Origin of the sequence: Streptomyces viridochromogenes, from assembly GCF_001270495.1 — a bacterium.
Classification (GTDB): domain Bacteria; phylum Actinomycetota; class Actinomycetes; order Streptomycetales; family Streptomycetaceae; genus Streptomyces; species Streptomyces viridochromogenes_A.
Genome location: NZ_LGUR01000217.1, coordinates 1 through 57671, shown reverse-complemented (window position 1 = coordinate 57671; position 57671 = coordinate 1). Strand labels below are relative to the sequence as shown.

Annotated in this window: 50 protein-coding genes (1 of these 50 running past the window's edge); 22 read left to right on the top strand and 28 right to left on the bottom strand. The window is 70.9% G+C overall.

Going from position 1 to position 57671, the window contains the following annotated elements; genetic code table 11:
- Positions 1–843, bottom strand: the 5' portion of a protein-coding gene (locus ADK36_RS29350) for a sensor histidine kinase (protein WP_107083902.1). It extends 411 nt beyond the left edge of the window; only the first 843 of its 1254 coding nucleotides appear in the window; the start codon lies at positions 841–843; the stop codon falls past the left edge of the window.
- 46 nt (positions 844–889) lie between these two features.
- Entirely contained in the window at positions 890–2986 is a 2097-nt protein-coding gene (locus ADK36_RS29345) for an MMPL family transporter (protein WP_078916609.1), read from the bottom strand.
- Positions 2987–3194: 208 nt separating this feature from the next.
- Between ADK36_RS29345 and ADK36_RS29340 the strand changes: the two genes are divergently transcribed.
- Positions 3195–3617, top strand: coding sequence for a DUF6234 family protein (locus tag ADK36_RS29340; protein ID WP_048585668.1), 423 nt, complete (start codon positions 3195–3197; stop codon positions 3615–3617).
- A gap of 10 nt (positions 3618–3627) precedes the next feature.
- Here ADK36_RS29340 and ADK36_RS29335 read toward each other — a convergent pair whose 3' ends face one another.
- Both ADK36_RS29335 and leuA read right to left on the bottom strand, forming a co-directional pair.
- Positions 3628–4326, bottom strand: coding sequence for a TerB family tellurite resistance protein (locus ADK36_RS29335; RefSeq protein WP_048585667.1), 699 nt, complete (start codon positions 4324–4326; stop codon positions 3628–3630).
- 293 nt (positions 4327–4619) lie between these two features.
- Positions 4620–6341, bottom strand: a complete 1722-nt coding sequence (gene leuA, locus ADK36_RS29330; RefSeq protein ID WP_048585666.1) for a 2-isopropylmalate synthase — start codon at positions 6339–6341, stop codon at positions 4620–4622.
- Positions 6342–6660: 319 nt separating this feature from the next.
- Here leuA and ADK36_RS29325 point away from each other — a divergent pair, with 319 nt between their 5' ends.
- From ADK36_RS29325 to ADK36_RS29310, 4 genes are read left to right on the top strand one after another with little or no spacing between them, the layout of a single operon-like run.
- Positions 6661–7731 carry a M4 family metallopeptidase gene (locus tag ADK36_RS29325; RefSeq protein WP_048585665.1) on the top strand — a complete coding sequence of 357 codons (1071 nt, stop codon included), beginning with the start codon at positions 6661–6663 and terminating at the stop codon, positions 7729–7731.
- A gap of 21 nt (positions 7732–7752) precedes the next feature.
- A complete protein-coding gene (locus ADK36_RS29320; protein WP_048585664.1) occupies positions 7753–8019 on the top strand; it encodes a protealysin inhibitor emfourin in 267 nt (88 codons plus the stop codon).
- A gap of 56 nt (positions 8020–8075) precedes the next feature.
- Positions 8076–9419, top strand: a complete 1344-nt coding sequence (locus ADK36_RS29315; RefSeq protein WP_078916608.1) for a GH1 family beta-glucosidase — start codon at positions 8076–8078, stop codon at positions 9417–9419.
- Positions 9416–10657 (top strand): MFS transporter, encoded by a 1242-nt coding sequence (locus tag ADK36_RS29310; RefSeq protein ID WP_048585662.1) that lies wholly within the window; start codon positions 9416–9418, stop codon positions 10655–10657. The genes ADK36_RS29315 and ADK36_RS29310 overlap by 4 nt, the downstream gene beginning before the upstream one ends.
- Positions 10658–10762: 105 nt before the next feature.
- On the opposite strand, the gene ADK36_RS29305 is transcribed toward ADK36_RS29310, so the two are convergent.
- Positions 10763–11617 carry an NAD-dependent epimerase/dehydratase family protein gene (locus tag ADK36_RS29305; RefSeq protein ID WP_048585661.1) on the bottom strand — a complete coding sequence of 285 codons (855 nt, stop codon included), beginning with the start codon at positions 11615–11617 and terminating at the stop codon, positions 10763–10765.
- 119 nt (positions 11618–11736) lie between these two features.
- Between ADK36_RS29305 and ADK36_RS29300 the strand changes: the two genes are divergently transcribed.
- Complete coding sequence (locus ADK36_RS29300) at positions 11737–12597, top strand: helix-turn-helix transcriptional regulator (protein WP_048585660.1); 861 nt, start codon at positions 11737–11739, stop codon at positions 12595–12597.
- A gap of 157 nt (positions 12598–12754) precedes the next feature.
- Here ADK36_RS29300 and era read toward each other — a convergent pair whose 3' ends face one another.
- Positions 12755–13714, bottom strand: coding sequence for a GTPase Era (era, locus tag ADK36_RS29295; RefSeq protein ID WP_078916607.1), 960 nt, complete (start codon positions 13712–13714; stop codon positions 12755–12757).
- A 165-nt stretch (positions 13715–13879) separates the two neighbouring features.
- On the opposite strand from era, the gene ADK36_RS29290 reads away from it, so the two are divergent.
- Positions 13880–15208: an ammonium transporter gene (locus ADK36_RS29290; protein ID WP_048585658.1), complete on the top strand. Its 1329-nt coding sequence runs from the start codon at positions 13880–13882 to the stop codon at positions 15206–15208.
- Positions 15205–15543 carry a P-II family nitrogen regulator gene (locus ADK36_RS29285; RefSeq protein ID WP_048585657.1) on the top strand — a complete coding sequence of 113 codons (339 nt, stop codon included), beginning with the start codon at positions 15205–15207 and terminating at the stop codon, positions 15541–15543. The genes ADK36_RS29290 and ADK36_RS29285 overlap by 4 nt, the downstream gene beginning before the upstream one ends.
- A gap of 35 nt (positions 15544–15578) precedes the next feature.
- Here ADK36_RS29285 and ADK36_RS29280 read toward each other — a convergent pair whose 3' ends face one another.
- Positions 15579–16055 (bottom strand): hypothetical protein, encoded by a 477-nt coding sequence (locus ADK36_RS29280; protein ID WP_048585656.1) that lies wholly within the window; start codon positions 16053–16055, stop codon positions 15579–15581.
- A gap of 437 nt (positions 16056–16492) precedes the next feature.
- Here ADK36_RS29280 and ADK36_RS29275 point away from each other — a divergent pair, with 437 nt between their 5' ends.
- Genes ADK36_RS29275 through ADK36_RS29260 form a run of 4 tightly spaced genes read left to right on the top strand, consistent with a single transcriptional unit; the run spans position 16493 to position 19737 of the window.
- Positions 16493–17563, top strand: coding sequence for a PhoH family protein (locus ADK36_RS29275; RefSeq protein ID WP_048585655.1), 1071 nt, complete (start codon positions 16493–16495; stop codon positions 17561–17563).
- A 13-nt stretch (positions 17564–17576) separates the two neighbouring features.
- Complete coding sequence (gene ybeY, locus ADK36_RS29270; protein WP_048585654.1) at positions 17577–18074, top strand: rRNA maturation RNase YbeY; 498 nt, start codon at positions 17577–17579, stop codon at positions 18072–18074.
- Complete coding sequence (locus tag ADK36_RS29265) at positions 18071–19381, top strand: hemolysin family protein (RefSeq protein WP_048585653.1); 1311 nt, start codon at positions 18071–18073, stop codon at positions 19379–19381. Before ybeY ends, ADK36_RS29265 begins: the two co-directional genes overlap by 4 nt.
- Positions 19378–19737 (top strand): MmcQ/YjbR family DNA-binding protein, encoded by a 360-nt coding sequence (locus ADK36_RS29260; protein ID WP_048585652.1) that lies wholly within the window; start codon positions 19378–19380, stop codon positions 19735–19737. Before ADK36_RS29265 ends, ADK36_RS29260 begins: the two co-directional genes overlap by 4 nt.
- Positions 19738–19745: 8 nt before the next feature.
- Here the strand turns inward: ADK36_RS29260 and ADK36_RS29255 are convergent, their stop codons facing one another.
- The gene (locus tag ADK36_RS29255; protein WP_048585651.1) at positions 19746–21200 is read right to left on the bottom strand and encodes an MFS transporter; all 1455 of its coding nucleotides are present in this window, start codon (positions 21198–21200) and stop codon (positions 19746–19748) included.
- A 148-nt stretch (positions 21201–21348) separates the two neighbouring features.
- Between ADK36_RS29255 and ADK36_RS29250 the strand changes: the two genes are divergently transcribed.
- Both ADK36_RS29250 and ADK36_RS29245 read left to right on the top strand, forming a co-directional pair.
- Positions 21349–22170 (top strand): helix-turn-helix transcriptional regulator, encoded by an 822-nt coding sequence (locus ADK36_RS29250; protein WP_048585680.1) that lies wholly within the window; start codon positions 21349–21351, stop codon positions 22168–22170.
- A gap of 28 nt (positions 22171–22198) precedes the next feature.
- Positions 22199–22552: a cytidine deaminase gene (locus tag ADK36_RS29245; RefSeq protein ID WP_048585650.1), complete on the top strand. Its 354-nt coding sequence runs from the start codon at positions 22199–22201 to the stop codon at positions 22550–22552.
- Between the two features lie 242 nt (positions 22553–22794).
- Here ADK36_RS29245 and ADK36_RS29240 read toward each other — a convergent pair whose 3' ends face one another.
- Positions 22795–23175 (bottom strand): nuclear transport factor 2 family protein, encoded by a 381-nt coding sequence (locus ADK36_RS29240; RefSeq protein WP_048585649.1) that lies wholly within the window; start codon positions 23173–23175, stop codon positions 22795–22797.
- A gap of 122 nt (positions 23176–23297) precedes the next feature.
- Between ADK36_RS29240 and ADK36_RS29235 the strand changes: the two genes are divergently transcribed.
- On the top strand, positions 23298–24098 hold the full coding sequence (locus ADK36_RS29235; RefSeq protein ID WP_048585648.1) for a VOC family protein: 801 nt from the start codon (positions 23298–23300) through the stop codon (positions 24096–24098).
- Between the two features lie 66 nt (positions 24099–24164).
- Here the strand turns inward: ADK36_RS29235 and ADK36_RS29230 are convergent, their stop codons facing one another.
- From ADK36_RS29230 to ADK36_RS29220, 3 genes are all read right to left on the bottom strand, one after another.
- On the bottom strand, positions 24165–25337 hold the full coding sequence (locus ADK36_RS29230; RefSeq protein ID WP_048585647.1) for a carbohydrate kinase family protein: 1173 nt from the start codon (positions 25335–25337) through the stop codon (positions 24165–24167).
- Positions 25338–25454: 117 nt separating this feature from the next.
- Positions 25455–26744, bottom strand: a complete 1290-nt coding sequence (locus ADK36_RS29225; protein WP_053199602.1) for a glucarate dehydratase family protein — start codon at positions 26742–26744, stop codon at positions 25455–25457.
- Complete coding sequence (locus ADK36_RS29220; protein ID WP_199830275.1) at positions 26741–27688, bottom strand: 5-dehydro-4-deoxyglucarate dehydratase; 948 nt, start codon at positions 27686–27688, stop codon at positions 26741–26743. Before ADK36_RS29220 ends, ADK36_RS29225 begins: the two co-directional genes overlap by 4 nt.
- 168 nt (positions 27689–27856) lie before the next feature.
- On the opposite strand from ADK36_RS29220, the gene ADK36_RS29215 reads away from it, so the two are divergent.
- On the top strand, positions 27857–28651 hold the full coding sequence (locus tag ADK36_RS29215; RefSeq protein ID WP_048585645.1) for an IclR family transcriptional regulator: 795 nt from the start codon (positions 27857–27859) through the stop codon (positions 28649–28651).
- Between the two features lie 174 nt (positions 28652–28825).
- Positions 28826–30013 (top strand): MFS transporter, encoded by a 1188-nt coding sequence (locus ADK36_RS29210; RefSeq protein ID WP_053199600.1) that lies wholly within the window; start codon positions 28826–28828, stop codon positions 30011–30013.
- A gap of 37 nt (positions 30014–30050) precedes the next feature.
- Here the strand turns inward: ADK36_RS29210 and ADK36_RS29205 are convergent, their stop codons facing one another.
- From ADK36_RS29205 to hrcA, 9 genes are all read right to left on the bottom strand, one after another.
- Positions 30051–31043, bottom strand: a complete 993-nt coding sequence (locus ADK36_RS29205) for an adenosine deaminase (protein ID WP_048585644.1) — start codon at positions 31041–31043, stop codon at positions 30051–30053.
- A 20-nt stretch (positions 31044–31063) separates the two neighbouring features.
- The gene (locus ADK36_RS29200) at positions 31064–31969 is read right to left on the bottom strand and encodes a ribonuclease Z (protein WP_048585643.1); all 906 of its coding nucleotides are present in this window, start codon (positions 31967–31969) and stop codon (positions 31064–31066) included.
- 22 nt (positions 31970–31991) lie between these two features.
- A complete protein-coding gene (locus ADK36_RS29195) occupies positions 31992–32345 on the bottom strand; it encodes a histidine triad nucleotide-binding protein (protein WP_048585642.1) in 354 nt (117 codons plus the stop codon).
- 96 nt (positions 32346–32441) lie between these two features.
- The gene (locus tag ADK36_RS29190; protein ID WP_053199598.1) at positions 32442–35651 is read right to left on the bottom strand and encodes a S41 family peptidase; all 3210 of its coding nucleotides are present in this window, start codon (positions 35649–35651) and stop codon (positions 32442–32444) included.
- Between the two features lie 74 nt (positions 35652–35725).
- Positions 35726–36307 carry a hypothetical protein gene (locus ADK36_RS29185; RefSeq protein ID WP_234329920.1) on the bottom strand — a complete coding sequence of 194 codons (582 nt, stop codon included), beginning with the start codon at positions 36305–36307 and terminating at the stop codon, positions 35726–35728.
- A gap of 78 nt (positions 36308–36385) precedes the next feature.
- Positions 36386–37135 carry a 16S rRNA (uracil(1498)-N(3))-methyltransferase gene (locus ADK36_RS29180; RefSeq protein WP_053199596.1) on the bottom strand — a complete coding sequence of 250 codons (750 nt, stop codon included), beginning with the start codon at positions 37133–37135 and terminating at the stop codon, positions 36386–36388.
- Complete coding sequence (locus ADK36_RS29175; RefSeq protein ID WP_048585638.1) at positions 37132–38208, bottom strand: nitronate monooxygenase; 1077 nt, start codon at positions 38206–38208, stop codon at positions 37132–37134. Before ADK36_RS29175 ends, ADK36_RS29180 begins: the two co-directional genes overlap by 4 nt.
- 226 nt (positions 38209–38434) lie before the next feature.
- Positions 38435–39571, bottom strand: coding sequence for a molecular chaperone DnaJ (gene dnaJ / locus ADK36_RS29170; protein ID WP_048585637.1), 1137 nt, complete (start codon positions 39569–39571; stop codon positions 38435–38437).
- On the bottom strand, positions 39572–40588 hold the full coding sequence (gene hrcA, locus ADK36_RS29165; protein ID WP_048585636.1) for a heat-inducible transcriptional repressor HrcA: 1017 nt from the start codon (positions 40586–40588) through the stop codon (positions 39572–39574). It lies immediately after the preceding gene.
- Positions 40589–40760: 172 nt separating this feature from the next.
- On the opposite strand from hrcA, the gene ADK36_RS29160 reads away from it, so the two are divergent.
- Entirely contained in the window at positions 40761–41498 is a 738-nt protein-coding gene (locus ADK36_RS29160; RefSeq protein WP_048585635.1) for an MBL fold metallo-hydrolase, read from the top strand.
- Between the two features lie 42 nt (positions 41499–41540).
- Entirely contained in the window at positions 41541–42356 is an 816-nt protein-coding gene (locus tag ADK36_RS29155) for a DUF3097 domain-containing protein (protein WP_048585634.1), read from the top strand.
- A 175-nt stretch (positions 42357–42531) separates the two neighbouring features.
- Here ADK36_RS29155 and hemW read toward each other — a convergent pair whose 3' ends face one another.
- Both hemW and ADK36_RS29145 read right to left on the bottom strand, forming a co-directional pair.
- Complete coding sequence (hemW, locus tag ADK36_RS29150) at positions 42532–43764, bottom strand: radical SAM family heme chaperone HemW (RefSeq protein WP_053199594.1); 1233 nt, start codon at positions 43762–43764, stop codon at positions 42532–42534.
- 42 nt (positions 43765–43806) lie between these two features.
- Positions 43807–45744: an ATP-binding SpoIIE family protein phosphatase gene (locus tag ADK36_RS29145; RefSeq protein WP_048587185.1), complete on the bottom strand. Its 1938-nt coding sequence runs from the start codon at positions 45742–45744 to the stop codon at positions 43807–43809.
- A 102-nt stretch (positions 45745–45846) separates the two neighbouring features.
- On the opposite strand from ADK36_RS29145, the gene ADK36_RS29140 reads away from it, so the two are divergent.
- Both ADK36_RS29140 and ADK36_RS29135 read left to right on the top strand, forming a co-directional pair.
- Positions 45847–49995 (top strand): HAMP domain-containing protein, encoded by a 4149-nt coding sequence (locus ADK36_RS29140; protein WP_199830274.1) that lies wholly within the window; start codon positions 45847–45849, stop codon positions 49993–49995.
- 12 nt (positions 49996–50007) lie between these two features.
- Positions 50008–50568 carry a response regulator gene (locus tag ADK36_RS29135; protein ID WP_048587187.1) on the top strand — a complete coding sequence of 187 codons (561 nt, stop codon included), beginning with the start codon at positions 50008–50010 and terminating at the stop codon, positions 50566–50568.
- 99 nt (positions 50569–50667) lie between these two features.
- Here ADK36_RS29135 and ADK36_RS29130 read toward each other — a convergent pair whose 3' ends face one another.
- Together ADK36_RS29130 and lepA are read right to left on the bottom strand one after the other, a co-directional pair.
- Complete coding sequence (locus tag ADK36_RS29130; protein WP_048587188.1) at positions 50668–52542, bottom strand: AMP-dependent synthetase/ligase; 1875 nt, start codon at positions 52540–52542, stop codon at positions 50668–50670.
- 275 nt (positions 52543–52817) lie between these two features.
- On the bottom strand, positions 52818–54686 hold the full coding sequence (gene lepA / locus ADK36_RS29125) for a translation elongation factor 4 (protein WP_030051094.1): 1869 nt from the start codon (positions 54684–54686) through the stop codon (positions 52818–52820).
- 238 nt (positions 54687–54924) lie between these two features.
- Between lepA and rpsT the strand changes: the two genes are divergently transcribed.
- Positions 54925–55191: a 30S ribosomal protein S20 gene (gene rpsT / locus ADK36_RS29120; protein ID WP_030051093.1), complete on the top strand. Its 267-nt coding sequence runs from the start codon at positions 54925–54927 to the stop codon at positions 55189–55191.
- 196 nt (positions 55192–55387) lie between these two features.
- Here rpsT and ADK36_RS29115 read toward each other — a convergent pair whose 3' ends face one another.
- From ADK36_RS29115 to holA, 3 genes are all read right to left on the bottom strand, one after another.
- Positions 55388–55786: a nuclear transport factor 2 family protein gene (locus ADK36_RS29115; RefSeq protein ID WP_048587189.1), complete on the bottom strand. Its 399-nt coding sequence runs from the start codon at positions 55784–55786 to the stop codon at positions 55388–55390.
- A gap of 95 nt (positions 55787–55881) precedes the next feature.
- Positions 55882–56277, bottom strand: a complete 396-nt coding sequence (locus ADK36_RS29110) for a nuclear transport factor 2 family protein (protein WP_048587191.1) — start codon at positions 56275–56277, stop codon at positions 55882–55884.
- Between the two features lie 108 nt (positions 56278–56385).
- Positions 56386–57375: a DNA polymerase III subunit delta gene (holA, locus tag ADK36_RS29105; RefSeq protein WP_199830273.1), complete on the bottom strand. Its 990-nt coding sequence runs from the start codon at positions 57373–57375 to the stop codon at positions 56386–56388.
- Between the last annotated feature and the right edge of the window lie 296 nt (positions 57376–57671).

Sequence of the window (57671 nt, the reverse complement as noted above, 5' to 3'; positions counted from 1 at the left end):
CGGGCCGCGTGCCTCACCCGCGACGCCCTGTTCGCGCAGGACTTCCAGCGTCGTACGGAGTTCACCGCGGGCCGTGCGGCAGGTGTCGGCGATGTCGTCGAGGGACTTCGCGATGGACCGGCGGTCCAGCCGCTCCGGGTCCGCCGCCAGCACGTGCGCGGCCACCGACGTCTGCACGCCGATGAGGGTGATGCTGTGGGCGAGGAGGTCGTGCAGGTCGCGGGCGATGCGCAGCCGTTCCTCGGCGACCCGGCGGCGGGCCTCCTCCTCGCGGGTGCGCTCCGCGCGCTCGGCGCGTTCGACGATGGCGGCGACGAACTGGCGGTAGTAGCGGACGTCGATGCCGCAGAAGAGGAACGCGAAGACCCAGCCGGAGATCCGCAGGAGCTCCGTCGTCCCGTCGGGGTTGGTGAGGGCGTTCAGGGCCAGGGTCACGCCGAGGCAGCCGGCGCCGGTGAGCAGCGTGCGGCGCACCGTGCCGGTCGCCGCGACCGTGTACAGCACCACCATCGTGGCGAGGATGGGCGCGGCGTGGTTGTTCTCCAGGGCGTGGTACGGCGTGATGCAGACCATCACCGCGAGCAGGACCAGCAACGGGCGGCTGCGCCGCCACACGAGCGGCACGTGGGCGGCGAGCAGCAGGGCCCAGCCGAGCGCGTCGGGTCGCAGCCCCTTGTCGCCGAGCAGGGCCATGGCGGTGGCCAGGGCGGCCCAGGCTACGGCCAGCAGCGCGTCGTTGCGGGTGCGGTGCGGGGCGGTCAGGGGGTCGCGGTTGATCGCGGCCATGACCCGCTCGCCGACGCGGGGCCGCTGGGCTGTCGTGGTTGCCTGCACGGGGTTCATCTTCCGGGACGGCGGCGCCCCTCCGGGAGGGAGGGGCGCCGGTCGGTCAGGGGACGGAGACGGCCACGGGCTCCGGTTCCTTCGGCGGGACGGACGGCCGGGGCCCGGCGGGCTCGCGGGAGAGCCGCCCCGGCCACCACACCCTCCGCCCCAGCGCCACGCTCGCGCTGGTCACCAGGTAGGTGCGCACCAGGAACGTGTCGAGCAGAACGCCCACCGCGATGACGAAGCCCAGCTCGACGAGCGGCACCAGCGGCATGCTGGTGAGCACCGCGAAGGTGGCGGCGAGGACGAGCCCCGCGGAGGCGATGACACCGCCCGTCGTGCGCAGCGCGGTGAGCGCGGCCGACGCCGGTTCGGCGCCGTTCAGGCACTCCTCGCGCATCCGGTGCATCAGGAAGATGCCGTAGTCGACGCCGAGCGCCACCAGGAACACGAACGAGAGCAGTCCCAGCCCCGGGTCGGTGCCCTCGAAGCCGAAGAGCGGCCCGAAGACGAGTCCGCCGATGCCGAGCGCCGCGCCCCACACCGCGACCACGGCCGCCACCAGGATCAGCGGCGCGACGAGCGAGCGCAGCAGGGCGACCAGGATCAGCAGCACGGACAGCAGCACGATCGGCACGACGACCAGCCGGTCCCGGGCGTTGGTGTCCTTCAGGTCGAGCTGCTCGGCGCTCGGTCCGCCGACGTAGGAGCCGTCGAGCCGGTCGCGCAGGGCCTCGATGGTGGCGGTCTCCCCGGCGGACTGGGGCGGAGCGGTGGCGAGGACGGAGATCTCCGTCCAGCCGTTTCCGGTACGTCCTTCCCGCGCGCTGTCGACACCGCGTGTGCCGCGGACGGCGGCGAGGGTCTCGTCGGCCCGCTCCTCCGGCGTGATGACGCTGATGGGCTGCGTACCGCGCTCGGGGTAGGCGGCGGCGAGCGTCTCCATGGCGGCGACCGCGTCGGGCTTGCTGGTGAAGGAGTCCTCCTGCTTGAGGCTGCCGGGCAGGTTGAGGACGCCGAGCGCGAGCGCGCCGAGCAGGACCGCGCCGGCCGCGAGGACGGTGAGGGGGCGGCGTCCGGCGGAGCCGCCCATCGCGGTGAACAGGGACCGGCGGGCCTTGGGGGTGCTGCCGTAGCGCGGCACGAGCGGCCAGAAGACGCGCCGGCCGAGCAGCACGAGGATCGCGGGCAGCAGCGTCAGCATGGCGGCGAGCGCGCACAGCACCCCGACGGTGCCGAGCGGGCCCATGCCCCGGCTGGAGTTGAGGTCGGCGGCGAGCAGGCACAGCAGCCCGGCGGCGACGGTGCCGGAGGAGGCGAGCACGGCGGGCCCACAGCCCTTGAGCGCGGCGACCATGGCGTCGTACGGCCGCTCGATCCGCCGTAGCTCCTCCCGGTACCGCGAGACGAGCAGCAAGGCGTAGTCGGTGCCCGCCCCGAAGACGAGGATCGTCATGATCCCGGAGCTCTGGCCGGAAACGGACGTCCCGAACCCCTGGTTGAGCCCGTAGGCGACACCCATCGACAGATAGTCGGCCATGCCCGCGACGGCGAGCGGGACGAGCCACAGGAACGGGCTGCGGTAGATGAGGATCAGCAGGAGCGCGACGACGGCGGCGGTGGTGTAGAGCAGCGGTCCGTCGAGCGAGTTGTAGACCTCGCTCGCGTCGGTGGCGAGCGCGCCCGCCCCGCCGACGTCGACGCTCAGCCCGTCGCCGCCCCGCGCGATGTCCCGTACGTCGTTGACGAGCGCGTCCCGCGCCTTCTCGTCCTGCCCCGGCTCGGTGCTGGCGACCGGGTACATCAGGGTGGCCCCGTCCCGGGAGGGAATGCCCCGCGGTTCCCCGGTGAGCCGGTGAGCACCGGCGATCCGCTCGATCTGCCCGGCGGCGGTCGCCCGGTCCCCGGCGGTCAGCCCACCGTCCCGGTGATAGACGACGACCATCTCGGTGGCCTCGCCGCCCGGCAGCCGGTCCTCGATCTTGGCCACCTGCGTCGAGTCGGCGCTCGCGGGCAGATAGTCGACGGCACGGTCCCGCTGGACGTCCGCCAGCTTCGAGGCGAACGGCGAGGCGAGCGCCAGTACGGCGACCCACAGTCCCAGCACGAGCCAGGGCACGGCCCGCCGTCGCCGTGTGCTTGTCCTTGCGGCCCCCATGAGACGGGCCTCCCTCCGGGTCGGGTGTCTGGGTCGCTTCCAGACTTCCGGCGCCGGGGTGCGGATTCGTCGGGCGGGAGGGCGAGTTGGGGCCTACTGCCGGGGTCGTCCCGACGGCGCGATTACTCCCTCGGGAGTACGGCGGGACGCGGTGCCTGAGTGTTCGTACTCAGGCACCGCGTCCCGCCTTCCGGGCAGGCTTGCCCGCATGACAGCCCCCGCCGGCCTCCCGCACTTCCGCGGGGCCGATGTGCCGCCCCCTTCCGGCGGACGCCGACGGCTGCCGGTCGCCGCGGACATCGCCCTGGCGGTCGGGCTGCTCGTCCTCGACGTCGTCCTGGCGGTCGGGGCCTTCCTGCTCGGCATCGACGTCAGCGGCGACTGGCAGCCGTTCGACCCGGGTGCGGACAACTCCGACGTCGTGCTCACGATCGACTGGCTCTACCTGGGCATCGCCGGCGGCCTGGTGCTGCTGACCGCCGCGCTGCCGTACCTGCTGCGGGCCTTCGTCAGCATCTCGACGCAGGTGCTCGTCGGCGTGGTCGTCCTGATCGTCGCGGTGAGTGGCGCGCGGTACGACCAGGAGCGCGGCGCCCGGGACGACGTGGCCGTGGCGGTGGCGTACCGCTGACGGCCCGGGGCTACGACGGCGTCCGTGCCGCCGCGGCCAGCAGCCGGGTCACGTCCTCCGCGCAGATGGTGAGGGCGGCGCCGACCGTGGCCAGGACATCGCGCTCGGCCGGTGTGTACGGCCCGTCGGCCAGGGCGATGCGCGCCCCCTGGAGCAGGATCGACTCCCGGCCGGGCGGTGCGAGGTGCGGGGCCAGCGGGTCCAGCGCCTCGTGGAGCTCTATGGCCAGCCCGGGGCCGCAGGGCTCGGAGAAGACCCGTCCGGTGTCCGCCGCCAGCGCCTCGACCAGGGCGTTGAGCTGCTCCTCCGTGCAGTCGTCGAAGCCGGCCGCGCGCACCGTGGCCGCCGCGGCCTCCAGGGACGGTCGGGCGCAGGTGCCGCCCGCCGCCAGCACCGCGAGGGCGACGGTGTGGACGGCGTCGCGGAGCATCGCGGAGAAGCGGGTGGTGGTCGGATGGTCGAGGACGTCGGTGCCGAAGTGGCGCCGACAGGCCGCGCACTCCACGACGGGGCCGGTCTCACCGCGCGGCAGCACGGGCACGCCGAGGAAGGTGAAGCGGCGATGTCCGCTCAGCCGCTGGTAGTTGCGGTCGCCTCCGCAGCCGGGGCAGAAGAACTCCCCGTCCCCGACGGCCGACCACGCGGTGCGGGTGCCCAGGATGCGCGCAGCCCTGGCAGCACGGCCGTCTCGTCCCCGTCCTGGCAGCACGTCGCACCTCCGTAACCCCACGGCAACGTCGCCGCGCTTGCGTGATGTTAGCCACATCACCGACGTGGAGTCAGTACCCCGAACGAGACCTTTCCGTGACCTGCACAGGTCAATGGCTGGAAATGAGCGGACCCCGCCCACCGAAATACGGCGGACGGGGCCTTCAAACGCCGGGCGCGACAGCGCCGTCAGGGGCGCGGGGAACTGCGCGACGAGCCACTACGACGCAGCAGACGACCGACAACACACCCCGGCACATCCGTAGTCGCACCCCTCCCCCACGGAGGGAACCGTCAACGAGCAGCCCGGTTGACGGCGGAGACAACGGCCTTCAGCGACGCACGCGTCGTGTTGGCGTCGATACCGATCCCCCACAGCACCTTGCCGTCAATCGCACACTCGATATACGACGCGGCCTGCGCGGACGCGCCCTCGCTCATCGTGTGCTCCTGGTAGTCCAGCAGCCGCACGTCGATCCCGATGGACTGCAGGGCGTCGAAGAAGGCCGAGATCGGACCGTTCCCGGACCCGGTCAGGACCGTGTCCTGGCCATCCACCGTGGCCTCCACCTTCAGCGTGTCCACACCGTCGGTGTCGGTCGTCGACTGGTTGTTCTTGACCTGGATCCGACCCCAGGGGTTCTCCGGGTTCGGCAGGTACTCGTCCTGGAAGACCGCCCAGATGGCACCGCCGGTGACCTCGCCGCCCTCGGCGTCCGTCTTGGCCTGGATGAGCTTGGAGAACTCGATCTGCATCCGGCGCGGCAGGTCCAGCTTGTGGTCGTTCTTCAGGACGTACGCGATACCGCCCTTGCCGGACTGCGAGTTGACGCGGATGACCGCCTCGTACGACCGCCCGACGTCCTTCGGGTCGATCGGCAGGTACGGCACCGCCCACTCGATGTCGTCCACCGTGACGCCCTTGGCGGCCGCGTCGGCCTCCATCGCGTCGAAGCCCTTCTTGATGGCGTCCTGGTGGGAGCCGGAGAAGGACGTGTAGACCAGGTCGCCCACGTACGGGTGGCGCGGGTGGACCTCCATCTGGTTGCAGTACTCCCACACGCGACGGATCTCGTCGATGTCGGAGAAGTCGATCTGCGGGTCGACGCCCTGCGAGAACAGGTTCATGCCCAGGGTGACCAGGTCGACGTTGCCGGTGCGCTCGCCCTGCCCGAACAGGCAGCCCTCGATACGGTCGGCGCCGGCCATCAGCGCCAGCTCGGCGGCGGCGACGGCCGTACCGCGGTCGTTGTGCGGGTGGACGGAGACGCAGACGTACTCGCGGCGCGACAGGTTGCGGCTCATCCACTCGAAGCGGTCCGCGTGCGTGGACGGCGTCGAACGCTCCACCGTGGCGGGCAGGTTGAGGATGATCTCGCGGCCCGGACCCGGCTGGTAGACGTCCATCACCGCCTCGCAGACCTCCAGCGCGAAGTCCAGCTCGGTGTCGGTGAAGATCTCGGGGCTGTACTGGTAGCCGAACTCGGTCTCCGGGCCCAGCAGCTTCTCGGCGTACTCCATCACCAGGCGGGTGCCGTCGACGGCGATCTGCTTGATGTCGTCCTTGGAGCCACGGAAGACGACCCGGCGGAAGACGGGGGCGGTGGCGTTGTACAGGTGGACCGTGGCGCGCTTGGCGCCCTTCAGGGACTCCACCGTGCGCTCGATCAGGTCCTCGCGGGCCTGGGTCAGTACGGAGATGGTGACGTCGTCGGGGATGGCACCCGGCTCTTCGATGATCGACCGTACGAAGTCGAAGTCCGTCTGGCCCGACGCGGGGAAGCCGACCTCGATCTCCTTGTAGCCCATCTTGACCAGCTGGTCGAACATCCGGCGCTTGCGCTCGGGCGACATCGGGTCGATCAGGGCCTGGTTGCCGTCACGCAGGTCGGTGGAGAGCCAGCGGGGGGCGGTGGTGACGCGCTTCTCCGGCCAGGTGCGGTCCGGGATGTCGACCTGCTCGTAGCGGCCGTACTTGTGGATCGGCATGGAACTGGGCTGCTGGCGGTTCGCCATGATGCGGGGGCTCCTCAGGGTGTCCGGAAGGACGGCCGACGACGCAACGCCAAGCTCCGCGGGGAGGGAGTCGACCTGGACTACAGGCCCTCGCCGCGGCAGCTAAGAAGAAGCAGCCCGAAACGCATGATGCGCAGCACGCTAGCCGAGCCGCTCCCCGTGCGGGGCGTCGTATCAGTATGCGGGACCCGGGGGACGAATAGGACAAAACGTGTTCCATACCACTTCGTCACGGAGCGTGCGGCTCCCTGTCCGCATATTTCACCAATCATGGTTGCGGGTAGTGACAGCGTCATGACCCAGTGCAAGGGTGCCGGGCATGACGACGAACGGGGGCTTCGAGCCCGTCTTCTGCACCGTCGTACCGCCGCACGTCCTCGACAAGCTGGCACGGAACGACGACCCCGCACTCTCCGGTCCCGCCCGGCGGACCCTGATGCGCGACAGCGAACTGCGCGGCAAGCGTCGCGTGACGACCGAGTTCGCCCTCGCGGCCGCCCCGACGGCGAAGGCACCGTCGGACCAGCCGCTGCGCACCATCTACGACGCCGAGCACGCCACCGCCCTGCCCGGCACCAAGGTCCGCGGCGAGGGCGCGGACCCCGGCCAGGACGCCACGGTCAACCGCGCCTACGCCGGGCTCGGCGCCACCTTCGACCTCTTCCTCAAGGCCTACGCCCGCCACTCCATCGACGGCGACGGCCTGCCCCTGGACGCCACCGTCCACTACGACGAGAACTACAACAACGCCTTCTGGAACGGCGAGCAGATGGTGTTCGGCGACGGGGACGGGGAGATCTTCCTCGACTTCACCATCCCGATCGACGTCATCGGCCACGAGCTCAGCCACGGCGTCACCCAGTACACGGCCAACCTGACCTACTACGGCCAGCCCGGCGCGCTGAACGAGTCCATGTCGGATGTCTTCGGCGCCCTCATCAAGCAGTACACGCTCGGCCAGACCGCCGCCGAGGCCGACTGGCTGATCGGCGCGGGCCTCCTCGCCCCGAGCGTCACCGGAAAGGCCCTGCGCTCCATGAAGGAGCCGGGCAGCGCGTACGACGACGACGTCCTCGGCAAGGACCCGCAGCCCGCGACGATGGACGACTACGTCCGCACCGGCCGCGACAACGGCGGTGTCCACATCAACTCCGGCATCCCCAACCACGCCTTCTACCTGGCCGCCACCGCGCTCGGCGGCCACGCCTGGGAGAAGGCGGGACAGATCTGGTACGACGTCCTGACCGGCGGCGAGCTGTCGGACCGGGCCCTGTTCACCGACTTCGCGAAGCTCACCGTCAAGGCCGCGCGCGAGCGCTTCGGCGACGGCGGCGAGGAGCTCCAGGCCGTGGCGAAGGCATGGGAACAGGTCGGGGTGCGGATCCTCTGAGTCCGTACTAGACAGGGACCCATGCGTATTCAGGTACGGCGCACGGGTGGATTCGCGGGCATCGAGCGGCACGCCGAGGTGGACACCTCGGGGCGGCCCGACGCCCAGGAGTGGCACGCCCTGGCCGAGCGCGCGGTCGCGGACGGCCGGGGCACGCCCCCGATCGGGGTTCCGGACGGCTTCAGCTACCAGATCACCGTGGACGGCAGGACGGTGTACTGCTCCGATCCCCGGCTCACGGACGAGCAGCGCAAGCTGATCTCCCGGGTACTGAAGGAGGGAGCGTAGGGGCGCGTAACGGGCAGTTCGCGCCTGGGCGTTGACTTCCGTTACCGCCGGTACGGATGATCCGGCGCATGGCGATCGATGAGCGCGGTGCGACGAACCCGATACCTCAGTTCCCGGCCGGTTTCCTGTGGGGCGTCTCGACGTCCGCCCACCAGATCGAGGGCGCCGTGGACGAGCGCGAGCGATCCGTGTGGGACGCCTTCACGGCCGAGCCGGGCAGCGTGAAGGACGGCTCCACGGCCGAGGTGGCCTGCGACCACTACCACCGCTACCCCGAGGACGTGGCACTCCTGGCCGGCCTGGGCGTGACCGCGTACCGCTTCTCGGTCTCGTGGCCCCGCGTGAACGCCCCGAACGGTCTCGACTTCTACGACCGTCTGGTCGACGAGCTGTGCGCGGCGGGCGTACAGCCGGTGCCGACGCTCTTCCACTGGGACCTTCCGGTCGGGCTGGACTGGCTCGACCGGGACACGGCCGACCGCCTGGCCGAGTACGTGTCCGTGGTGGCCGAGCGCCTGGGCGACCGCGTCCGCAAGTGGATCACCCTCAACGAACCCGCCGAACACACCCTCCTGGGCCACGCCCTCGGCACCCACGCCCCGGGCAAGCGGCTCCTCTTCGACGCCCTCCCGGTCGCCCACCACCAGTTGCTGGCCCACGGCCAGGCCGTACGGGCCCTGCGCGCGGCCGGTGCGACGGACGTCGGGATCGCCAACTCGCACGGCCCGACCTGGCCGGCGTCCCGGGAACAGGCGGACCTGGAGGCGGCGGACTTCTACGACCTGCTGCTCAACCGGCTGTTCGCCGACCCGCTGCTGCTGGGCGCGTACCCGGACGGCATCGGCGAGTTGATGCCCGGGGACGTCTCGGCGGACCTCAAGGTCATCTCGGAGCCGCTCGACTTCTACGGCGTCAACTACTACGCGCCGACCCGCGTGGGCGCCCCGCAGGGCACCGAGATCGAGTTCGGCGGGGTGACCATGCCGGCCGAACTGCCCTTCTCCGTAAGGCAGGTCGAGGGCGTGCCGACGACGGACTTCGGCTGGCCGGTGGTCCCCGAGGGCCTGACGGAACTGCTCACCGGCCTCCGGGAGCGGTACGGCGACCGACTTCCGCCGATCGTCATCACCGAGAACGGCTGCTCGTACGAGGGCGTCGACGACCAGGAGCGGATCGCCTACCTGGACGGCCACATACGCGCACTGCACCGGGCGATGGAGGCGGGCGTGGACGTACGCGGGTACTTCGTCTGGTCGCTGCTCGACAACTTCGAGTGGGCCGAGGGGTACGCGCGGCGGTTCGGGCTCGTGCACGTGGACTTCGACGATGTGACGACGCTGACGCGGACGCCCAAGGCGTCCTACGGCTGGCTGCGGGACGTGCTCCGGGCACAGGGATGACGGTCGACGCCCTGGCCGATCCGACGGAGCGGGTCGGCCGGGGCTGGACGGCGGCGCTGTCGCTGGCCAACGTGGCGATCTGGGTGGGCTGGTACGGCCCGCTGCAGATCCTGCTCGCCCAGCAGGCGGAGGACTTCGCGCCCGGGACGGGGATGTCGAAGGAGACGCTGCTGGCGTGGGTGACCGGCGTGGGCGCCGTTGTGTCCCTCGTGGCCAACCCGTTCTTCGGCGCGCTGTCGGACCGCACCACGGCCCGCTGGGGCCGCCGTACGCCGTGGATCGTGGCCGGCGCGGCGGGCGGCGCGCTGTCGCTGCTGCTGCTCGCGGGCGCCGGCGGACTGTGGGCCATGATGGCCGGCTGGTGCCTGGTCCAGCTGACCCTGAACGCGGCCTTCGCGGCGGTGACGGCGGCCGTGCCGGACCGGGTGCCACGGCTCCAACGGGGCGTGGTGGGCGGCTGGTTGGGCGCGGCACAGATCCTCGGGGCGGTCGCCGGCACGGGGCTGGCGACGGCGGTCGGCGGGATCGCGGCGGGGTACGCGGCCTGCGCGGTGTTCGCGCTGGCGGGTGTCCTGCCGTATGTACTCCGGTACCGGGATCTCCGGCTGGGGGCCGCGGACCGGCCGGCGTGGGATCGGCGTTCGTTCACCCGCGGCTTCTGGCTGAGCCCGCGCCGCTACCCCGACTTCGGCTGGGCCTGGCTGACCCGCTTCCTGATCAACCTCAGCAACGCGCTGGTGATCCTCTACCTCCTGTACTACCTGCGGGACCGCCTGCACCACGACGACCCCGAGCAGGGCGTCCTCATCCTCACCGCCGTGAACAGCGTGACCCTGCTGGCCACGGTCGTCGTGGGCGGCGCCTGGTCGGACCGGGTGGGCCGCCGCAAGCCGTTCGTGTACTGGTCCGGCGTACTGATGGCCGCGGCCACGGCCCTGCTCGCCGCCTGGCAGACCTGGCCGAGCGCGATCGTCGTGGCGGCTCTGCTGGGCCTGGGCCTCGGCGTCTTCGTGTCGGTCGACTTCGCCCTGATGACGGACGTGCTCCCGAAGGCCCTCGACCGCGGCAAGGACCTGGGCGTCATCAACATCGCCAACGCCCTGCCCCAGGTGGCGGCCCCCGCCGTCGCCGCCCCGATCGTGACTTACCTGGGTGGATACCGGGTTCTGTATGGGGTGGCTGCGGTGGCGGCGTTGGCGGGGGCGGTGCTGGTGGGACGTATCAGAGGCGTGGACTAGAACGCCGCAAGGGGCGCGGGGCTGTGTCGATTTGCGGCTCCGCCGCGTGGGCGCGACAAGCCACGACGGCGCAGCAGCCGACCGACAACCCCCCGCGGCACTACCTCACAGCGCCCCAGCGTCTCGCGCCGCATAAACCGACGGATACACCGGCCGATACCCCAGCTCCCGACGAATCCGCTCCGTGGAGGTGATGGCGAGCCACGCGTCCGGATCGGTCCGGGTGTACAGCTCAGCGGGCACCTCGACCCCGTTGAGCTGATGCAACTCCACCGCCGTCACAGGCGCGTCGTCGGCGATGTTGTAAACCCGCCCCGCGACCCCCGGCGCATACAGGATCCGCAGCAACCCCTGAGCCACGTCCGCATGATGCCCCATGTGCAGCCGCTGGGTCGCAGCCCAGTTCCCGGCCCACATCAGGGACTGCGCGAGATGCGGATCACCTTCGCCGTAGACGAAGGGGAGCCGGCCGACACGTACGTCCATGCCCTCCAGCGCGAGCAACTCCCGCTCGGCCGCCGCTTTGGACTCCGGGTAGGCACCCCACATCGCCCCGCCGGGCCGGCTCTCGTCGTCCTCGGTCAGCGGGCGGCCGCGTCCGGCGCCGTACACCAGCCCCGTGCTGACCTGCACGAAGCGCCGTACTCCGGCATTCAGCGCGGCACGCCCCAGCTCCACGGCCGCGTCCCGGTTGACCGCCCACGCCTCCTCGTCGGGGACCCCGCGGAAGGAGGCCGCGACGTTCACGACCGCGTCGACCCCGGCGACCGCCTTGCCGAGCGTCTCGGTGTCCCGCAGATCGCCGACCACGACCTCGGCGCCCAGCTCCGCGAACGGTTCGCCCCGCGCCGCGTCCCGCACCAGCACCCGTACCCGCTCCCCCGCCCGGGACTGCGCGACCAGCCTCGGCACGAAGCGCCGACCGACCTGTCCTGTCGTACCCGTCACCAACGTCAGCATGTTCCGCTCCTCTCGTCACCGACCACCCTCGGACGGAGCCGGTACGAGCGGGAGAGACCCGTTGATCAGGGGATCGGCAGTCCCTGGATAAGCGCGGCGCGCTACCGCAGGCTGGAGAGGTGAACCGACCCGAACTCGCCGACTTCCTGCGCCGTGGCCGCGCCCGGCTGACCCCGTCGGACGTGGGCCTGACGCCGGGCCCCCGACGTCGCACGCCCGGTCTGCGCCGCGAGGAGGTGGCGCAGCTGGCGGGCATGTCGGTGGACTACTACACCCGACTCGAACAGTCCCGGGGCCCGCGCCCGTCCCGCCAGATGCTGACGGCGCTGGCCCGCGCGCTGCGCCTGACCGACGTCGAGCAGGACCACCTCTTCCACCTGGCCGGCGAGGAGCCGCCGAGGCGTGAGACGGCGTCGGCGCATGTCCGCCCCGGGCTGCTGCTGATCCTGGACCGCCTGCACGACACCCCGGCACAGGTGGTGAACGACTGCGGTGAGGTGCTGGCCCAGAACGCGATGGCCAAGGCGCTGGTCGGCGACGTGATGTCCCGCCCGCGCCGCGAGCGCAACCTGACCCGACTCTTCTTCCTGGACCCGACCGCGCGCACCCTCTTCCCGGAGGAGGACCTCGCCGGTCACGCGCGCGCCCACGTCGCCACCCTGCGCGCGGTGGCCGCGGCCCGCCCCGACGACCCGGAACCGGCCGCACTGGTCGCGGAACTCCGGGCGGCGAGCGAGGAGTTCGCGCGCCTGTGGGACGAGCACGAGGTGTCCCAGCGCAACAGGGCGACAAAGCGCTTCGTACACCCGCTGGTCGGCGTCCTGGAACTGGACTGCGAGGTCATGGTCAGCCACGAGCACCACCACCTACTGGTCGTCCACACCGCCCGCCCGGGCACCGAGGCCTACGAACGCCTGCAACTCCTGCGCGTGGTGGGCCTCCAGGACATGTCCGTGAAATCAGCCCCTCCGGCGTTTTGAGGAGCGGGGGCCGGCCCAGGCATTTTCAGCCCGTCCGGCGTTTGAGGACGAGGCCGCAGGCCGATGGGGGTCCAGGGGGCAGCAGCCCCCTGGCGGGGTCGAAGGGGCGGAGCCCCTTCACAGGATGGGACGGGTAGGGGAGGCGGGGGCGAAAACCCTAGAACCCCAGCTTCCGCAACTGCCGAGGATCCCGCTGCCAGTCCTTGGCCACCTTCACATGCAGGTCCAGGAAGACCGGCGTGCCCAGCAACGCCTCGATCTGCTTGCGGGACTTGATGCCGACGTCCTTCAGGCGCTTGCCCTTGGGGCCGATGATGATGCCCTTCTGGCTGGGGCGCTCGATGTAGACGAAGGCGTGGATGTCGAGGAGGGGCTTGTCGGCGGGGCGGTCCTCGCGGGGGAGCATCTCCTCCACCACGACCGCGATGGAGTGGGGCAGCTCGTCGCGGACGCCCTCCAGCGCGGCCTCGCGGATCAGCTCGGCGATCATGACCTGCTCGGGCTCGTCGGTGAGGTCGCCCTCGGGGTAGAGCGCCGGGCCCTCCGGGAGGAGCGGGACGATCAGGTCGGCCAGCAGGCCCACCTGCTTGTCGCCGACCGCCGAGACGGGGACGATCTCGGCCCACTCGAAGCCCAGCTCCTTGCCGAGCTGGTCGATCGCGATGAGCTGCTCGGCGAGGGTCTTGCTGTCCACGAGGTCGGTCTTCGTGACGATCGCGATCTTCGGCGTCTTCTTGATCGACGCGAGTTCCTTCGCGATGAAGCGGTCACCGGGGCCGAGCTTCTCGTTCGCCGGGAGGCAGAAGCCGATCACGTCGACCTCGGCCCAGGTCGTACGCACGATGTCGTTCAGCCGCTCGCCCAGCAGCGTGCGCGGCTTGTGCAGCCCAGGGGTGTCGACCAGGATCAGCTGGGCGTCCTCCCGGTGCACGATCCCCCGCACCGTGTGCCGCGTCGTCTGCGGCTGGTTCGCGGTGATCGCCACCTTCTGGCCGACCAGAGCATTCGTCAGCGTGGACTTGCCCGCGTTGGGGCGGCCCACGAAGCAGGCGAAGCCGGCGCGGTGGGGCGCCTCGGACGGCTCGGATGACTTACTGCGCACGCTCATGGCGCCCATTCTCCCTGATCCACAGACCCCTGCCGCACATGCGCCCGAGCGCACCCCACCCGGTGAGCTTCCGGAAACCCCCGCGCAACGAAACGTCGCCGAAACACACCCGTACGCGACCGGAAACGCGAACCGGTGAATCTCTGACGAGCCCCGACACCGTTGGAGACAACCGTGCCCCTCGCCGCCGCACAAGCCGCGCAGATCGACACCGGCGACACCGCCTGGCTGCTCGCCGCCACCGCCCTCGTCCTGCTGATGACGCCGGGCCTGGCCCTGTTCTACGGCGGCATGGTCCGCACGAAGAGCGTCCTCAACATGTTGATGATGAGCTTCGTCTCCATCGCGCTCGTCACCGTCGTGTGGCTGGCCTGCGGGTATTCGCTCGCCTTCGGGGACGATGTCGCCGGTGGGCTCATCGGCGGGCTCGATCACGCCGGGATGGCCGGGCTCGGACCGGACAGCGTCCAGGGCACCGTCCCCACCGTCCTCTTCGCCACCTTCCAGCTCACCTTCGCGATCATCACCGCCGCGCTGGTCAGCGGCGCGGTCGCGGACCGGGCGAAGTTCGGGGCGTGGCTCGTGTTCGTGCCGGTGTGGGCGCTGCTCGTATACGTTCCGGTCGCGCACTGGACCTGGGGGCCCGGCGGCTGGATCCTCGAACACCTCGGCGCCCTCGACTTCGCCGGCGGTCTCCCCGTCGAGATCACCTCCGGCGCCTCCGGACTGGCGCTGTGTCTGCTCCTCGGGCCCCGGCTCGGGTTCAAGAAGGACGCGATGCGGCCGCACAACCTGCCGATGGTCGTGCTCGGCGCGGGACTGCTGTGGTTCGGCTGGTTCGGCTTCAACGCCGGCTCCGCCCTCGGCGCCAACGGCCTCGCGGCAGCCGTCTTCCTCAACACCCTCGCCGCCGGCTGCACCGGCCTGCTCGGCTGGCTCTTCGTCGAGCAGAAGCGCGACGGTCACCCGACGACCCTGGGCGCGGCCTCCGGCGCCGTCGCCGGCCTCGTCGCCATCACCCCGTCCTGCGGCTCGGTCTCGCTGCTCGGCGCGCTCGTCATCGGTCTCGCCGCCGGTGTCGTCTGCTCGTACGCCGTGGGCTGGAAGTTCAAGCTGAACTACGACGACTCCCTGGACGTCGTGGGCGTCCATCTGGTCGGCGGTGTCATCGGCACCCTGCTGATCGGCGTCTTCGCGACGGCCACCATGACGGGCGGCGCCGAGGGCCTGCTCCACGGCGGCGGACTCGGGCAGCTCGGCAAGCAGGCGGTGGCGATCGTGGTCGTGGCGGCGTACGCCTTCCTCGTCACCTACGGCATCGGCAAGGTCATCGACAAGGTCATGGGGTTCCGGGCGGGCGAGGAGCAGGAGCACACCGGCCTGGACCTTACGGTGCACGCCGAGACCGCTTACGATCACGGGGTCCTGGGGCACGGCGCCCCGGTCACCGCGTCCGTCTTCTCCTCCGTCCCCGCCGCGCAGAAGGTCAAGAAGCAGGCATGAAGCTGATCACCGCGATCGTCAAGCCGTACCGGCTCGACGAGGTCAAGACCGCCCTCCAGGAAATCGGCGTGCACGGTCTGACCGTGACCGAGGCGAGTGGCTACGGCCGTCAGCGCGGCCACACCGAGGTGTACCGGGGCGCGGAGTACCAGGTCGACCTGGTGCCGAAGGTCAGGATCGAGGTCGTCGTGGACGACGCGACGGCCGACGACGTCATCGACGCCATCGTGAAGGCCGCCCAGACGGGCAAGATCGGCGACGGCAAGGTCTGGGCGCTGCCGGTCGACACGGTTGTACGGGTGCGGACGGGCGAGCGCGGCCCCGACGCGCTGTAAGCGCCGGGCGCCGGGACCGCGCCCCCTGCTGATCGTCAGTCGAACACGAACGGGCCCGGCGACTGCGGCCCGGTCGCCGTGCAGGTGATGGTGATGCCGAAGACGGTCATCTGCAGCGAGCCGCCGAAGGCCTCCAGGCTGTCCCCGGAGGCGACGGTGCCGCTGAGCGGGCCGACCTGGACGGGGTCGCCGGCGGCCATCGCCGGGTTCTCCGTGCCGGTGAAGCTGGTGGTGCCACCGCTCGCCTTCACCAGGGTGAGCGTCGAGGCGATCGAGTCCTCCCCGAGCGCTATCGGCGCGGTGATCGCCGAGGAGTTGAGGGTGAGAGTGGCGGCGGAGCCGTTCTGCGTGGCCGTGAGGGTGGCCTCGCCTCCGCCGAAGCTGCCGCAGTCGGCGGTGATCGTCGCCGTGGCGGGGGTGACCGCGAGGGCTGCGGGCGCGAAGGCCAGTCCGGTGACCGCGAGGGCCCCGGCCGCCAGCGTCGCACCTGCTCCGATGCGCATGCGTCTCATGGGATCCGATCCCTTTCGAGGTGGGGGAATTCCGGGTGTGGGGGGTGGGGGGAACTGCTCGGCAGGTGGATGCGGACACACTGCGTCGACAGCTGAAGTGGCCAGCCGTCGGGGCGAACTGGTGTGGAGAGCTGAATCCGACGGCTCCGCCGGATCTGACGGTCCGTCGGATTCACCGTTCCCATTGATGCGCGTGGGGCGAGGGTCGGCAAGGGTGATTTCCGGCCTCAACTACCGACGAGTCAACTACGGCACCGCATCACAAGCGGAACGTCACGCGATCCGCACCGTCCGTGACGACTCACCGTCCCGGAACCGCCCCCGCCGAAAAGGCCTACGGCCTTGTCAGTCCCCCGGCGTACCCTGGAAATCGCCAGGCCGCCCCCGTGGCGGGCGAGTCGTATCGAGGAGGACGAGCAAGGCCTACGAGCCGGCCCATGACTCAGACACCCACAGCTCACACACCCGCGCAGGGGCAGGCGAGAGCACAGTTCACCGTCCCCGCCCAGCACCCCATGGTGACCGTGCTGGGGTCCGGCGACTCCCTGTTGCGCGTGATCGAGAAGGCCTTCCCGGCGGCCGACATCCATGTCCGGGGCAATGAGATCAGCGCGGTCGGCGACGCCGCTGAAGTCGCTCTCATCCAGCGCCTGTTCGACGAGATGATGCTGGTGCTCCGCACCGGACAGCCGATGACGGAGGACGCAGTGGAACGCTCGATCGCGATGCTCAGAGCGAGTGCGAACGGCGAGGGGGACGGCAAGGAGACCCCCGCGGAGGTGCTCACCCAGAACATCCTCTCCTCCCGCGGCCGCACGATCCGCCCCAAGACCCTCAACCAGAAGCGCTATGTCGACGCGATCGACAAGCACACGATCGTCTTCGGCATCGGCCCCGCCGGTACCGGCAAGACCTACCTCGCCATGGCCAAGGCGGTGCAGGCCCTGCAGTCCAAGCAGGTCAACCGCATCATCCTGACCCGGCCGGCGGTGGAGGCGGGAGAGCGGCTGGGGTTCCTCCCCGGCACCCTCTACGAGAAGATCGACCCGTACCTGCGCCCGCTGTACGACGCGCTGCACGACATGCTGGACCCGGACTCGATTCCGCGGTTGATGGCGGCGGGGACCATCGAGGTGGCGCCGCTGGCGTATATGCGCGGTCGCACGCTCAACGACGCCTTCATCATTCTCGACGAGGCCCAGAACACCAGCCCCGAGCAGATGAAGATGTTCCTCACCCGTCTCGGCTTCGACTCGAAGATAGTCATCACCGGTGACGTGACCCAGGTCGACCTCCCGGACGGCACCAAGTCCGGTCTGCGGCAGGTGCAGGACATCCTGGAGGGCGTCGAGGACGTCCACTTCTCCCGGCTGTCCTCGCAGGATGTCGTCCGGCACAAGCTGGTCGGCCGTATCGTCGACGCGTACGAGAAGTTCGACAACACGCACGGCACCCGGAACGGCACGCACAAGGGCCGGGGCGGCAAGGCCGGGCACAAGGGGAAGTAGAACACGCACGACCATGTCGATCGACGTCAACAACGAGTCCGGCACCGAGGTCGACGAGCAGGCGATCCTCGACATCGCCCGCTACGCGCTCGCGCGGATGCGCATCCACCCGCTGTCCGAGCTCTCGGTGATCGTCGTGGACGCCGACGCCATGGAGCAGCTCCATATCCAGTGGATGGACCTGCCGGGACCCACCGATGTCATGTCCTTCCCGATGGACGAGCTGCGGCCCCCGTCCAAGGACGACGACGAGCCCCCGCAGGGGCTTCTCGGTGACATCGTGCTGTGCCCCGAAGTCGCCGCCAGGCAGGGGGCCGAGGCGCCCACGCAGCACTCCATGGACGAGGAGCTCCAGTTGCTCACCGTCCACGGAGTGCTGCATCTGCTCGGGTACGACCACGAGGAGCCCGACGAGAAGGCCGAGATGTTCGGCCTTCAGGCCGCCATCGTGGACGGCTGGCGCTCGGAGAAGGGCCTGACCGGCCCCTCCCCGGCCCCCACCGTGTCATGAGCCTCCCTCTCGTCTTCGGCGCGATCGCCCTCGTGGTCGTCGCCTGGCTCGCCGCCTGCGCGGAGGCGGGCCTGGCGCGCGTCTCCAGCTTCCGCGCCGAGGAGGCCGTACGCGGCGGCCGGCGCGGCAGCGAGAAGCTCGCGCTGGTCGCCGCCGACCCGACCCGCTATCTGAACGTGGCGCTGCTGGTGCGCGTGGCCTGCGAGATGGCCGCCGCCGCGCTCGTCACCTACGCCTGTCTCCAGGAGTTCGACAGCACCACCGAGGCGCTCCTGGTCGCGATAGCGGTCATGGTGCTGGTGTCGTACGTCGCCGTCGGGGTCTCCCCGCGCACCATCGGCCGCCAGCACCCGCTGAACACGGCGACGGCGGCGGCGTACGTACTGCTGCCGCTCGCCCGGATCATGGGTCCGATCCCGTATCTGCTGATCCTCATCGGCAACGCCCTCACCCCCGGCAAGGGCTTCCGCCGGGGCCCGTTCGCCTCCGAGGCGGAGCTGCGCGCGCTGGTCGACCTCGCGGAGAAGGAGTCGCTGATCGAGGACGAGGAGCGCCGCATGGTGCACTCGGTCTTCGAGCTGGGTGACACCCTCGTACGCGAAGTCATGGTCCCGCGCACCGACCTGGTCGTCATCGAGCGCTACAAGACCATCCGCCAGGCCCTCACCCTCGCCCTGCGCTCCGGTTTCTCGCGGATCCCGGTCGTCGGGGAGAGCGAGGACGACGTGGTCGGGATGGTGTATCTGAAGGACCTGACCCGCAGGACGCACATCTCGCGGGAGGCGGAGAGCGAGCTGGTGTCGACGGCGATGCGGCCCGCGTTCTTCGTGCCCGACACCAAGAACGCCGGTGACCTGCTGCGCGAGATGCAGAAGGAGCGCAACCACGTCGCCGTGGTCATCGACGAGTACGGCGGCACCGCCGGCATCGTCACCATCGAGGACATCCTCGAGGAGATCGTCGGTGAGATCACCGACGAGTACGACCGTGAGCTGCCGCCGGTGGAGGAGCTGGGCGAGGACCGCTACCGCGTCACCGCCCGCCTGGACATCACCGACCTCGGCGAGCTGTACGGCCTCGACGAGTACGACGACGAGGACGTGGAGACGGTCGGCGGACTGCTGGCGAAGGCGCTGGGCCGGGTGCCGATCGCCGGGGCGTCGTCCGTGGTCGAGCTGCCGGACAGCCGTGAGCTGCGGCTGACGGCGGAGGCGGCGGCCGGCCGACGGAACAAGATCGTGACGGTGCTGGTGGAGCCGGTGGGCCCGGCGCCGGCAGCGGAGGAACGGGAGGCGAAGGCGGAGTGAGCCCCGAGGAGCTGCGCGGCTTCTGTCTGTCGTTCAACGCCGCCGTGGAGGACTTCCCCTTCAATCCGGACATCTCCGTCTTCAAGGTCCTGGGCAAGATGTTCGCCCTGAGCTGGATGGACGCCCGCCCGCTCACCGTCAACCTCAAGTGCGACCCGGAGGACGCGGTCCGGCTGCGCGACGAGCACCCCGGCCTGATCATCCCCGGCTACCACATGAACAAGCGGCACTGGAACACCGTCACCGTGGACGGCGAGCTCCCGGACCGGCTTGTCCGGGAGCTCATCGAGGACTCGTACGACCTGGTCGTGGCCGGTCTGCCGAAGGCCGAGCGGCTCCGCCTCGACCGCCCCTGAGCCGCCCGTCACACCGAGTGGGCCGCCCGCCGGGTCCGCAGGCCGAGTGCGACCAGGGCCGCGGCGGCCAGGACGATCCCCGCGTCGAGCGCCAGTACCGTGCGGGTGCCGGACAGCAGGTCGCCGGAGGTCGTCGCGAGGACGCCCAGCAGCGGGATGCCGATCGTGATGCCGACCTGCTGGGTCGAGGTGACCAGGCCGGTGGCCAGGCCCTGCTCCTCGTCGGGGACTCCGGAGGTGGCCGTCAGGCCGTAGGAGATGATCGCGCCCAGGTGGAACATGCTCGCCAGCGAGACGGCGGCCGTGGCGAGCCAGACGGACCAGGTGTGGGCGTCGAGGAACACCAGGGTGGCGATGAAGGCGCCCTGCCCCGCGAGTGAGACGACCAGCGTGCGGCGTGCGCCGAGACGGCTGACGAACCTCGGGGTGAGCGTGCCCGCGATCACCGACATGACGCCCTGGACACCGAAGACCAGGCCGGTCTCCCAGGCCGACAGGCGCAGGATCTCCTGGAGGTACAGGGTGAGGACGAAGATCACCGTCGACATCATCGAGAAGGTGACCAGGCCGCCCAGGTTGCCCCACGCCACCGTGCGGCGGCGCAGCATGGGCAGGGAGACCAGGGGTGCCTCGGTGCGGGACTCGACGACCGCGAAGGCCGTGAGGAGCGCGAGTCCGGCGACCAGTGTCGCGATGACGTCGACGCGGGTGAAGCCGTGGTCGGCGGCCGTCGTCAGGGCGTAGATCAGGGACAGCAGACCGCCGGTGACGGTGACCGCGCCGGGCACGTCCAGGTGCGGGCGGTCCGGGGTGCGGGACTCGGGCAGCAGGCCGGGCGCGAGCGGCAGCACGATCAGGGCGAAGATCGCGAGCAGGCCCATCGTGGAGCGCCAGCCGAGGGCGTCGGTCAGGATGCCGCCCGCGACCACGCCGATGGTGAAGCCGAGGGACATCAGCGTCCCGGAGATGCCGAGGGCGCGGTCCCGGGCGGGGCCCTCGGCGAAGGTGGTGGTCAGCAGGGACATGCCCGACGGGACGATGACCGCCGCGCCGAGGCCCTGCAGGGCGCGTCCCGCGAGGAACGACGCCGGGTCCCAGGCGAGGGTCGCGAGCACCGAGGCCGCGGCGAACAGGGCGAGGCCGGTGAGGAACAGCTTGCGGCGGCCGTACAGGTCGCCGATGCGGCCGAAGAGGAGCAGAAAGCCGCCGGACGGCAACGCGAAGGCCGTGACCGCCCATTGCAGCGCCGACTGGCTCATGCCGAGGTCGGCGCCGAGGACGGGCAGGGCGACGTTCAGGACGGAGAAGTCGAGGGCGACCATGAACTGGGCCGCGCACAGGACGAACAGGACGAGTCTGTCGCGCGTCGACATCCGGGGGTTGTCGAGCGGCGGGGTCGTTGGGGCGCCGGGGACGGTACTTGTGCTGGAACTGGTGGTGGAACTGGTGGTGTCGATCGCCATGGCCAGGATCCTGCTGGCATCGGAATAGCCGTGGGGAGCGGGAAGTTGTGCTGGTGGTGGCACCACCAGCCAACAGGACGAGGGGGATCGGTACGTGTCCGTGGACACGCTGAAGAGTCGTCGGCGGCTTGAGCTGCGCGAGTTCCTGATGAGCAGGCGGGCCCGGGTGACTCCGGCCGACGCGGGCCTGCCGGACGGTGGGGCGCGGCGCCGTACGCCGGGGCTGCGGCGAGAGGAGGTCGCCGTGCTCGCGGGTGTGGGCGCCTCCTGGTACCAGTGGCTGGAGCAGGGGCGGGACATCTCGGTGTCGCCGCAGGTGCTGGACGCGGTGGGCCGGGTGCTGCGGCTGAGCAACGCCGAACGCAGGCATCTGTATCTGCTGGCCGGGCTGAATCCGCCGGAGCGCGAGGTGGAGCCCGAGAAGCAGCACATGTGCGACGGGCTGCGGCGGCTGATCGACGCGTGGATGCCGTATCCGGCGCACATCATGGACCGGTACTACAACGGCGTGATGCACAACGACGCGGCGGCGACGGTGCTCGGGATGCTGCCCGGCAAGCGGTGGAACTGCCTCATCGACTTCTTCACCGATCCGATGTACCGGTCACGGTCGAAGAGTTGGGAGCAGAACGCCCGTACGGTCGTGGCGCAGTTCCGTGCGCTCTGCTCGGCCTCTCCCGACGACGAGGGGTTCCAGGCCGTGCTGGCCGAGGCGAGGGCGTCCAGTCCGGAGTTCACCGAGCTGTGGGAGCGGCGGGACATCGAGGACGCCGGGCAGATCCGCAAGGAGCTGGACCATCCGCTGGTCGGGCTGCTGTGTCTGGAGTCGAGCGTGATGCAGATGCCGGTGCGGCCGGATCTGTCGATCGTGCTGCACACGCCGCTGGACGAGGCGAACACGGCGGCGAAACTCGAGTGGCTGGCGTCGCCGGAGGGGCGGCGCGGGGCGATGTACCCCGTGGCCGGTTAGGCGGGTCGGCGCTTCGTATGCTCAGGTCATGACCGACAACAGCGCGCTTGACCCCGAGGACCGCAAGATCGTCACCCTGGCCCGTTCCGCGCGGGCCCGCAACGGTGTGCCCGAGGGCGCGGCCGTACGGGACGAGACGGGCCGTACCTATGTCGCCGGGACCGTCGCCCTGGACTCCCTGAAGCTGAGTGCGCTGCGGACGGCGGTGGCGATGGCGGTGGCGTCGGGGGCGACGTCGCTGGAGGCGGCGGCGGTCGTGACGGAGGCGGAGGGCGCGTCCGCGGAGGATCGGGCTGCTGTGCGGGACCTTGGGGGGCCTGGGACGCCGGTGTTGGTGGCGGGGCCGGACGGGGCGGTGCGCACGACGGTGACGGCGGGCTGAGCCCGGGCAGTGCGCCCCCAGACCCCCGCTGTCGGCCCTTCGGGCCTCGTCCTCAAACGCCGGACGGGCTGAAAGATCCAGCGGGGTCTGGGGCGGAGCCCCGGAAGGGGCGCGGGGCTGTATCGATGTGCGGCTCCGCCGCGTGGGCGCGACCAGCCCCCTCCCGCCCGCACCCGAAAGACAACCGGGGTCGAAGGGGCGGAGCCCCTGGGATGGCACGGGTAGGGGCGGCGGGGGCGAGTTCAGGATCGCGCCGACGTGATGTGGCTCAGCACGCAGCGCCAGCCGTCGTCCCGGCGTACGAAGACGTCGGTCGTCCACTCGTCGGCGTCGAAGCGCTCGCCCTTGTAGTGGGCCGTGTTCGTCACCCGTGCCGTCACCACCGCCGAGTCGCCGTGGACGCGGATCCTCGGGTCGCCGACGAGTTGGAACGCCGAGTGGGTCAGGTCGCCGGATTCGACGAGGGCGAGGAACTGCTCCCTGGTGGAGATGCCCGACTCGGAGACGATGACCCAGTCGTCGGCCATGAAGTCGGCGATGCGGGCGGGGTCGTTGGAGACCATCGCCGCGGCCCACTCACGCGCGGCGGCGATGAGCCCGGCCGCGGTCGCGTCGTCGCTCATGGCCGGATGGTAACCAGAGACGGCCCGCGCGGCGCCCGGGAGCGCCCGGAGTGCGTCCGACGGGCGAGTGTCAGTGCCGGGTGTCAGGCTGAGGGCAGAGAGGATCTGCGAAGGGAATCGCCATGATCACCACTGACCTCGCTCCCGGCTCCCCCTGTTGGCTCGACCTCGGCGCCCCCGACGTCCGCGCCGCCGCGGCCTTCTACGGTGCGGTGCTCGGCTGGGAGTACGAGTCCATGGGCGAGACGGAGGACTTCGAGGGCGGGATGTTCAAGAAGGACGGCAGGACCGTCGCCGGGATCGGCAAGCTCACCGAGGAGGGGGCGCGCTCGGCCTGGATGATCTACTACACCGTCGACGACGCGGACACGACGACCCAGGCCGTGGAGCGCGCGGGCGGCACGGTGCGGGTGGCGCCGCGGGACCTCGACGACTGGGGGCGGATGGCGCAGTTCAACGATCCGCTGGGCGGCCAGTTCGCCGTCTGGCAGCCGGGGAAGAACTCGGGCTTCGAGCTGGCGGACGAGCCGGGCTCGCTGTCGTGGACCGAGTTGTACACGAGCGACGCCGCGGGCGCGCGGGAGTTCTACGGCGGTGTCTTCGGCTGGCAGTTCAGCGATATGCCGTTGCCGGGCGGCGGGGGCACGTACACCCTGATCACCCCGGCCGGGCTGCCCGAGGAGCGTATGCAGGGCGGCCTGATGGAACTCCCGGCGGAGAACCTCGCGCTGGCGAACGGGCGGCCGTACTGGCACCCGGTCTTCAACGTCACCGACTGCGACGCCGCGGTCGCGAAGGTCACCGAGAACGGCGGCAGTGTGCAGATGGGTCCGGAGGACGCGGAGGGCGTCGGCCGCCTGGCCGTGTGCGTGGACCCGGCGAACGCGGACTTCGTGGTCCTGACCCCGGCGACCCCGAGCTGAACACCAGAGCCGAACGCCGGAGCTGACCCCGCAGCTGAACCCGGTAGCGCGGCGTCGGCCCGGTGGTCACGCCGACCGTCTGAACCCGATCGTCGGCACCGCCCGCCGCAGCGGCCACGGTCTCCCCTCGTCCTCCGGCACCAGGTCCGCCAGGAACGCGTACCGGCGCAGGGCCTCGGGATCCTGCCGGTCGAGGGACTGGACCTTGCGCCACCACGCGCCGATCTCGGCCCAGCCGGGGGCGGAGAGTGAACCGCCGAACTCCTGGACGGAGAGGGCGGCCGTGAGGCCGGCGAAGGCGAGGCGGTCGGCCAGGGGCCAGTCGGCCAGGGTGCCGGTGACGAAGCCGGCCACGAAGACGTCGCCGGCGCCTGTCGGGTCCAGGGCCTCCACGGCGATCGCGGGGACCACGGCCGTCTCCCCGGTCCGGCCGTCCACCGCGTACGCGCCCTCCGCACCGAGGGTGACCACCGCGACGGGGACGTGCTCGGTGAGTGCGTGGGCCGCCTCGCGCGGGCTTTCGGCGCCCGTGTACCGCATCGCCTCCTCGGCGTTCGGCAGGAACGCCTCGCAGTGCTCCAGGTCGGCCAGCCCCGCCAGGTCCCACGCCCCCGTGTCGTCCCAGCCGACGTCGGCGAAGATCCGCGCGCCCTTGCTCGCGGCCTGCGCGATCCAGGGCGCCCGCAGGCCCGGGACGAGGGAGGCGACCGCGGCGCGGGCGCTCGGGGGGCAGTCCGGGGCGGGCTCCTCCGGGGGCGGCTCGTGGCCGTGGGAGACCATCGTGCGCTCCCCCTCGTACGCCATCGAGACCGTCACCGGCGAGTGCCAGCCGGGCACGGTGCGTGACGGCGAGAGGTCGATGCCCTCGCCGTGCTCCAGCGCGTCCCAGCAGTACTCGCCGTAGTGGTCGTCGCCGAAGGCCGCCGCGAGCGACGTCTTCAGGCCGAGGCGGGCCAGGGCCGTCGCCATGTTCGCCACACCGCCGGGGCTCGATCCCATCCCGCGCGCCCACGACTCGGTGCCGCGCACCGGGGCGGAGTCGAGGCCGGTGAAGATGATGTCGAGGAAGACCGGGCCCGTGAGGTACACGTCCCAGGGCGGGTCGGCGGGTGTGCGCAGGCCGACGAGGGGGTCGACCTGGCTCCGGCGGTACGGCTTCCCTGCCCTGGACGTCGGCCCCTGGGGCGAGGGTGCCGTTCCGTTTCCGGTGGGCGCGGTGGGCCCGGTGGGCGTGGTCACGGTGCGCTCCCTGACGTGGTGCTGATCTGGCCAGTGTGCACCACGTCACTGACAACGCCACCGAGATCCCGCCCGTGCCCTCCGCGCCGGTTCCCCGGCCGGGCGGACGTAGGGCCCCTACCAGCGCGGCACCGAGGGCGTCACCCAGCCGGGTTCGGCGACCCGCATCGCGGCCGCGTCGTCGCGGTCCCGGAGCGAGCCGTCGTCTTCCAGCCACCGCCGGTGCAGCTCCGCCAGCCTGTCGCGGTCCAGCTCGACGCCGAGGCCGGGCGCGTCGGACACGGCGACCTTGCCGCCCTCGAAGGTGAGCCGCTCGGTGAGGACGTCCTCGGACTGCCAGGGGTAGTGGGAGTCGCAGGCGTGGTGGAGGTCCGGGACGGTGGACGCCACGTGGGTCATCGCGGCCAGGGAGATGCCCAGGTGGGTGTTGGAGTGCATGGACACCCCGACGCCGAAGGTGCGGCAGATCGCCGCGAGCTGCTGGGTGTTGCGCAGCCCGCCCCAGTAGTGGTGGTCGGAGAGGACGACCTGCACGGCGTCCCGGGTGAACGCCTCCTTGATCTCCGCGAACGTCGTCACGCACATGTTGGTCGCCAGCGGCACGCCGGTCCGCGCGGCGACCTCGGCCATGGCGTCCGTGCCGAGGGCCGGGTCCTCCAGGTACTCCAGGACCTCCCCGAGTTCGCGCGCCACCTTCAGCGAGGTCTCCACGGACCAGGCCCCGTTGGGGTCGAGCCGCAGGGGGTGCCCGGGGAAGGCCTCCGCGAGCGCCCGGATCGCCGCGATCTCCTCGTCCGGCGGAAAGACGCCGCCCTTGAGCTTGAAGGAGGTGAAGCCGTACCGCTCGGTGAACTTCCGCGCCTGCTCGACGACCCCGGCCGGGTCGACGGCGGCACCCCAGTCGTCCTTCTCGGCCGCCACGCCGTCCGGGTGGTCGGCCCACTTGTAGAAGAGATACGCGCTGTACTCGACCGCGTCCCGCACCTTGCCGCCGAGCAGCGCGTGCACGGGCAGCCCGAGCGCCTTGCCGAGGGCGTCCAGGCAGGCGACCTCGAAGCCGGAGACGACGGACAGCCGCAGCTTGTCGGCGGTCTGGACGCCGCGCAGCCCGCCGACGTCGACCTGGCCCTGTACCCGGGACTGATCGACGGCCACCTCGTCGGCGACGACGAACAGGCCGTTCAGATCACTGACTCGACGTCCGATCAGCTTGTCGGCGAACGGCCGGGCGAGTTCCAGGTACTTGGTGTCGCCGTACGTCTCACCGACGCCCGCGATCCCGTCGGCCGTCACGACCTCCACGATCAGGCGGGGCGTGTACGGCTGGTGGACGCCCTGGGTGTTCAGCAGGGGCGGGTCGGCGACCAGGATGGGTGTGAGCCGGACGTCGGTGATCGTGAGGTTCACAGCGCTGCTCCTACGAGGTCGAGTCCGGCGGCGAGCAGGGTGCGCAGGTCGGCCAGGTCTCCGGCCGACGGGTCGGTGAGCGGGGCGCGGACGGGGCCGACGGGGCGGCCGCGCAGCCTGGCCGCCGCCTTCACCAGGGACACGGCGTATCCGGGCACCCGGTCGCGCAGCTCGACGAGCGGGACGTAGAAGTCGCGCAGCAGCTTGTCGACCGTGCCGTGGTCGCCGCGCCGGAGAGCGGCGAAGAAGGCGTTCGCGATCTCGGGGGCGAAGGCGTGGACGGCGGAGGAGTAGGCGGGGACGCCGACGGTGGCGTACGCGCGGGCCTGGAGCTCGGCGGTGGCGGCCCCGTTGAAGAAGAGGAAGCCCTCGGGGGCGGCGAGAGTGAGGCGCTGGAGGCGGTCGAGGTCGCTGTGGCCGTCCTTGAGTCCGATGACGTGGGGGATGCGCGCGATGCGCTTCAACGAGTCGGCGGTGAAGGCGACTTGGCCGCGCTGGTAGGCGATGAGCGGCAGCCGGGTCCGGGCCGCGAGCTGCTCCAGCTGGGCGACCAGCCCGTCCTGCGGGGCGGCGACGAGGTAGTGCGGCAGGACGAGGAGGGCGTCGGCGCCGGCCTCCTCGGCGATCCGGGCGAACCGCGCGGCCTGCGCCCAGCCGTACCCGACGCCGGCCACCACCGGCACCCGGCCGCCCGACTCCTCGACGGCGGCCGTGACGACGACCCGGTACTCGTCCTCGTCCAGCGAGAAGAACTCACCGGTGCCGCAGGCGGGGAAGACCGCGCCGGGGGCGGTGGCGAGCTGGGCGGCGACATGGCTGCGGAAGCCGTCCGGGTCCAGCGTGCCGTCCTCGTGGAAGCTCGTGAGCGGGAACGACAGCACGCCCTGTGCCATGCCCTCCCGCAAGCGCCGGGTCGTATCCGTTTCGAGGCTCACCCTCGCCATCTCCTCATCTCCCCACGTAGACGTCATCCACGTATGAGAATGGAGATTAGATACGCGAACCGCGACCGTCAATGGCACGGTGCAGTCCGATGCGCTTCCATCCGATGCGCTTCCATCCGATGCGCTCCCATCCGATGCGCTTCCATCGGCTCCGATTACGATCGCCCCATGTCAGAGACAGGCGGGGTCCGCGAAGTGAAGTCGGCGGCGCGCACCGTGGAGTTGCTCGAACTCCTCGCCGCGCGCGGCGACCGCCCCGCACGCCTCCAGGAGCTGGCCGACGCCCTGGACGTGCCGCGCAGCTCCATGTACGCGCTGCTCCAGACCCTGATCTCCCGCGGCTGGGTCCGCACGGACGTCACCGGCTCCCTCTACGGCATCGGCATCCACGCCCTGCTCACCGGCACCAGCTACCTCGACTCCGACCCGCGCGTCCGGGTCGTACGCCCGTATCTCGACGAGGCGTCGGATGCGCTCGGCGAGACGATCCACATGGCGCGGCTGGACGGCGGGGACGTGGCGTATCTGGCGACGCGCGAGTCGCACGAATACCTGCGGACGATCAGCCGGGTGGGCCGGCGCCTCCCGGCGCACGCGGGCGCCCTGGGCAAGGCCCTGCTCGCCGAACGCCCCGACGACGACCTCCCCGAGGGCCCGTACCAGGCCCTCACCGCCCACACCCGCACCACCCGCGAGGCACTCGCCGCCGACCTCGCCGAAGTGCGGGCGCGCGGCTATTCGACCGACCGCGAGGAGGGCGTGCCCGGCATCGTCGGCTTCGGTTTCGCCCTGCGCTACGACGTCCCGGCCCAGGACGCGATCAGCTGCTCGGTGCCGGTGGCCCGGCTGTCGGCGGGGCACGAGGAGCGGATCGTGGCGGTGATGCGGGAGATCAGGGCGAAGATCGAGGCGACGGTTCCCGGCGGGGGCGGCGGCACCGGGTCGGTGCACTGGCGCAGGTGAGGGCGCCTCCTACCCCCGTTGCCCCACCCCAAACAGAACGTGCCTCAGATCACACCCCCCGAACTTCTTCGCCCCTCCCCCGGCTTGATACAAATTCTCCGCGCGTTCCTGTCCGTCGACGGCCTGCGCCCCTCCCCCTCTTGAGCCGTCCTTTCGCATGCCCTGGGAACGCCCGTGTTCGCCCCTCGCACCACCCCCTGGCCCCTCGTCGCCCTTTTCACGGCCGGGTACCTCGCTCCGTATCTGCTGCCGACGGTCGTCGGCAGACTCGACTCCGGGCTTCCGCTCACCCCCACCCAGGCGGGTGCCGTCGGCAGCGCGCTGCTGCTGAGTTCGGCGTCGGCGGGCTTCCTGCTGGCCTCCCGCGTGGAACGGATCGGGGCGCGGAGGCTGGCGCGCGTCGGGCTCCTGCTCGCGGTCGTCGGCTACGGCGGGGCCGCACTCACCCACGCCGTACCGGCCGTCGTCCTCGGCGCGCTCGTCGGCGGGTTCGGCTCGGGTACGGCGACTGCGGTGGCCGCCACCGGAATCGCCGCCCTGCGCGACCCCCACCGGGCCACCACAGCGGGCCTCCTCGGCGTCTCCGCCCTCGCGGGCGCCGTCTATCTGACGGTGCCGCACCTCGGCCCGGGCCATGGCCAGCCGCTGGCCGCGATCGCGCTCGCCGCGCTCGCCATATGGCCGCTGACGAGCCGACTCCCGGCCGCCACGGCCAGGTCGCACCAGCCCGGCTGGGACGGCTCCGGCCTCCCCCACCTGCGCCACGGCCTGACCCTCGCCGCCTGCATGCTCTGCTGGTCGCTCGCCCAGAACTCCCTCTGGGGCGTCAGCGGCCGAATCGGCCTGACGCAGGCGCAGTTGACCGAGACCACGGTCGGCGCGGTGTTCGCCGTGGGGCTCGGCGCGGGCCTGCTGGGCGTGACCGGGGCGGGCGCGCTCGGCCCACGCCTCGGCAAGGCGCTGCCCATCGGCGCCGGTACGGCCCTCATCGCGGCGTGCATCGCGCTCAGCGCGTCCGCCACCGACCTGACGACCTTCGCGACCGGCGAGATCGCCTGGAACACCTGCTACCCGATCGTCCTGTCGTACCTGATCGGCCTCGCCGCCTCCCTCGACACACGCGGCCGCTGGGCCGTCCTCGTCGGCTCGGCGTCGTCGCTGGGCACGGCGGCGGGCCCGCTGACCGGGAGTCTGCTGTCGACGCAGGCGGGGTTCCCGGTGATGGGAGCGGTACTGGCGGTCGGACTGCTGGTGATCGCCGTACCGCTGACGGTGGTGGCGCTGGGTGCGGGCAGGCGCACGCTGCCGGTGGTGGAGATCCCGGTGGAGGCACCCGCCTACGACAAGGCGACAGCGGCCTGAAGCGCCCCGAAGGGGCGCTCACCCTTGACGACAGACCCTACGGGAACTCGTACGCCTCGACCTCCGCGAGATACCTCTCCCGCCTCTCCTCGTCGTCCTCCAGGAAGGACGCCGCAAAGGAGTTCCGGGCCAGCTCGCGCAGCCGGTCCTCGGTCAGGCCGAGGGTCTGGCGTACGGCGTCGAAGTTGTCGCCGGCGTACCCGCCGAAGTAGGCCGGGTCGTCGGAGTTGACCGTGCACATCAGCCCGGCGTCCAGCATGGCGGGCAGGGGGTGGTCGGCGAGGACGTCGACGGTCCGCAGCCGTACGTTCGACAGCGGGCACAGCGTCAGCGGCACCCGCTCCCGCACCAGCCGCTCGACCAGCGCCGGGTCCTCCATGCACCGCAGCCCGTGGTCGACGCGCTCGACGCCGAGGATGTCGAGGGCCTCGGTGATGTAGGCCGGCGGGCCCTCCTCGCCCGCGTGCGCGACCCGCCGCAGGCCGAGCGCGGCGGCGGCCTCGTAGACCTCCCGGAACTTCACCGGCGGGTGGCCGACCTCGGCCGAGTCGAGGCCGACGCCGGTGATCCGGTCGAGATACGGCTCGGCGGCCCGGAGCGTGTCCATGGCCGACTCGGCGGAGTCGTCGCGCAGGAAGCACATGATGAGCCGGGTGGAGACACCGTGGTTCGCCTCGCTGCTCCCCAGCGCCCGCCACAGCCCCTCGACGACCGTGCCCAGCTCAAGGCCGCGCTTGGTGTGCGCCTGCGGGTCGAAGAAGATCTCCGCGTGCCGCACGCCCTGCGCGGCGGCGCGGGCGAGGTAGGCGTTCGCGAGGTCCTCGAAGTCCCGCTCGGTGCGCAGGACGGCCATGAGCTCGTAGTACAGGTTCAGAAAGGACTGGAGGTCCTCGAACTGATAGGCCTTGCGGAGCGCGTCGGTGTCGCCGTACGGCAGCTCGACGCCGTTCCGTGCGGCGAGTTCGAAGGCGAGTTCCGGTTCGAGGGTGCCTTCGATGTGGAGGTGCAGTTCTGCTTTGGGGAGGGGCATCAAGGCATCGTACGAGGGTGTCACCGACGTTTCGGCAGCGGCACCCGCAGCAGGTCGTGCGCCACCGTCAGCTCCCCGTCGAAACCGGCGTCCCGCGCCTGCCGCTCGAACTCGTCCGGCTCGGAGTAGCGCTGGCTGAAGTGAGTGAGCACGAGATGCCGTACGCCGCAGTCGAGCGCCACCCGAGCGGCCTGACCGGCCGTCAGATGCCCGTGCTCGACAGCGAGTTCGACGTCGTCGTCCAGGAAGGTGGACTCGATGACGAGCATGTCGCAGCCGTCGGCGAGGGCGTACACCCCGTCGCACAGCCGCGTGTCCATCACGAACGCGAACCGCTGCCCGCGCCGGACCTCGCTGACCTCGTCGAGCGAGACCCCGCCGAGCACCCCTTCACGCTGGAGCCGCCCGACGTCCGGCCCCTTGATGCCGTGCGCGGCGAGCCGTTCGGGCAGCATGCGGCGGCCGTCGGGCTCGACGAGGCGATAGCCGTACGACTCGACGGGGTGCGACAGCCGCGCGGCCTCCAGCGTGTAGCCCCCGGTGTCGGCGATGACGCCGTCCGCGCTGACCGGCGCCTGCGTGAGGTCGACGGTCTCCCGGTAGGCGGTGGCGTACCGCAGCCGGTCGAAGAAGCGCTGGCCGGAGCGCGGGTAGTGGGCGGTGACGGGATGCGGGACCTTGTCGAGGTTGATCCGCTGGATGACACCGGCGAGGCCGAGCGAGTGGTCCCCGTGGAAGTGGGTGACACAGATCCGGTTCAGGTCGTGCGCGGCGACCCCGGCACGCAGCATCTGCCGCTGCGTGCCCTCGCCGGGATCGAAGAGGATGCCTTCCCCGTCCCACCGCAGCAGGTACCCGTTGTGGTTCCGGTGCCGGGTCGGGACCTGGCTCGCTGTTCCGAGGACGACCAATTCACGTACGGACACGGTGAGTTCGACTTACTCCGACTTATCCGGGGGGCCACTGCATGCCGCGGCCGCCGAGGATGTGGGCGTGCGTGTGGAAGACGGTCTGGCCGGCTCCGGCGCCCGTGTTGAAGACGATGCGGTAGCTCTCCAGCTTGTCCTCGTCGGCGACGGCCTGGGCCTCGCGCAGGACGTCCGCGGCGAGGGCCGGGTCGGCGGCGGCCAGAGCGGCGGCGTCCGCGTAGTGCGCCTTCGGAATGACCAGGACGTGGGTGGGTGCCTGAGGGTTTATGTCCCGGAACGCGACGGTCGTGTCCGTCTCCCGCACGATCGTCGCCGGGACATGCCCCTCGACGATCTTGCAGAACAGACAGTCGTCCTGCGGCTCCCCTGCCATGGTCCCTCCGGGGGTTGGGCGGCGTGGTTTACGGGGGGCATCGTATCGTCGTCGGGTGCCGGTGCGTGGGGGTTGATCGCGCAGTTCCCCGCGCCCCTAGGTGGGCAATGCCGGCGGGGTTTTCGCGGGACTGGTCTCCAGTCCCTCAAGCGCGATTCGGATCGCCTCGTCCAATTGGGCGTCCTTCCCCGCCACCCAGTCCTGTGGGCGCTGGACCACCTCCACGTCCGGGTCCACCCCGTGGTTCTCCACGTCCCAGCCCTGGCCCTCCAGCCAGATGGCGTACTTGGGCTGGGTGATCAGGGTCTCGTCGACCAGGCGGTACCGGCTGTCGATGCCGATGACGCCGCCCCACGTCCGCGTCCCCACCACGGGCCCCAGTCCCAGCGCCTTGATGGCCGCGTTGACGATGTCGCCGTCGGACCCGGAGAACTCGTTCGCCACCGCCACCACGGGCCCGCGCGGGGCGTCCGTCGGATAGCTGTACGGCCGCATGCCGCGCGGCAGTTCCCAGCCGACGATCCGCCGGGCCAGCTTCTCCACGACCAGTTGCGAGGTGTGGCCGCCGCCGTTCTCGCGGACGTCCACGACGAGGCCCTCGCGCGCCACCTCGATCCGCAGGTCGCGGTGGATCTGGGCCCAGCCCGGAGCCTGCATGTCCGGGACGTGCAGATAGCCGAGCCGGCCGCCGGACTTCTCGTGGACGTACGCCCGCCGGTCGGCCACCCAGGCGTGGTAGCGCAGGGGCTGCTCGTCCGCGATGGGGATCACCACGGCGTGCCGTACGTCCCCGCCCCCGGCCGGTGAGATCGTCAGCTCCACCGCCTTGCCCGCCGTACCGACGAGCAGCGGTCCGGGCCCGGTCACCGGGTCCACCGGTGTCCCGGCCACCGCCACGATGGCGTCCCCGGCCCGCACCGCGACCCCGGGGGCGGCCAGCGGCGCCCGGGCCTCGGGGTCGGAGGTCTCCGAGGGGAGGATGGCGTCGATGCGCCAACTGCCGTCCGGGTGGCGGGAGATGTCGGCTCCGAGGAGACCCTGCCGGGCACCGCTGCCGTAGCCGCCGCGCGGGGCGACGTAGGCGTGCGAGGTGCCCAGCTCGCCCTGTACCTCCCACAGCAGGTCCATCAGGTCGTCGTGGGTGGCGACCCGGTCGAGCAGCGGGCGGTAGCGGTCCAGCACCCCCGTCCAGTCCACGCCGTTCATGTCCGGCCGCCAGAAGTGGTCGCGCATGATGCGGCCGGTCTCGTCGAACATCTGCCGCCACTCGGCCGACGGGTCGACTGTCTGCCGTACGCGCGTCAGGTCCACGGTGATGTTCGAGTCACTGTCGTCGTCTCCGGAGGCCCGCCGGTCGCTGGGGACGACCTTGAGCCGACCGTCGGTCCAGAGCAGGACGCGTTTTCCGTCGCCGCTGACCTCGAAGTGGTCGGCGTCGCCGGCGAGATGCTCGACATGCCGCTGGAGGAGGTCGTAGCGCTCCATCTCGGTCTTGGGCTCGGGGTCGTCGGGCGTGGCCCGGGAGGCGCCGAGCGCGCCGCGCACAGGGTGCCGCAGCCACAGCACGCCGTCCTTGGCGGCCCGCAGATTGGTGTAGCGGGCGGCCTCGACCGGGAACGGCACGATCCGGTCGGCGAGCCCTTCGAGGTCGATGCGGGTGGTCGGGGTGGACTCGCTGTCGGGGGTCTCGTCCTTGTCCGGCGCGTCGAAGGGGCGGCCGTGCCGCTGTGGGCCGAAGGGGGACGGGGTGGTCGCGGCGAGGGTGATCAGGTGGGGGCGGGAGCCTACGACGAAGGCGAGGTCGAAGACGTGCTCGTCGTAGACGGGGTCGAAGGCCCGCGTCGACAGGAACACCAGGTGCTTGCCGTCCGGGGTGAACGCGGGCGCGTAGTCCTGGAAGCGGAGCGGGGTCGCCTCGGAGACGGACAGGTCGGTGGTGTTGGCGAGCTTGAGCTGGCACAGCGGGCGCGGGCCGGGGTGCGACCAGGCGAGCCAGGCCGAGTCGGGCGAGAAGACCAGCCCGGTCACGTCTCCGTCCTGGCTGCGGTCGACTTCGCGGACCTCGCCGCTCTCCCGCTCGACGAGCAGCAGGCGCCCGTCGTGCGCGGCGACCGCCGCCCTGCTCCCGTCGGGTGCCATGGCGAGTTCCAGGACGCGGCCGAGCTGCCCGGCGCCGAGCCTGCGCGGCCTCGCACCGGGCGCCAGACCGGTCGCCGGCGCGAACTCCAGCGCGTCGTCGCCCTCCGCGTCCGTCACCCAGACCACCCACTCCTCGCCGTCCACCCGGAAGGTGCGCGGCAGCCGGGCCCGTACGCCGGGTTCGGCGGCGAGCGCGCGGGCGGGGCCGGAGCGGTGGGTGACCCAGTGCACGGCGCCCCGGACACAGACGGCGCTGCCGCGCGCGGTGTGGTCGGGCGCCGCCTCCCCGAAGGCGCGGGCGGCGTTCAGCGGGTACGCCTGCCGGTCGGTGCGCTGCCCGCCGAGCCGGATGTCGAGCCGGCGCGGCTCGGCCCCGTCGAGGTCGTCCAGGAGCCACAGTTCCCCGGCGGAGGCGTACACGACCCGGGTGCCGTCACCCGCGGCGTGCCGGGCGTAGAAGCCGTCGACAGGCGTGTGGCGGCGCAGATCCGCCCCGTCGGGGAGGGACGAGTACACCGCGCCCACGCCCTCGTGGTCGGAGAGGAACGCGATCCGCTCCCCCGCCCACACCGGGTACTCGATGTTCCCGTCCAGCTCCTCGTGCAGCCGTACGAAGTCACCGTCGCCCGCGCGGTCGATCCACAACTTCCCCGCCGTGCCGCCCCGGTAGCGCTTCCAGCGGGCGGCCTCCAGTCCCATGGGCGCGGACGCGAGCACGAGGTGCGGCCCGTGCACCACATCGGCGACGGGGCCGTACGGCAGGGTGGTGGCCGGTCCGCCGTCGAGCGGGACGGTGTGGGCCCAGGTGCGGCGGCTGCCCGCCTGGCCCTGGGTGCTGATCGCGAGGACCTGGCCGTCCGGGGTCCAGCCGCGCACCCTGGTCTGCCCGCTGCCCCAGTGGGTGAGGCGCTTCGAGGGGCCGCCGTCGACCGGGGCGATGTGCACCTCGGGGGCGCCGTCGCGGGTGGAGGTCCAGGCGACGGTCGTCCCGTCGGGCGAGATGCGCGGCAGGGTGACCGGCACGTTGTCGGCGCTGACCCGCCAGGCCCGGCCGCCGTCGAGCGGGGCGAGCCACACGTCGTCCTCGGCGGTGAAGGCGACCAGGTCGCCGTGCAGATGCGGATACCGGAGGTATGAAGACGATCCGGACGTCACGGACTGAGTCACCCGATCACCATAAGCAGGGGCGGCGTCCGGGGACAGACCTTTGGATCACTTGTCCAACTCCGGTCGGGACGCGGTCACTTGCCTTCCGGCCAGCAGTTCGGGCGTTCCTTGCAGTAGACGGTCTTGGTGACGGTCACCGTGACGGTGGGTCCGGGCTGCTGGCCGCCGCCGGAGGGGTTGACGGGCGAGGGCGTGGCGTCGCAGTCGCCGAGCCCGTTGACGTGGAACCACTCCTTGCCGTCGATCTTGGCGACGAGGTCCCCGCGGACACAGGACCCGCTGACGGCCCGGGTGATCCGGCCGGTGACGACGATGTCCTTGCCGTCGGTGGTCTCGCCCTCGCAGTCGACCTTGACGACGGTGTTCGCGCTCGCCGTCGCCCCGCCGGACCTGCCGTCACCATCGCCGTTGTCGTACGAGCCCGTGCAGTTGAGCCACTGCACGTCGGCCTTCTGCCGCTCCAGCTCCGCGGTCACGGTCTGGTCGGTGGTGAACGCCACGGTCGCGGAACTCAGCCCACCCGGATCACAGCCGACGGCCCCGCCGACGGCGACCACCGCGAGCCCGGCCACACCGGCCGCCCGCACCGCACGCAGACGACGACCCGTGCGACCCGTGTGGCCGACGAGACCCCAAATCCTCCTGAATGCCCCCATGGAGGGCAGCCTGCCACTGTCCCGGCCGACGCGGTAGGGCACATACGGCCACTCCCGGTTCCGGTTCCTGTCCGGGGGTCAGGACCAGCGGCCGGTGCGGCCGAGGAGCAGGGCGGTCGCCGCGGTCCCTGCGGTCGACGTGCGCATCACGGTGGGACCCAGCACATACGCCCTCGCGCCGGCTCCCTCGAAGAGGGCCAACTCGTCCTTGGCGACGCCCCCTTCGGGCCCGACGACCAGCACGATCTCACCCTCGGAGGGGAGTTCGGCGGTGGCGAGCGGCTCACTGCCGTGCTCGAAGTCGGAGTGCAGTACGGCGGCGAATTCGGCTTCGGCGAGAAGCGCCGCGACCCGCTTGGTCGTCGCCGCGTCCGCGACCTCGGGGAAGCGGATCCGGCGGGACTGCTTGCCGGCCTCGCGGGCCGTCGCCCGCCACTTGCCGAGCGCCTTCAGCCCACGGTCGCCCTTCCACTGCGTGATGCAACGGGCCGCCTGCCAGGGCACGACGGCGTCGACACCGACCTCGGTCATGGTCTCCACGGCCAGTTCGCCCCGGTCGCCCTTGGGGAGGGCCTGGACGACGGTGATGCGGGGGGTGGGCTCCGGCTCCTCGGACACCGAGGTCATGTGGACGACGAGCCGGTCCTTGCCCTCGGCGGCGATCACGTCGCACACGGCGTAGCGCCCGGCGCCGTCGGTGAGGACGACCTCCTCGCCGGGCCGCAGCCGCTTCACGGAGACCGCGTGGCGGCCTTCCGGGCCGTCGAGGACGTACTGTCCACCGTCGCCCGCGTCGAAGTGCTCGACCACGAACACCGGGGCGGTCATCGCAACCCTCCCTTGCCCGACAACGCTGTCGACGCCGCGTCCAGTTCGGCGGCCAGCACCTCGACCAGCTGCCCGGCGGGCAGTTCGCGCGCCATCCGGTGGCCCTGCCCCGCCCACAGCGCCATGCCCTGCGCGTCGCCGGCCGCGGCGGCCTTCTTGCGCAGGGGCGAGGTGAGGTGGTGGACCTCGGGGTAGGCGGCGGGGGCGTACGGGCCGTGCTCGCGCATGAAGCGGTTGACCAGGCCGCGGGCGGGGCGACCGGAGAACGCGCGCGTCAACTCGGTCCGTACGAACAGGGGGTTGGTCAGCGCCTGCTTGTGCAGGGCGTTGGCGCCGGACTCCTGGGTGGCGAGGAAGGCGGTGCCGAGCTGGGCGGCGCTCGCCCCGGCCGCGAGGACGGCGGCGATCTGGCTGCCGCGCATGATGCCGCCGGCGGCGACGATGGGCAGGTTCACGGTCTCCCGGACCTGCGCGATGAGGGAGAGCAGCCCGATGCCGGACCGGTCCGTCTCCGGGTTGTCGCGATGTGTCCCCTGATGCCCGCCGGCTTCGACACCCTGCACGATCACGGCGTCGGCACCGGCCCGCTGCACGGCGAGGGCCTCGTCCGGGGTGGTGGCGGTGACGAGGGTGAAGGTCCCGGCGCGGCGCAGGGACTCCAGTACGTCACCGGTGGGCACGCCGAAGTGGAAGGAGACGACCGGCACCGGGTTGTCGAGGAGCACGGCCAGCTTGGCGTCGTACCCGTCGTCCCGCCCGCTGTCCGGGTCCCCCAGCTCGGTCTCGTACCAGGCGGCTTCACCGGCGAGCTGGTGGGCGTAGACATCCACGGCCGCCGCGTCCGCGTACTCGGGCTGCGGCATGAACAGATTGACCCCGAAGGGCCGCCCGGTCAGCCCCCTGAGCTGCTTGATCTCCTGGTACATCCCGTCGGCGGTCTTGTACCCGGCGGCGAGGAACCCCAGCCCACCGGCCTCGGCCACGGCAGCGGCGAGCTGCGGCACGGAGACGCCGCCTGCCATGGGGGCCTGCACGATCGGATGAGGGAAGAGATCGGTCAGCGCGGAGGACATGACGGCATGTTGTCACGTCCTCCGAACAAGTCCGAATCGGCCCTTCCCCTTGGCATAAGCCAACGAAAACCAGCCCCTCCGGCGCTGAACAACCAGCCCCTCCCGCGTTTGAGGAGCGGGGGCCCAGGGGGCAGAGCCCCCTGGCGGGGCCGAGGGGCAGCGCCCCTCAGGGATGGGACGGGCAGGGGCGGCGGGGGCGAGCAAAACCACCCGCAGCCAACCTCCGTCAGCGCCCGTTGAACGCGTCCTTCAACCTGGAGAACAACCCTTGCTGCCCCGGCTGGAACTGCCCCTGCGGCCGCTCCTCGCCCCGCAGCTTCGCCAGCTCGCGCAGCAACCGCTCCTGCTCGGGATCCAGCTTCGTCGGCGTGGTCACCTCGACATGCACGATGAGATCGCCACGCCCGCCGCCCCGCAGATGCGTCACCCCACGCCCGTGCAGCGGAATCGACTGACCGGACTGGGTGCCCGGCCGGATGTCGACCTCCTCCAGCCCGTCCAGCGTCTCCAGCGGCACCTTCGTACCGAGGGACGCCGCCGTCATCGGGATCGTCACCGTGCAGTGCAGATCGTCGCCGCGCCGCTGGAACGTCGGGTGCGGGAGTTCGTGGATCTCGACGTAGAGGTCACCGGCCGGACCACCACCGGGCCCGACCTCGCCCTCACCGGCGAGCTGGATCCGCGTGCCGTTGTCGACACCGGCCGGGATCTTGACGGTCAGGGTCCGGCGGGACCGCACCCGCCCGTCACCCGCGCACTCCGGGCACGGCGTCGGCACCACGGTCCCGAAGCCCTGGCACTGCGGACACGGCCGCGAGGTCATGACCTGCCCCAGGAACGACCGGGTGACCTGCGACACCTCACCGCGCCCGCGGCACATGTCACACGTCTGCGCGGAAGTCCCCGGCGCCGCCCCCTCACCGTTACAGGTGTTGCAGACGACGGCCGTGTCGACCTGGATGTCCTTCGTCGTACCGAAGGCCGCCTCGTCGAGCTCGATCTCCAGCCGGATCATCGCGTCCTGGCCCCGGCGCGTACGCGAGCGCGGACCGCGCTGCGACGCCGTACCGAAGAACGCGTCCATGATGTCCGAGAAGTTTCCGAAGCCGCCCGCGCCGAAGCCGCCGGCGCCCGCGCCGCCCGCCTGGGACAGCGGGTCGCCGCCGAGGTCGTAGACCTGCTTCTTCTGCGGGTCCGACAGCACCTCGTAAGCGGCGTTGATCTCCTTGAACCGCTCCTGGGTCTTCGGATCCGGATTGACGTCCGGGTGCAGCTCGCGCGCGAGCCGCCGGAAGGCCTTCTTGATCTCTTCCTGCGACGCGTCGCGACGCACGCCGAGAACGGCGTAGTAGTCCGTGGCCACTTACGACTCCGCCAGGATCTGTCCGACGTACCGTGCCACTGCGCGTACCGCTCCCATCGTTCCCGGGTAATCCATGCGGGTCGGTCCGACCACGCCGAGCTTGGCGACTGCCTCGCCGCCCGAACCGTAGCCGACCGACACGACAGACGTGGAGTTGAGTCCCTCATAGGCGTTCTCGTGCCCGATGCGCACGGTCATGCCCGAATCCCCCGCCTCGCCAAGGAGTTTGAGGAGCACGACCTGCTCCTCCAGGGCCTCCAGGACGGGCCGGATGGTGAGGGGGAAGTCATGTCCGAAGCGGGTGAGATTGGCGGTTCCGCCGATCATCAGCCGCTCCTCGTTCTCCTCGACGAGCGTCTCCAGAAGGGTGGAGAGCACGGTCGAGACAGTGCCGCGGTCCTCCAGGTCGAAGGCCTCGGGGAGGTCCTCGACAAGGGTCGGCACATCGCTGAAGCGCCGCCCCGCGACCCTGCTGTTGAGCCGCGCGCGTAGATCCGCGAGCGACCCTTCACCGAAGGGCGCCGGGCAGTCGACCATCCGCTGCTCGACCCGCCCGGTGTCCGTGATCAGCACGAGCATCACCCGCGCGGGCGCGAGTGAGAGCAGCTCGACATGCCGGACGGTGGACCGGGTCAGCGACGGGTACTGCACGACGGCGACCTGCCGGGTGAGCTGCGCGAGCAGCCGCACGGTCCGCGCCACCACGTCGTCGAGATCGACGGCGCCGTCGAGGAAGTTCTGGATGGCGCGCCGCTCGGGCGGGGTCATGGGCTTGACGCCGGCGAGCTTGTCGACGAACAGCCGGTAGCCCTTGTCGGTCGGGATGCGCCCGGCGCTGGTGTGCGGCTGGGCGATGTAGCCCTCGTCCTCCAGGGCCGCCATGTCGTTGCGGACGGTCGCCGGGGAGACGCCGAGGCTGTGCCGCTCGGTCAGGGCCTTCGACCCGACCGGCTCCTCGGTCCCGACATAGTCCTGGACGATGGCACGCAACACCTGAAGCCTGCGTTCACTCAGCAATCGCGCACACCTCCAGAAGTCGTCCCCTTGGCGTCTCGCCTGGCACTCTGCGCTGGTGAGTGCCAACCGTCCCCGGCCAGTGTACGGCGGTGGGGTACGCCCCGGGCAAGGCCGGTCGCGCACCACCGTGCCCGACACTGTCGTCCTCCCCGGTGTCGCTTAGCGTCGCCGTATGACGGTGACTTGGGAAGAGCTGGGTTGGGAGCGGCTGGCGGCGGGGGTCGGACGGTGCCGGCTTCCGGGCTGGGACTGCACGGCGGGGCTGGTCGTCGGGGACGGCGCCGCCCTGCTGGTCGACGCCGGGTCGAGCCTCGGGGAGGGCGTGCGGCTGCGTACGCAGGCGCAGTGGCTCGCCGGTCACCGTGTGACTCATCTCGCGCTTACCCACCCCCACTTCGATCATGTCTTCGGGGCGGCGGCGTTCGCGGGGGCGGAGGTGTACGGCCCGGTGGGCATGGACGCCGTCTTCGCGTACGAGCGCGAGGAGCTGCGGGCGGACGCGGTGCGCAACGGTCTGGACCCGGCGTCCGCGGAGGAGGCCGTGGACGCGCTGGTCCATCCGCGCCACCAGGTGAGCGGCGAGTGGACCCTCGACCTGGACGGCGGGCGTCAGGTCCTCCTGGCGAACGTGGGCCCGGCCCACACGGCCCACGATCTCGTCGTGCTCGTGCCGGGCGGGGCCTCCGGCGATCGGGAGGTGGTCTTCTGCGGCGACCTGGTGGAGGAGTCCGGCGAACCCCAGGCAGGCCCCGACGCCGTACCGTCCCAGTGGCCGGCGGCTCTGGACCGCCTCCTCGACCTCGGCGGCGAGGACGCACTGTACGTACCCGGTCACGGAGCGGTGGTGGACGCGGAGTTCGTACGACGTCAGCGCGCCGCGTTGGCCGCTCGTTTCGGCGTGTCGGGCTGATCCGCGGGACGCGCGGCCCGGGCTTCTCCTATCGTCATCCGAATGCGCCAGTACTCCCCGGACCTGACCCCGCCCTGGAAGAAGCCCAAGCCCGTCCCCGAGGTCCCGGCGGACCCGGGCCTGGTGGTGGAGGAGCCGGGCACGGGATTCTGCGGCGCGGTGATCCGCTGCGAGGCGGGCACGGTGACCCTCGAGGACCGCTTCGGCAAGCACCGGGTCTTCCCGCTGGAGCCTCGGGGGTTCCTGCTGGAGGGCAAGGTGGTGACGCTCGTACGCCCGTCGGGCACGGCTCCGGTACGTCCCACCCGTACGGCCTCCGGGTCGGTCGCCGTCCCCGGCGCCCGCGCACGCGTGGCCCGCGCCGGCCGTATCTACGTCGAGGGCCGTCACGACGCCGAGCTGGTCGAGAAGGTCTGGGGCGACGACCTGCGCATCGAGGGCGTGGTCGTGGAGTACCTGGAGGGCGTCGACGACCTGCCGTCGATCGTGGCCGAATTCGCACCGGGCCCGGATGCGCGGCTGGGGGTTCTGGTCGACCACCTGGTGCCGGGCACGAAGGAGTGGCGGATCGCCGAGTCGGTGACCAGTGAGCACGCGTTGGTGGTGGGCCACCCGTACATCGACATCTGGGAGGCGGTGAAGCCGTCGTCCCTCGGGATCGAGGGCTGGCCGCGGGTGCCGCACGGGCAGGACTGGAAGACGGGGGTGTGCCGGGCGCTGGGGTGGCCGGCGGAGAACACCGGGGCGGTGTGGCAGGCGATTCTGAAGCGGGTGGGGTCTTACAAGGACCTGGAGCCCGAGTTGTTGGGGCGGGTGGAGGAGCTGATCGACTTCGTTACGGGTAGCGGTGGGGCCTGACGTTGGGGAAGGTTCCGAACTCGCTGGTGTCCAGTTCGAGCCCCAGATACTCCAATGGGACGCGGTCTCCGAATCCGCAGCCCTCCGGTTTCCGCCACCGTGCAATTACGGCGCAGCCTACGAATCAGGTTAGGGACCGAACCGACGTTCCGCACCGATCCACCTGACCGAGCGATCAGTCCACCAAATCCCTGACTACCGCATCCGCCAGCAACCGCCCCCGCAGCGTCAGCACCGCACGCCCCTCGCCATACGGCCCCTCCTGAAGCAGCCCTTCCCCCAAGGCCCTGCGCGACGCCGCCAGCCCGTCCTCCCGCAGCAACTCCAACGCCACGCCCTCCCGCAACCGCAGCTCCAGCAGGATGCGCTCGACCCGCCTGTCCTCCTCGGACAGCAGCTCCCGCCCCGCCCCCGGCGACGTCCCCGCCGCCAGCGCCCCCGCGTACGCGCCCGGATGCTTCACGTTCCACCACCGCACCCCGCCCACGTGCGAGTGGGCGCCTGGCCCCGCGCCCCACCAGTCGGCGCCCCGCCAGTACAGCTCGTTGTGCAGACAGCGGGCCGCCTCCGACGTCGCCCAGTTGGAGACCTCGTACCAGTCGAAACCGGCCGCTGTGAACGCCTCCTCGGCGATCAGGTACCGGTCCGCGTGGACGTCGTCGTCCGTCATCGGGACCTCGCCCCGGCGGATCCGGCGGGCCAGCTGGGTGCCCTCCTCGACGATCAGGGCGTACGCCGACACGTGGTCCGGACCGGCGCCGATCGCCGCCTCCAGCGAGGCTCGCCAGTCGTCGTCCGACTCCCCCGGTGTGCCGTAGATCAGGTCCAGGTTCACGTGCTCGAAGCCCGCCGCGCGGGCCTCCGCGACGCATGCCTCGGGGCGGCCGGGGGTGTGGGTGCGGTCCAGGATCTTCAGTACGTGCTGCTTCGCGCTCTGCATGCCGAAGGAGATGCGGTTGAAGCCGCCCTGCCGCAGCGTGGCCAGATAGGCCGGGTCGACCGACTCCGGATTCGCCTCCGTGGTGATCTCCGCGTCCGGCGCCAGTCCGAACTCGTCGCGGATCGCCCCCAGCATCCGTACGAGATCGTCGGCGGCCAGCAGCGTGGGCGTACCGCCGCCGACGAAGACCGTGCGGACCTCGCGCGGGTCGTCGCCGAGGACCTTGCGGGCCAGGCGGATCTCGTCGACGAGCGTCTCGGCGTAGTTGTCGCGGGACGCCAGGACGCCGCCCGTGCCGCGCAGCTCGGTCGCCGTGTAGGTGTTGAAGTCGCAGTAGCCGCAGCGGGTCGCGCAGTACGGGACGTGCAGGTAGAAGCCGAGGGGGCGGGCGGCCGCGTCGGCGAGCGCGGACGCGGGGAGCGCGCCGTCGGCGGGGACGGGCTCGCCGTCGGGGAGTGCGGAGGGCATGGGTTCCATTGTCCAGCACGCGCGCGTACTCCCCGGAACCCGCTACTCGGCCTGCAGCACCAGCAGCGCCAGATCGTCCTCCGGCGGGCGGCCGCTGAACTCGTGCACCAGCCGCCGGATCCGTTCCGCGATCAGCTGGGCGTTCAGCCCCGAGCACCCGGCGAGGGCGGTCGCGAGGCCGTCGCCGTCGTCGAACTGGCGGGAGCCGCTGCGCCGCTCGGTCACCCCGTCGGTCACGCACAGCAGGGTGTCGCCGGAGAGCAGCTCGAAGGTCTCGCTGGTGTACGTCGCGTCCTCGATGACCCCGAGGAGGGTCTGTGGGTGCGCGGCCGTGTGGACCTCGCCGCCCGCGCCCAGCAACAGGGGGAGCGGATGTCCGGCGGAGGCGAGGGTGCAGCGGATGCCGCCGTCGAAAGGGGTGAGTTCGCCGTAGAGGAGGGACAGGAAGCGGGTCTGGGGGCCGTCGCCGGGGGCGACCGGGCCGACGAGGGCTCGGGCGGCGGCGTCGGCGGCCTCCGTGGCGTCGTCGAGGAGGAGCTGGTTGAGGCGGTCCAGGACGTCGGCGACGCGGTAGCCCTCGCGGGCGAGGAGCCGCAGCCAGGGGCGTGCGATGCCGATCACCACGGCCGCCTCGGGGCCCTTGCCCTGGACGTCGCCGATGGCGAAGCACCAGCGGCCGTCGCCGGCCGGGAAGAGGTCGTAGAAGTCGCCGCTCGGGCCGCCCTTGTCGCACGGCTCGTACACCAGGGCGCTGGCCACCCCGGGGATCTCCGCGACGGCGCCGGGCAGCAGTCCGCGTTGCAGGACCCGGCTGATGGTGGCCTGGCGGGCGTACTGGCGGGCCGCGCCGATGGCGAGGGCCACCCGGCGGCTGAGGTCCTCGACGAGCCCGGTGATCTCGTCGGGGAAGCGCATGAGGTCGGCCCGCCCGATGACCAGCGTGCCCAGCGGGCGGCCGCCGGCGACCAGGCGGTACGCGAGCGCCGTGCCGCGCACCCCGCGCGCGCCCAGCGCCTCGCCGGGCCAGGGATAGGCGACGGGCCCGGTGCGGTGGGTGTCGGGCGGAAGCGGGGGCTCCTTCTCCAGGGCGCGGCGGAGTTCCTCGATGAGGTTCTCGGAGCCGTGCCAGACGCGGGCCAGCCGGGGGCCGGTTCCCGCGGTGCCGTCCACCGCCCAGCCGCCCTCGGCCTCACCCGATCGGGGGTATCCCCACCGCCCGGCGACCTCGTCCTCCAGCCACACCGCGCACCAGTCGGCCAGCCGCGGCACGATCAGCTGGCCGGCGAGCGCGGCGACCAGGTTCTCATCGAGCTGCCCGGCGAGCAGGTCGGACGCCTCGGCGAGGAACGACAGGGCGCCCCGGTTCAGCCAGTCCCGATCCCGCTCGGCGCGCTGGGGCTCGGGCGCGAGGATCTCGGCGACGCGCAGCCCGCGCTCCAGCGCGCGCTCCTCCGCGTACGCCTCCATGTCGTCCCTGGCCGCCACCATGGGGTCTTCTGCGGGCAGCCGCGCCCAGACGGTCTTGGAGCCGGTGCGATAGGTGACGCCCCAGGACTCGGCGAGCCGGGACACCAGCCGCAGGCCGCGCCCGTACTCCGGTGTCTCGTACGGCGCCTCGATCTCGCCGTCGCGCGGGGCGCGCGAGGGGTGGTGGTCCAGGACCTCGACGACGAGGGCGCCGGTCCCGTCCTCCAGCCGGCAGGTGAGTTCGACATCGGTACCGGCGTGCACGACGGCGTTGGTGACGAGCTCGCTGACGACCACGACGGCGTCGTCGACGAGCCGGTCGGTGAGGTGTTCGGTGCCGGGGAGACCGGAGGCGGCCCATTCGGTGAGGGCGTTGCGCACGACGGTGCGGGCGGAGCCCGGGGAGAGGGCGCTGCCGGGGAGGGTGGTGCGGGTTTCCGCGCCCACGCCCCCGTGCGCAGGCGCACCAGAGGCACGGGTAACGGTCTCCCGTTGCGCCGGAATGGCCCCCATGGACAGCTCCCCGAGCGGTTCGGACGAATACGCCTCAGACGACGCCGACAGAGTGACAGACTGGCCACGCCCATAAGCACCGAGTTACCGAAGTGGGCCGCCATGAGTGATAACCGTGCTACGCGTGTGCTCGAAGACGGTCAGAAAGACGGTCAAATTCGAGCATCGGAACTACGCCCGCTGCTCGCCGCGATGACCGCGGCCCGGGACGGTGACTTCCGCAGGCTCCCGGAGACCGGCGAGGGAGTGGTGGCCGAGCTGACGGCTGTCTTCAACCAGATCATGGACCGCAGCACGCATTTCAACCGTGAAGTGCAGCGGGTCAAGCGGGAGTTGGTGCGGCACGGCCGGCTCGACGAGCGGCTCTCCGCGAGCCCCGGCCAGGGTGACTGGACGACCCGCGTCAACGACGTCAACCATGTGCTCGACGCCTTGGTGGCCCCGGCGGCGAACGCGACGCGCGTGCTGGACGCGGTGGCCGGCGGTGACCTCACCCAGCGCGTCGACCTGCACGACGGCAGCCGCCAGTTACGCGGTGACCTGCGCCGCCTCGGCCGGGCCGTGAACAAGATGGTCGACCAGCTCTCCCTGTTCACCGGCGAGGTCACCCGCGTCGCCCGCGAGGTCGGCACCGAAGGCCGGCTGGGCGGCCGGGCCAAGGTGCAGGGTCTGTCGGGAAGCTGGCGGGACGTGACGGAGGCCGTCAACACGATGGCGTCCCGGCTGACCGCCCAGGTGCGCGACATCGCCCTGGTGACCACGGCGGTGGCCCGCGGCGACCTGACCCGCACGGTCACCGTCGAGGCGACCGGCGAGCTCCTCGAACTCAAACTGACCGTCAACACGATGGTCGACCAGCTCTCCGCCTTCGCCGACGAGGTGACGCGGGTCGCCCGCGAGGTCGGCACCGAGGGCCAGCTCGGCGGGCGCGCCCAGGTGCGAGGCGTGTCCGGCGTCTGGAAGGACCTCACCGACAACGTCAACTTCATGGCGTCGAACCTGACCTCCCAGGTCCGCAACATCGCCCAGGTCACCACCGCCGTGGCCAACGGCGACCTGAGTCAGAAGATCACCGTCGACGCCCAGGGCGAGATCCTGGAACTGAAGTCGACCATCAACACGATGGTGGACCAGCTCTCCGCCTTCGCGGACGAGGTGACGCGGGTCGCCCGCGAGGTCGGCACCGAAGGCAACCTCGGCGGCCGGGCTCAGGTGCGCGGGGTGAGTGGCGTCTGGAAGGACCTCACCGACAACGTCAACTTCATGGCGGACAACCTGACCTCCCAGGTCCGCAACATCGCCCTCGTCTCCACCGCCGTGGCCCAGGGCGACCTCGGCAAGAAGATCACGGTCGAGGCGAAGGGCGAGATCCTCGAACTCAAGTCGACCATCAACACGATGGTGGACCAGCTCTCCGCCTTCGCCGACGAGGTCACCCGCGTCGCCCGCGAGGTCGGCACCGAAGGCAACCTCGGCGGTCAGGCTCAGGTGCGCGGCGTATCCGGCGTGTGGAAGGACCTCACCGACAACGTCAACTTCATGGCGCTGAACCTGACTTCCCAGGTCCGCAACATCGCCCAGGTGACGACGGCCGTGGCGAACGGCGACCTGTCGAAGAAGATCACCGTCGACGCACGCGGCGAGATCCTCGAACTCAAGGACACCGTCAACACGATGGTGCAGCAGCTGCGCGCCTTCGCCGACGAGGTCACGCGCGTCGCCCGCGAGGTCGGCACGGACGGCCGGCTCGGCGGCCGGGCACAGGTCCTGGGCGTCTCCGGCGTCTGGCGGGACCTGACCGACAACGTCAACTACATGGCCGACAACCTCACCTCACAGGTGCGGAACATCGCCCAGGTCACCACCGCCGTCGCCAACGGCGACCTCTCCAAGAAGATCGACGTGGACGCACGCGGCGAGATCCTGGAGCTGAAGACCGCCATCAACACGATGGTCGACACCCTCTCCTCCTTCTCCTCCGAGGTCACCCGAGTGGCCCGCGAGGTGGGCTCCGAGGGCCAGCTCGGCGGCCAGGCTCGGGTGGAGGGTGTGTACGGCACCTGGAAGCGCCTTACGACGAACGTGAACGAGCTGGCGTCGAACCTGACCACCCAGGTCCGCGCGATCGCCGAGGTCGCCTCCGCCGTGGCCCAGGGAGACATGTCCCGCTCGATCACCGTGGAGACGCGCGGCGAGGTCGCCGAGCTGAAGGACAACATCAACCTGATGGTGGCCAACCTGCGCGAGACGACCCGCGCCAAGGACTGGCTGGAGTCCAACCTGGCCCGTCTCGCCGCCCTGATGCAGGGCCACCGCGACCTGATGGAGGTCGCCGACCTGCTGCTGCGCGAGCTGACGCCGCTGGTCAACGCCCAGTACGGCGCGTTCTTCCTGGCCGACCCGGACGAGGAGAGCGCCGCGCTTCGGACGACCGTGCCGGCGAAGGGGCTCGCGTTCATCGCCGGGTACGGCTCGGCGCAGGGCGCGACCGTCGAGACCGGCGGGCTCCCGGTGCACGGCCTGGTCCGGCAGGCGGCCCGCGAGAAGAAGCGGATCCTCGTCGAGGAGGCCCCGCCGGACTACATCAAGATCAACAGCGGGCTCGGCGAGGCGGCCCCCACCAGTGTCGTCATCATCCCGATCCTCTTCGAGGACAAGCTCCTCGGCGTGATCGAGCTGGCGTCCTTCTCCCGCTTCTCCGATGTGCACCTGGCGTTCTTCGACCAGTTCGTGAACACCATCGCCGTCGCGATCAACACGATCATCGCCAACTCCCGTACGGAGTCCCTGCTCGGCGAGTCCCAGCGCCTCGCCATGCAGCTCCAGGAACGCTCGGACGAACTCCAGATGCAGCAGGCGGAGCTGCAGCGCTCCAACGCGGAGTTGGAGGAGAAGGCGGCGCTGCTGGCGACGTCGTCCCAGTACAAGTCGGAGTTCCTGGCGAACATGTCGCACGAGCTGCGGACGCCTTTGAACTCACTGCTGATCCTGGCGAGGCTGCTGTCGGACAACCCGGACGGCCATCTCACCGACCAGGAGGTCCAGTTCGCGACGACGATCCACCGCTCGGGCTCGGACCTCCTCCAGCTGATCAACGACATCCTGGACCTGTCGAAGATCGAGGCGGGCCGGATGGACGTACGCCCGAAGAAGCTGCCGCTCATCAAGCTGCTGGACTACGTCCACGCCACGTTCCGCCCGCTCACCCTGGACCGGGGGCTCGCCTTCGAGGTGTCGGTCGGCGAGGACGTACCGCGCGAGATGTACTCGGACGAGCAGCGCCTCCAGCAGATCCTGCGCAACCTCCTCTCCAACGCGATCAAGTTCACCGCGACGGGCAAGGTCGAGCTGCGCGTGAACCGGATGAAGGATCCCGAACGCCGCTTCGTCCTCGAAAGCGACGAGGTGATCGCCTTCGCGGTGTCCGACACGGGCATCGGTATCGCGGCGGAGAAACTCCCGGTGATCTTCGAGGCGTTCCAGCAGGCCGACGGCACGACCAACCGCAAGTACGGCGGCACCGGCCTCGGCCTGTCCATCAGCCGCGAGATCGCGGGTCTGCTGGGCGGCCGTATCGTCGCCGAGAGCGAGCCCGGCCAGGGCTCCACCTTCACGCTGTACGTCCCGGTCGTCAGCCCCGGCCACTCCGCCACCGGCCCGGTGTCCGAGAACCGCCCGCTGCCGGTACCCGAGCAGCTGTCGGCCGAGCCGTACCCGGCCGCCCACGACGCGGACGAGTCATGGCCGACGCCGACCAAGCTGGAGGCGTGGCAGACGGGCCGGGCGGGCCAGGTCCTCCCCGGCCGACGGGTGCTGATAGTGGACGACGACATCCGCAACGTCTTCGCGCTCACCCATGTGCTGGGCCGGGTCGGCATGCCGGTCCTGTACGCGGAGAACGGCCGCGAGGGCATCGAGACCCTGGAGCGCAACCCGGACGTCGAACTCGTCCTGATGGACATCATGATGCCGGAGATGGACGGATACGAGACGATCTCCGCCATCCGCCGCACCCCGCGCTGGGCGAACCTGCCCATCGTCGCGCTGACCGCGAAGGCCATGCCCGGAGACCGGGAGAAGTCCATCGCGCGGGGCGCCCACGACTACGTACCGAAACCGGTGGACGTGGATCAGCTGCTGACCGTCGTCTGCGACCTCCTGGACCCCGAGGGCGCGAAGCCGGACAACACCGCAGGACCGGGACCGGGCTCTTCCGAAGAGGAAGAGGTCCCGCCGACCATCACCGAATGAGGCCACTTCATCATGAGCGCTGAGGCAACGACCGACGAGCGTGCCGGCATCCTCCTGGTCGACGACATGGAGGACAACCTGATCGCGCTGGAGGCCGTACTGGGGTCCCTCAACGAACCGCTCGTCCGCGCGCGTTCAGGCGAGGAGGCGATGAAGGCACTGCTCCGGCAACGCTTCGCCCTGGTCCTGCTCGACGTCCGGATGCCCGGCATGGACGGCTTCGAGACCGCCGCGAACATCAAACGGCTCGACCAGACCAAGGACGTCCCGATCATCTTCCTGACCGGCGTCGAGGACGACCCCGGCTACGCCTTCCGCGGCTACGCGACGGGCGCCGCGGACTACCTGACCAAGCCGTTCGATCCATGGGTGTTACGCGCGAAGGTCTCGGTGTTCCTGGACCTGTACCGCAAGAACAGGCAGTTGGAGCACCTCCTGAGCCGCGAGCACTGCCACAGCAAGCAGCTGAGTGCTCAGTTGGCGGCCCTGGAGGACCAGCTCGCCGAGGACACACCCCTGAACCTGACGGACCTACGCGCCAGGGTCCACGAGATACGCCGACTTGTCGGTTAGGGACGCGCGTCCCGACCTGAAAGGGGCGCGGAGAACTGCGCGACCAGCCACAACGAACCGGCACTCGCACACAGATCTCCGCCACCCTCCCAGTAGGCGCTACGCCTCGCGCGTACCGGCGTACATCTCCTCGATCAGCCCCTTGTACTCCCGCTCCACAACCGGCCGCTTCAACTTCAGACTCGGCGTGATCTCCCCGTGCTCCACATCGAGATCCCGCGGCAGCAACCGGAACTTCTTGATCGTCTGCCACTTCTGAAGCCCGGCGTTGAGCTGCTTCACATAGCCGTCGACCATCTCGACGGTGGCCGGCGCGGCCACGATCTCCGCGTACGACTTCCCGGCCAGCCCGTTCTCCTCGGCCCACACCAGAATCGAGGGCTCGTCCAGCGCGATCAGCGCCGTGCAGAAGTTCCGGTCGGCGCCGTGCACCAGGATGTTGGAGACGTACGGGCACACCGCCTTGAACTGCCCCTCGACCTCGGCCGGCGCGATGTACTTGCCGCCCGACGTCTTGATGAGGTCCTTCTTGCGGTCGGTGATGCGCAGGTACCCGTCGGGGGACAGCTCGCCGATGTCACCGGTGTGGAACCAGCCGTCGCTCTCCAGCACCTCGGCGGTCTTGTCGGGCAGCCCGTGGTAGCCCTCCATGATGCCGGGGCCCCGCAGCAGGATCTCCCCGTCATCGGCGATACGGACCTCCGTGCCGGGCAGCGGCTTGCCGACCGTGCCGGTGCGGTAGGCCTCACCGGGGTTCACGAAGGACGCTGCCGAGGACTCCGTGAGGCCGTAGCCCTCCAGGATGTGGATGCCGGCGCCGGCGAAGAAGTAGCCGATCTCCGGGGAGAGGGCGGCGCTGCCGGACACACAGGCACGCAGGTTGCCGCCGAAGGCCTCGCGGATCTTGGCGTACACCAGTGTGTCGGCGACCTTGTGCTTGGCGGCGAGACCGAAGGGCGCGGAGTGCGTGCCGGTGCGCCGGAAGTTGTCCTGGGTGACCTTGGCGTACTCGCGGGAGACCTCGGCCGCCCACTGGAAGATCTTGTACTTGGCGCCGCCGCCCGCGCGGGCCTTGGCGGCGACCCCGTTGTAGACCTTCTCGAAGATGCGCGGGACGGCCGCCATGTACGTCGGCTGCACGACCGGCAGATTCTCGATGATCTTGTCGACACGACCGTCGACGGCGGTGACGTGCCCGACCTCGATCTGGCCGGACGTCAGCACCTTGCCGAAGACGTGCGCGAGCGGCAGCCACAGGTACTGCACGTCCTCCGCGCCGACCAGGCCCGTCGCGGCGATCGCCTTCGCCATGTACGACCAGTTGTCGTGCGGCAGCCGCACACCCTTGGGGCGGCCGGTGGTGCCGGAGGTGTAGATCAGGGTGGCCAGCTGGTCCTTGGTGATCGCGCCGACCCGCTGCCTGATCAGCTCGGGGTCCTTCTCCAGCCGGGCCGCGCCGCGCTTCTCCAGCTCGTCCAGGGTGAGGATCCAGTCGGCGGTCTCGACACCGGCCGGGTCGATCACGACGACATGCGTCAGGTTCGGCAGCTCGGCGCGCTTCTCCTGCGCCTTGGCCAGCTGGGACGCGTCCTCGGCGATGAGGACCCGGCTCGCGGAGTCGGAGAGGATGAACGCCGACTCCTCGGCGTTGGTCTGCGGATAGACGGTGGTCGTCGCCGCGCCGGCGCACATGATGCCCAGGTCGGCCAGTATCCACTCGATCCGGGTCGAGGAGGCGAGGGCCACCCGCTGCTCGGGCTCGACGCCCAGCTCGATGAGTCCGGCCGCGATCGCGTAGACCCGCTCGGCGGCCTGCGCCCAGCTCAGCGACTTCCACTCGTCCGGACCCTCACCGGAGGCCGGTGCCACTGGATGGCGATACGCCTCGGCGTCCGGTGTGGCCGCCACACGCTCCAGGAAGAGGGTCGCCACGCTCGGCGGACGGTTCTCGATCAGTGTCTGTGTGTCGCTCACGACATCCTCCGGGGGCCCGCGACTGTGCGGCTGGCTCAACAGCCGGCTGGTGCGGCCGGCTCATTAGGGCAGGTCTTCACTCGCGTGCCGTTGTTTAACTCGCGAGTAACTATCGAGCAGGGATCAGAGTAAAGGTCGACCGGCCGCCGCGTAAGGGTCCGCGGCCTGTCACTTCAACCAGAGAACTACCCCCTGTACGCGCGGAGGCCCGCCGCACTTGCGCACGACGAGCCCCTGTTGCACCGGTTTGCCGGGCCACCGCCTGTTACCAGCGGTTACTTCTTGCCCTTGCCCGACCCCGCGCTGTCATCACTGCTCAGTACGGCGATGAAGGCCTCCTGCGGAACCTCCACGGAACCCACCATCTTCATCCGCTTCTTGCCTTCCTTCTGCTTCTCCAGCAGCTTGCGCTTACGGGAGATGTCGCCGCCGTAGCACTTGGCGAGGACGTCCTTGCGGATGGCGCGGATGGTCTCGCGGGCGATGACGCGGGAGCCGATGGCGGCCTGGATCGGCACCTCGAAGGCCTGCCGCGGGATGAGCTCGCGCAGCTTGGCGACGAGCCGCACACCGTACGCGTACGCCGCGTCCTTGTGCGTGATCGCGGAGAACGCGTCCACCTTGTCGCCATGCAGCAGGATGTCGACCTTGACCAGGCTGGAGGTCTGCTCGCCCGTGGGCTCGTAGTCCAGCGACGCGTAACCACGCGTCTTCGACTTCAGCTGGTCGAAGAAGTCGAAGACGATCTCCGCGAGCGGCAGCGTGTAGCGGATCTCGACGCGGTCCTCGGACAGGTAGTCCATGCCGAGCAGGGTGCCGCGCCGGGTCTGGCACAGCTCCATGATCGAGCCGATGAACTCGGTCGGGGCGAGGATCGTGGCGCGTACGACGGGCTCGTACACCTCGTTGATCTTGCCCTCGGGGAACTCGCTCGGGTTGGTGACGGTGTGCTCGGTGCCGTCCTCCATGACCACCCGGTAGACCACGTTGGGTGCGGTGGCGATGAGGTCGAGCCCGAACTCGCGCTCCAGCCGCTCCCGGATCACGTCGAGGTGCAGCAGACCGAGGAAGCCGACGCGGAAGCCGAAGCCGAGGGCGGCGGAGGTCTCCGGCTCGTAGACCAGCGCGGCGTCGTTGAGCTGGAGCTTGTCCAGGGCCTCGCGCAGCTCGGGGTAGTCGGAGCCGTCCAGCGGATAGAGCCCGGAGAAGACCATGGGCTTCGGGTCCTTGTAGCCCCCGAGCGCCTCCGTGGCCCCCTTGTGCTGGCTGGTGACCGTGTCACCGACCTTGGACTGGCGGACGTCCTTCACACCGGTGATGAGGTAACCCACCTCACCGACGCCGAGGCCGTCGGCGCCCAGCATCTCGGGCGAGTTCGTGCCGATCTCCAGCAGCTCGTGGGTGGCGCCCGTCGACATCATCTTGATGCGCTCGCGCTTGTTGAGCTGGCCGTCGATGACACGGACGTACGTCACGACACCGCGGTAGGAGTCGTAGACCGAGTCGAAGATCATCGCGCGGGCGGGGGCGTCCTTGACGCCGACCGGCGCCGGGACCTCCTTGACCACCTTGTCGAGCAGCGCGTCGACGCCGACACCGGTCTTGGCGGAGACCCGCAGCACGTCGCTCGGGTCGCAGCCGACCAGGTTGGCGAGCTCCTCGGCGAACTTCTCGGGCTGCGCGGCCGGCAGGTCGATCTTGTTCAGCACGGGGATGATCGTGAGGTCGTTCTCCATCGCCAGGTAGAGGTTGGCGAGGGTCTGGGCCTCGATGCCCTGGGCGGCGTCGACGAGGAGGATGGTCCCCTCGCAGGCGGCGAGCGACCGCGAGACCTCGTAGGTGAAGTCGACGTGCCCCGGGGTGTCGATCATGTTGAGGATGTGCGTATTGCCGGGTTCGTGGGTGGGAGCCCACGGCAGCCGCACCGCCTGGGACTTGATCGTGATGCCGCGCTCGCGCTCGATGTCCATCCGGTCGAGATACTGAGCACGCATCTGCCGCTGCTCGACCACACCGGTCAGCTGGAGCATCCGGTCGGCGAGGGTGGACTTGCCGTGGTCGATGTGCGCGATGATGCAGAAATTGCGGATCAGAGCCGGGTCGGTACGGCTCGGCTCGGGCACATTGTTAGGGGTCGCGGGCACGCAGGGTCCTGTCTCTTGAGGCGCCTTATGCCTCGGGTCGGATCGATACGTAGGTTCCATGGTCCCACGGGCGGCGACCGGGGACCGTTTTGGGCCGTCCGCTGGGCCACTGGTAGTCTGGGTCGCTGTGTCTCATGCCCTCTCAGCACGAGGCACATCCTCAAGAAATCACCTGGCACGGGACCCGGTCTCCTTGTGAGACTCCTGGCCCCGTGCCTGAACCTGAAAAGGCTCATTCGTGGCGAACATCAAGTCCCAGATCAAGCGGATCAAGACCAACGAGAAGGCTCGGCTGCGCAACAAGGCCGTCAAGTCCTCCCTGAAGACCGCGGTCCGCAAGGCCCGTGAGGCCGCTGCCGCGGGTGACGTCGAGAAGGCCACCGAGTACCAGCGCGCTGCCGCGCGTCAGCTCGACAAGGCCGTCTCCAAGGGCGTCATCCACAAGAACCAGGCCGCCAACAAGAAGTCGGCGCTTGCTTCGAAGGTCGCTTCCCTCAAGGGCTGACACCTTTCTGATCTGACCGCCGGAGGGAATCGAGCGGGCCCTCTCTCATCCGCTCCCGTCCGGCACCACGAGCCTGTACGCGGCCTGCGTTCGCCACGCGGGTACGGGCTCAGCAGCTTCAACCGAAGGCCCCGGCGCCTCGTCCTTCCCCAGGGCGGGAGCCGGGGCCTTCGGCATGCCCGCGTTCAGAGCCGCGTCAGGTCCAGAAGTCGTTGGCCTTGTCGATATCCGCGAGGCACTCGTCGAGATCGGTGATCTTGTCACCGACGATCCGGAAGACGATGCCGCCGTTCTCCTCGATGTGCTTGGAGCCCCGGTCAGCGGTGAAGCGGTGCACGGACATGGCGTGCCCGCGGCCGTCGACGAAGATGTCGCGCAGCTCGACCTGGAACGACCCGCCCGTCTCCGAGTAGAGCCGTCCGTAGTACCCGTCGAGAATCGAGTCGATCCCCTTGAAGTCCCCCGAGAGCGGGTGGGAGCCGGGCACGTGGTGCGTACAGTCCCCGGTCATCATGGAGCGCAGGGTTTCCATGTCTCCACGCTGGAAGGCTTCGTAGCCCTTGCGGACGAGCTGTGCGTGCGGGTGTTCAGCCATGGCGATTGCCACCTCTCCATCGCATGGGTGCGTTACGGCTGATACCCCTGATTGTCCTCTGCGGCGGGGGGAAGGCCAGTGGATCACGGCCAGGGTCACGACCAGAAGTCGTTGAGCTTGTCGAGGTCGTCGAAGCACTCGTCGAGGTCGGTGGCCTTGTCCCCGACGATCCTGAAGACGATGCCTCCGGTCAGCTCGACGCGCTTGCCCCCGCGTTCGGCGGTGGTGTGGTGCAGGGTCATCACATGGCCGCGGCCGTCGACGAGGATGTGCCGCAGCTCCACGGTCATCGTCCCGTTCGTCTCCTCGAAGAACCGTCGGAACACGTCGAGGATCGCGTCCTGCCCCTTGTAGTCGCCGGACAGCGAATGGCTGCCGGGGAAGTGGTAGGTGCAGTCCCCCGCCAGCAGTCCACGCAGGGCGTCCAGATCACCGCGTGCGAAGGCTTCGTAGCCCTTGCGGACGAGCGATGCGTGCGGGTGTTCAGCCATGACCATCGCCACCTCTCATCGCCTCGGCGATTACGGCTGACCAGACCGATTCTCCTCTCCCCCGCCTCCCAGTCGACTCGATCACGGAGCCGACGCGGAGCCGACGCGCTACGCCCGCCCTCTCGATCGCGCCGCCCGCGCGATGGCCACGACCGCCTTCTCCAACGCGTACTCGGGGTCGTCCCCGCCGCCCTTCACCCCGGCGTCGGCCTCGGCGACCGCCCGCAACGCCATCGCCACTCCGTCGGGCGTCCACCCGCGCATCTGCTGCCGCACACGGTCGATCTTCCAGGGCGGCATGCCCAGCTCGCGCGCGAGGTCCGCGGGACGGCCGCCGCGCGCGGAGGAGAGCTTCCCGATGGCTCGGACGCCCTGGGCGAGCGCGCTGGTGATCAGGACGGGCGCCACGCCCGTCGCCAGCGACCACCGCAGCGCCTCCAGCGCCTCCGCGGCCCGCCCCTCGACCGCCCGGTCGGCGACGGTGAAGCTCGACGCCTCGGCGCGACCGGTGTAGTACCGCCCGACGACGGCCTCGTCGATGGTCCCCTCCACATCGGCGACCAGCTGACTCACCGCGGACGCCAGCTCCCGCAGATCGCTCCCGATGGCATCGACCAGCGCCTGACATGCCTCGGGCGTCGCGGACCGCCCGGTCGCCCGGAACTCGCTCCGCACGAACGCCAGCCGGTCCGCCGGCTTGGTCATCTTCGGGCACGCCACCTCCCGCGCCCCCGCCTTGCGCGCCACGTCGAGCAGCTTCTTGCCCTTGACCCCACCTGCGTGCACCAGGACGAGCGTGATCTCCTCGGCCGGCGCCCCCAGATACGCCGTCACGTCCTTGATCGTGTCGGCCGACAGATCCTGCGCATTGCGCACGACCACGACCTTGCGCTCCGCGAACAGCGAGGGACTGGTCAACTCGGCCAGCGTGCCGGGCTGCAACTGCTCCGGGGTCAGGTCCCGCACGTCCGTATCGGCATCGGCGGCCCGGGCGGCAACCACCACCTCCCGCACAGCACGGTCGAGCAGCAGCTCCTCCTGACCCACGGCAAGGGTCAAAGGGGCGAGGGGATCGTCGTTCGCACTCTTCCTGGCCATCCCGACAAGCATGGCACGGGCCACTGACAGTCGGTGCCGACGGGAATGTCGGGCGGGGTGCGGAGGCCCGGGGGAGGAAGGGGAGGCGGTGCGCTGGGCGGGGTGCCGGGTGCCGGGGTCAAGTACTGGAGTACCGGAGCTGGGCGCTGGGGCCGGGTGCCGGAGCGCCCGAGTGCCGGGTGCCCGAATGCCGGGTGCCCGAATACCGGGTGCCGGATGCCGGGTGCCGGGTGCCGGGTGCCGGGTGCCGGGGTGCCGGGTGCCGGGTGCCGGGGTGCCGGGCAGGCTACGGCTCC

Bases quoted from the DNA above. Each gene is read 5' to 3' on its own strand.
- ADK36_RS29345 (WP_078916609.1), bottom strand. From the start codon at position 2,986: ATGGGGGCCGCAAGGACAAGCACACGGCGACGGCGGGCCGTGCCCTGG.
- ADK36_RS29340 (WP_048585668.1), top strand. From the start codon at position 3,195: ATGACAGCCCCCGCCGGCCTCCCGCACTTCCGCGGGGCCGATGTGCCG.
- leuA (WP_048585666.1), bottom strand. From the start codon at position 6,341: ATGGCGAACCGCCAGCAGCCCAGTTCCATGCCGATCCACAAGTACGGC.
- ADK36_RS29325 (WP_048585665.1), top strand. From the start codon at position 6,661: ATGACGACGAACGGGGGCTTCGAGCCCGTCTTCTGCACCGTCGTACCG.
- ADK36_RS29320 (WP_048585664.1), top strand. From the start codon at position 7,753: ATGCGTATTCAGGTACGGCGCACGGGTGGATTCGCGGGCATCGAGCGG.
- ADK36_RS29315 (WP_078916608.1), top strand. From the start codon at position 8,076: ATGATCCGGCGCATGGCGATCGATGAGCGCGGTGCGACGAACCCGATA.
- ADK36_RS29310 (WP_048585662.1), top strand. From the start codon at position 9,416: ATGACGGTCGACGCCCTGGCCGATCCGACGGAGCGGGTCGGCCGGGGC.
- ADK36_RS29305 (WP_048585661.1), bottom strand. From the start codon at position 11,617: ATGCTGACGTTGGTGACGGGTACGACAGGACAGGTCGGTCGGCGCTTC.
- era (WP_078916607.1), bottom strand. From the start codon at position 13,714: ATGGGCGCCATGAGCGTGCGCAGTAAGTCATCCGAGCCGTCCGAGGCG.
- ADK36_RS29285 (WP_048585657.1), top strand. From the start codon at position 15,205: ATGAAGCTGATCACCGCGATCGTCAAGCCGTACCGGCTCGACGAGGTC.
- ADK36_RS29280 (WP_048585656.1), bottom strand. From the start codon at position 16,055: ATGAGACGCATGCGCATCGGAGCAGGTGCGACGCTGGCGGCCGGGGCC.
- ADK36_RS29275 (WP_048585655.1), top strand. From the start codon at position 16,493: ATGACTCAGACACCCACAGCTCACACACCCGCGCAGGGGCAGGCGAGA.
- ybeY (WP_048585654.1), top strand. From the start codon at position 17,577: ATGTCGATCGACGTCAACAACGAGTCCGGCACCGAGGTCGACGAGCAG.
- ADK36_RS29265 (WP_048585653.1), top strand. From the start codon at position 18,071: ATGAGCCTCCCTCTCGTCTTCGGCGCGATCGCCCTCGTGGTCGTCGCC.
- ADK36_RS29255 (WP_048585651.1), bottom strand. From the start codon at position 21,200: ATGGCGATCGACACCACCAGTTCCACCACCAGTTCCAGCACAAGTACC.
- ADK36_RS29250 (WP_048585680.1), top strand. From the start codon at position 21,349: ATGAGCAGGCGGGCCCGGGTGACTCCGGCCGACGCGGGCCTGCCGGAC.
- ADK36_RS29245 (WP_048585650.1), top strand. From the start codon at position 22,199: ATGACCGACAACAGCGCGCTTGACCCCGAGGACCGCAAGATCGTCACC.
- ADK36_RS29240 (WP_048585649.1), bottom strand. From the start codon at position 23,175: ATGAGCGACGACGCGACCGCGGCCGGGCTCATCGCCGCCGCGCGTGAG.
- ADK36_RS29235 (WP_048585648.1), top strand. From the start codon at position 23,298: ATGATCACCACTGACCTCGCTCCCGGCTCCCCCTGTTGGCTCGACCTC.
- ADK36_RS29220 (WP_199830275.1), bottom strand. From the start codon at position 27,688: ATGGCGAGGGTGAGCCTCGAAACGGATACGACCCGGCGCTTGCGGGAG.
- ADK36_RS29215 (WP_048585645.1), top strand. From the start codon at position 27,857: ATGTCAGAGACAGGCGGGGTCCGCGAAGTGAAGTCGGCGGCGCGCACC.
- ADK36_RS29205 (WP_048585644.1), bottom strand. From the start codon at position 31,043: ATGCCCCTCCCCAAAGCAGAACTGCACCTCCACATCGAAGGCACCCTC.
- ADK36_RS29195 (WP_048585642.1), bottom strand. From the start codon at position 32,345: ATGGCAGGGGAGCCGCAGGACGACTGTCTGTTCTGCAAGATCGTCGAG.
- ADK36_RS29185 (WP_234329920.1), bottom strand. From the start codon at position 36,307: ATGGGGGCATTCAGGAGGATTTGGGGTCTCGTCGGCCACACGGGTCGC.
- ADK36_RS29180 (WP_053199596.1), bottom strand. From the start codon at position 37,135: ATGACCGCCCCGGTGTTCGTGGTCGAGCACTTCGACGCGGGCGACGGT.
- ADK36_RS29175 (WP_048585638.1), bottom strand. From the start codon at position 38,208: ATGTCCTCCGCGCTGACCGATCTCTTCCCTCATCCGATCGTGCAGGCC.
- ADK36_RS29160 (WP_048585635.1), top strand. From the start codon at position 40,761: ATGACGGTGACTTGGGAAGAGCTGGGTTGGGAGCGGCTGGCGGCGGGG.
- ADK36_RS29155 (WP_048585634.1), top strand. From the start codon at position 41,541: ATGCGCCAGTACTCCCCGGACCTGACCCCGCCCTGGAAGAAGCCCAAG.
- hemW (WP_053199594.1), bottom strand. From the start codon at position 43,764: ATGCCCTCCGCACTCCCCGACGGCGAGCCCGTCCCCGCCGACGGCGCG.
- ADK36_RS29145 (WP_048587185.1), bottom strand. From the start codon at position 45,744: ATGGGGGCCATTCCGGCGCAACGGGAGACCGTTACCCGTGCCTCTGGT.
- ADK36_RS29140 (WP_199830274.1), top strand. From the start codon at position 45,847: ATGAGTGATAACCGTGCTACGCGTGTGCTCGAAGACGGTCAGAAAGAC.
- ADK36_RS29135 (WP_048587187.1), top strand. From the start codon at position 50,008: ATGAGCGCTGAGGCAACGACCGACGAGCGTGCCGGCATCCTCCTGGTC.
- ADK36_RS29115 (WP_048587189.1), bottom strand. From the start codon at position 55,786: ATGGCTGAACACCCGCACGCACAGCTCGTCCGCAAGGGCTACGAAGCC.
- ADK36_RS29110 (WP_048587191.1), bottom strand. From the start codon at position 56,277: ATGGCTGAACACCCGCACGCATCGCTCGTCCGCAAGGGCTACGAAGCC.
- holA (WP_199830273.1), bottom strand. From the start codon at position 57,375: ATGGCCAGGAAGAGTGCGAACGACGATCCCCTCGCCCCTTTGACCCTT.